This window comes from Archangium sp. (assembly GCF_045802675.1).
Classification (GTDB): domain Bacteria; phylum Myxococcota; class Myxococcia; order Myxococcales; family Myxococcaceae; genus Archangium.
The window spans coordinates 55317-111651 of record NZ_JBJMQO010000129.1 but is presented as its reverse complement, the minus strand read 5'-3'; the positions used below and the strand labels follow the sequence as shown (position 1 = coordinate 111651).

Sequence of the window (56335 nt, the reverse complement as noted above, 5' to 3'; positions counted from 1 at the left end):
GGGCGGGGCCTCGCGGACGGCCTCACTTCGGCGCGGGGGGCGGCGCCACGGACTCCGCCTTGCCGCCCTCCACGGGCGGGGGCGGGCTCATCGCCTGCGGCGCCTGGGCCGCGGCGAAGGCCGGGTCTCCCGCGGCCAGCAGCGTCTTGCGCAGCGCCGTCACGGCGTCATCCACCACGCCCTGTCCGACGATGTTGCTGAGCGACAGCCCCAGGCAGATGCTCTTGGCCACCGGGTCCATCTTCTTGTCCCGGAGGCGCTCGATCTCATCGGCGAAGCTCTGCTTCTCGTCCTGGGTCACGTTCTGCATCATCGTGAAGGCGAGCTGCGGCAGGGCCTGGTCAATCTGCTCGAACGGGATGGCCTGCATGGTTTTCGCCATCATCTCGGCCCGGACGCGGGCGCGGGCCCGGTCCACCGCCCGGTCCGTCGCGGAGAGCATCACCTGCAACAGCGCGCTCGGGCCGATGGCGATGTCGTCCTTGCCCACCCGCATGGTGAAGGCCGAGGAGCGCAGCACGCCCATGGCGCCGAACCCCGCCATCAGCGCGTAGCTGATCCGCTCCGACGCCGAGCCCTCTCCGAGCACGGCGTCCGTCTTCATCGTCTTGAGGGCCAGCAGCGCGATGCTCGAGGCGAGGATGTTGAGCAGCGTGTAGGTGACCGCGTGGCGGTTGTTGATGGCTTCGAAGGGGTCGTCCTTGTAACGGGAGACGAGCTCGCCGATTCCGATGAACCCGCCGATGAGCACCACCGCGAGATACTGCACCGTGTCCGCCATCAGCTCGATGGTCTCTGGTTGCATGTGTGCTCCTTGCCGCCGGTCCTCCCGGACGCCCCGGCAGTCTACCGCTCCGCCCCGGGAGCCGATGCGACCGCGGATGTAGGGTCGCCCGCCCCCATGTGGGGAGTCATCCGGGGCCGGCGCCGCTGAGATGACGGGGGCTGAACACGGCGCGAGGCCGACAAATCGGCCCCGGAGCGGACCCCCTTGAAAAGACACTGAACATCTGTGCACATGGAGGCCCCACGCTGCTCGTTGGAGGGGAGTCCCAGCCCATGTTCGACGTCACGGAAAACGATCCCATTTCGCCCGCGATGCGGGCGCTGCTCGAGGTGTTCTCCACCGACCTGTCCGAGGTGAAGTTCCCGGACGTGGACGCGGAGGTGTTGGAGGAGGCCGCGGGCCGGGTGACGGCGCAGGCCGAGGCGGTGGCCCAGGCGCAGGCGGCGCTGGAGGCGGCGCGCCAGGCGCTGGGCGAGAGCCAGGAGGCATTGCTGCAGAAGGGTCAGCGGGCGCTGGCGTACGCGCGCGTGTTCGCCGAGGAGGACGCGGCGCTGAGCACGAAGCTGGAGTCCATCAGCCTGCCGAAGGCGGGGCGCAAGGTGGCGCGTCCGGACGGGGGCGTGGCGGCCGAGGCTCCCGCGCAGAACGACGAGACCGCGCCGAAGCGCCGGGGCCGTCCGCCGAAGTCCCGCCCGAGCGCCCCGCTGTTCGCCGAGGGCAGCTCGCCCGAGGCCCTCGCCGCCTCCGAGGTGGCCGAGGCGTCCGTGGCCGTCCGCACCGCGGCGGCCTGAGGCCCGTCCCGCCTTTGTGACAGCCGTGGCTGATGCAACGGGATGACGCGGCGGGTCGGAGGCACCGACTTCCGGAGTTGTCCCGTTCTGGCCCAGGCCAGGGGCAGGCGGCCAGGCGCACAATGTTCTCGGAGCGGGGGCCGGCTTGGAGCGGCGCACGGAACCGTGCGAGTGTGGTGGGCACCATGTCGGCCGCGGAGCTCCTCGAAACGGAGCAGGGAAGCCTTGGTCCCTACCTTCTCCTGGGGAAGTTGAGCTCGGGAGGGATGGGGGTCGTGTATCGCGCCCGTCATGTGGAGACGGGAGAGCAGGTCGCCCTCAAGACGGTGCGAGTGCCCGAGGCCGCCATGTTGCGCGGCATCCGCCGGGAAATCCACGCACTGCGGCGCATCCAGCACCCGGGTGTGGTGCGCGTGCTCGCCGAGGGCGTGCACGAGGGGCTGCCCTGGTACGCCATGGAGCTCATCGAGGGGCTCACCCTCCGGCGCTACCTCGACTCGCTGTGGAAGCGCGACGCCGGCTCCTCCAACGAGGTCATCACCCAGGCCGTCTCCACGCCCGAGCCCGTCTCCAGTGACTCGTCCCCGGGCGCGTCGTTCCGCGCGTTCGGCCCGCCCCCCGAGGCGCAGCGGCGCGACGCGGCCATGGACCGGCTGGGCGAGGTGCTCACCCTCACGCGCCGCCTGTGCTCGTCGCTGGCCTTCCTCCATGGCGAGGGGCTCGTCCACCGCGACCTCAAGCCGGAGAACATCGTCATCCGCCCGGACGGCACGCCCGTGCTGGTGGACTTCGGCCTGGCCTCCGTCGTCGGCGGGACGCTCAGCCGCGAGGCGCTCGAGGTCTCCGGCAGCATGGAGGGCTCCTACGTCTACATGGCCCCCGAGCAGATAAAGGCCGGGCTGGTGGATGCGCGCGCGGACCTCTACTCGCTGGGCTGCATCCTCCATGAGCTGGTGGTGGGGCAGCCGCCCTTCCCCGGCTCGGGCTGGGAGGTGCTGCGGCGGCACCTGAAGGACAAGCCCTTCGCGCTCTCGCAGTGGGTGCGCGGCGCGCCGCCGGACCTGGACGCGCTCGTGGCGCGCATGCTGGCGAAGGTGCCCCGCGAGCGCGTTGGCTACGCCGCGGACGTGGGCGTGGTGCTCGCGGAGCTGGGCGCCGAGGACCTGCCCCGGGTGCCCTCGCGCCCGCCGCGGCCCTACCTCTACCGGCCCGAGTTCGTGGGCCGCCAGCAGCTCCTCGCGGAGCTGGAGGCCCGTCTGGAGAAGGCCCGCGAGGGCCAGGGCGGGTGCCTGCTGCTGGGCGGTGAGAGCGGCTCGGGCAAGACGCGCGCGGTGATGGAGTGCGCGGTGTCCGCCAGCCGCCATGCCTTCCACGTCGTCACCGGCGGGTGCCTTCCGCTCTCCGGCGGTGGCGCGGGCGAGCAGATGCACGGCGAGCCGCTGCATGCCTTCAAGCCGCTGCTGCAGGCCATCGCCGACGAGTGCCGGCAGCTCGGACTGGCGGAGACGGAGCGGCTGCTGGGCGAGCGCGGCCGGGTGCTGGCCCTCTACGAGCCCGCGCTGGCGGAGCTGCCCGGACAGGACGCCTGGCCCGAGCCTCCGCGCCTGCCGCCCCAGGCCGCCCGCGAGCGCGTCATGCGCTGCCTCGCCGAGACGCTCGCCGCCTTCTGCGCGAAGGACCCGGTGCTGCTCGTCATCGACGACCTGCAGTGGGCCGATGAGCTGTCGCTGGGCGTGCTCGACTCCCTCCAGGCCGGCTTCCTCGCCGGCTCGCACGTGCTGGTGGTGGGCACCTACCGCACCGAGGAGCTGGATGCCGCGCTGCGGCTGCTGCTCGCCGCGCCGGGGGTGACGCACCGGGCGCTGGGACAGCTGGACGAGCCGATGGTGGCGCGCATGGTGGAGGACATGCTGGCGCTCAGCTCGCCGCCGGCCTCCTTCGTGCGCTTCCTCACCACGCGCTCGGCGGGCAACCCCTTCTTCGTCGCCGAGTACCTGCGCACCGCCATCGACGAGCGGCTCATCTTCCGGGACATCTTCGGCCAATGGCAGGTGGCCGCGGGCGGTGAGGCGCTGGAGCGGCTGCAGGAGGCGCTGCGGCTGCCGGGCGCGCTGCACGACCTGGTGGGCCGCCGGTTGGAGGGGCTCGGCCCGGAGACACGCGCGCTGCTGGAGGTGGCGGCGGTCTTCGGCCGCGAGCTGGGCTCGGACGTGCTGGCGGCGGCGGCGGGGCTCGAGGACCTGCAGGAGCTGGAGGCGCTCGAGGAGCTGCGCGCGCGGCACGTGCTGGAGGACGTGGGCGGCGGCAAGCTGCGCTTCGTCCACGACAAGCTGCGCGAGATTGCCTACGAGGGGATCGTGCCCGAGCGGCGCCGCGGGCTGCACCGCGCGGTGGCCCTGGCGCTCGAGGCCCAGGACGTGTGGGGCGGGGTGGCGCCGGCGCTCTACCCCGTGCTGGCGCACCACTGGGAGCAGGCCCAGGACGACGTGTGGACGTTCGAGTACCTGGAGAAGGCGGGGGCCCACGCGCTCGCGGCGGGCTCGAACGCGGAGGCCTCCGGGTACCTGCGCCGGGCGCTGGAGCTGGACGTGCGGCGCGGACAGGACACGGGCGTGCGCGTGGACGCGGCCCGGCGCGCGCGCTGGGAGCGGCTGCTCGCCGAGGCCCTGCACGGCCTGTCCGACTACGAGGGCTGCATCTCGCACTGCCTCACGGCGCTCGAGGACCTGGGCCGTCCGCTGCCCGTCACCGAGGGCGGCTGGGGACGCTTCCTCCTGGCGCAGACGGTGCGGCAGGTGCTGCACCTGGTGCTGCCCCGGCGCTGGGTGCGCGAGGAGGACCGGCAGGCGAGAGATCTGCTGGGGGCCTCGGCGCTCGCGGCGACGCGGCTGGCCGAGTGCTACTACTGGCGTTACGATCCGCTGCGCATGATGGCCACCGCGCTGTTCGCGGCGAACCTGGCCGAGCGCGCGGGCCGCGACGCGGAGGTGCTGCGGCTGTACGGACAGCTCGGCTCCATCGCGGGACTGGGACGGCTCAACCGGCTGGCGCGCGCCTACTTCCGCCGCGCCCGGGGCGAGGGTCAGCTCGTGGAGGACCCGAGCGCCACGTCCTTCGGGCTCATCGTCGAGTCGATGTTCCACTCGAGCTTCGCGCGCTGGGCGCTGGCCGAGAGCAAGGCGCAGCAGGCGCGGCAGGTGCTGGAGCAGCTCGGGGACAAGGGTGAGTTCGAGCTGGCCGGGGTGCTGCTGGGGCACGGGGACTACTACACGGGCCGCTTCGAGCAGGCGCTGGCGCGCTTCGCGGAGATTCGCGAGTCGGCCCGCGGGCGCGGCCACTTCCAGCACGAGGTGTGGAGCACGTACACCATGGCGCGCAGCCTCCTGGCGCTCGGCCGGCTGGACGAGGCGATGCCCCTGCTGCGCGAGGCGAGCGAGCTGCTGAAGGGGAAGCATGATCCGCTCTCGCACATCATCACCGGAGGACTGCGGGGGATGGCGTCGCTGCAGCGCGAGGAGTGGGAGCAGGCGCGCGACGAGGCGGACAAGGTGATGGAGCTGGCGCGCCGCTACCAGCCCATGCTGTACACGGAGAGCCACGGCTACGAGGGCGCGGCGCGGGTGTACCTGGCGCTGTGGGAGCGCGAGCGGGTGCCCGGCAAGCCGCCGCCCGCGGTGGCCGAGGAGGCGCGGCGGGCCTGCGCGAGGCTGTCGTCGTTGGCCACGCGCTTCCCCCTGGCGCGGGCGGTGGCGCTGCGGTGCGCGGGGCGGATGCACTGGCTCGCGGGCCACGCGTGGCGGGCGCGCTCGGCATGGAGGCGCAGCGCGCGGCTGGCCCGGGAGATGGGCATGCCCTACGAGGAGGCACAGGCCTGGTTCGAGCTGGCGCGCGCCGCCGCACCGGGCAGCCCCGAGCGCGAGGACTCGCTGCGGCGGGCGGTGGAGGGCTTCACCCGCCTGGGCTGCGCCGGACTGCTGCGCGAGGCCGAGGCGCTCCGGGCGCGGTAGCCGCCGTCACGAGCGCCAGGAGCCCACTCCGTCTGTCACGACTTCCGCGAACCGGGGGACGACTCGCACGGCGTGGTCATCCAGGTGGACATCAAGAGGAAGTCAGCGACGGGCCTGGATGGGGACTCGGTGGTGGAGTGAGGCGCGCGCTCAAATCCCCGGCCATAAAGGCGTGACGGTGCGCAGCCGTCCTTCTTCCTCGCGCAACAGGGCCACGAGCCGGCCGCGTTGCAGGGCACGCACGGGAGCCTCGGGATCCGGGAAGCCCTCGGGCAGGCGCCACTCCGGGGGCCGCAGCTCTCCGAGCGGGACGGTGCGCCCGTGCTTGAGGTCGTTCACCTCGTCACCCGCGATGGTGCGTGAGGCGCACCAGGGAAGCACCTCGGGGCCGTGCAGCCCGATGCGCCTTTCCGGGCCCGGGTCCTCCCAAGGGCCGATGGCGGTGCGGTGCAGCCGGGAGAGGTGGGCCCCACACCCGAGCGCCCGTCCCAGGTCGCGAGCGAGCGCCCGCACGTAGTAGCCACCGCGGCAGGTGAGGCGAAGGCGGCTGCGGCGGGGCAGCTCGTGCGAGAGCCAGCGGGCCTCGTGCAGGTAGACGCGCGAGGGCGGCAGCGCCACGGTTTCACCGCGGTGGGCCTTCTTGTAGGCGGGCTCGCCGCCCACCTTCTTCGCGCTGGTGGCGGGGGGCACCTGCTCCGTCCAGCCGAGGAAGGGAACGAGCGCCGCGTCCAGTGCCTCCGCCGAAAGGGCCGAGGCATCCCCCTCGTGGGTCACCTGCCCGAGGAGGTCTCCGTTATCCGTCTCCACGCCCCAGATGACCTCGGCCTCGTACGCCTTGGGCACGGCGTGCAGCAACTCCATGAGGTGCGTGGCGGGGCCGGCGAGCAGCAGGAGCAGGCCCTCGGCGAAGGGGTCGAGCGTGCCGCCGTGGCACACCGGGAGTTGCTTGCGCGTGAGGCCCGCGGCTTCCACCTCGGCCATGAGGGAATGCACGAGGGAGAAGCTCGTCACGCCCACGGGTTTGTGGGCCAGGTAGATGCCGGGCTGCATGCGGCCGGTTTCCTTGGAGGTGCGGCGACTTTCGACCGCCGCGACGAAGAGCGTGCGGACCGCCGGATGTTGCTCATGCATACCCTTATTTCCGGGGGCAACTCGATGGCTTTGATGGGACAGGGAAGGGCGCTCGGGCAGGCGGGGGAGGTGGCGGGGCGCGCCGTTCTGCTCTTCGGAGCCTTCTGTGGAATGAAGGCCCTCAGCGCCTTCTTCGTCTTTCCGCCCCAGGAGAGCGCCGCGGTGTGGCTGCCCGGAGGGCTGACGCTCGCCGTCTTCCTCCGCGCCCGGAAGCGGCGCTGGCCGGTGTACCTGCTCGCCATCTTCCTCGCGGAGCTCATGCTGGTGCCCCTCTACGGGGACCCCTTGGACATGGCCGTCCTCTGGGCGCTCGGAAACTGCCTGCGCACCCTCGTCGGGGCGTGGCTGATGCGCCGTTGGATGGACACGCCGGTGCGCTTCTCCCGGCCCCGGGACGTGGTGGCGCTCGTCATCGCCGGAGGTCTGCTCGGCCCCCTGCCCAGTGCCACCCTGGGCATGGGCGCCGTCGCGCTCTTCAAGCCGGGCCTCGGTGCCGAGGCCTTCTGGCGGGGCTGGCTCGACTGGTACCTCGCCGATGGCCTGGGCGCATTGCTGATCGCCCCCCTGCTGCTCACCTGGACGGCCGAGCGCCGTCGGGCCCGGTGGCCCCAAGAGAGGCTGGAGCTGGCGGGATGCCTGCTGTTGCTGGCGCTCGTGGCGCACGTTGCCTTTGGGGTGCGCTCGCCCCACGGCATCCTCCTGTCGCTGCCCTACCTGTGCCTGCCCTTCATCCTCTGGGCGGCGCTGCGGCTGGGGGCGCGGGGCGCGGCCACCGCCACCGCGGTGCTGATGACGTTCGCCGTCGTGCACACCGCCGCGCAGCAGGGGCCCTTCGGCGTGCTGCCCGGCTCCCTCTCCGAGCGCGTGCTCGCGGTGCAGCTCTTCCTCGCCGTGGCGAGCCTGTCCACGCTCACCCTGGCCACCATGGCCTCGGACCGGCAGCAGGTGGAGCGCTCCCAGCGGTTGCTGGCCGAGGCGGGCGCGGTGCTCGCCGAGTCGTTGGACCCGAGGGCCACCCTGCCGCGCGTGGCCCGGCTGCTCGTGCCGGAGCTCGTCACCGGTTTCGCCGTGTGGCTGGCGGACGAGGACGGGCGCTTCGTCCCGGTGGTGCGGATGGGGCTGTCCGAGGACGACGCGGGCCCGCTGCTCGCGCAGGTGCGGCAGTTGCCGGAGCCCTCGCGGCGCGTGCTCGGCCCGGAGGGGGCGTCGGTGCTGGCGCGCATCCACCACCAGGGGCGCACGCTGGGGGGCATGGCCCTGGTGTATGGCGGGCACACCCACCTGGCGCGCTCGCGCACGGTGGACTTCGTCGAGGACCTGGCCCACCACTGCTCGCTCGCGCTGGAGAACGCGCGCCTGCTGGGGCAGTTCCAGACGGCCATCCACGCGCGCGACGAGTTCATCTCCATCGCCGCGCACGAGCTGCGCACCCCGCTCACCGCCCTCAAGTTGCAGATGCAGAGCCTGTTGCGTCTGCTGGGGCAGGCCCCCGAGTCCGACGCCGAGTCGCTCCTCGAGCGCTTCCACCGGGTGGCCCGGCAGGTGTCACGCCTGGAGCGGCTGGTGGAGGGCCTGCTGGACATGGGGCGCATCAACACCGGCGAGCTGCGGCTGGAGCGCGAGCCGATGGACCTGGGCCAGCTGGTGCACGACGTGGTGGACCACTGCTCCGAGGAGCTGGAGCGCGCCGGCTGCGAGGTGTCCGTCCGCGCCCCGCAGCGCGTCATGGGCCAGTGGGACCGGGCGCGGCTGCGGCAGGCCCTCACCCACCTGCTGGCCAACGCGCTGAAGTTCGGCGCGGGCCGGCCCATCGAGCTGAGGGTGGAGCCGGGGCAGGAGCGGGCCCGCATCGTGGTGACGGACCATGGGATTGGGGTGACACCGGAGGCGCTGCGGCGCATCTTCGGCCGCTTCGAGCGGGCGGTGTCCTCGCGGGAGTACGGCGGCCTGGGGCTGGGCCTCTTCCTCACCCGGCGCATCATCGAGGCCCACGGCGGTTCCATCCGGGTCTCCAGCCAGCCCGGCGAGGGGGCCACCTTCGTCCTGGAGCTGCCCGCCTCGCCGCTGGCGCCGGCCCATGCCGCCGAGTCCGCCTCGGAGCCCGAGTCCTCCGGCTGGCTCCTCCCGCCCGCGGGCCCCCCCCCCACCTGGTGAGCAGGGGGACAAGGGCCTACCCGCCAGCTCCGCCCGTTGTCCTGGAGGCAACCGACGCACGGAAATGTTTCCGACTCCAACCGGATGGCATAGACTCAGGGGACAGGCTGTAACCGTGCGTTCTTGCTGGGGCGTCGTCTAATGGCAGGACGTCAGACTTTGAATCTGATTATCAAGGTTCGAATCCTTGCGCCCCAGCCACCCTTCTTCCCGTGATGCCCAAGGACGGTGGGCCGATGACGCAGCCGCATAAGGTTCTCCAGCTGGTGTCCGTGGGTAGCCCGCCGCCGGTGCTCCTGCGGGAATTGGAGGATCCCATCGCGTTGCAGCTCGGCCTGCGCGCGGTGGTGAGCAAGACGGTGCTCCCCACTCCGGCCTACGCCTTCAACAAGGACCGGAGCCAGTACCACTGCAACGCCATCATGCGCCGGTTGGTGACGGTGCTCGAGCCGGGGTGCTCGATGGTGCTGGGGGTCACCGACGTGGACCTCTTCGTGCCGGATTCGCCCTACGTGCTGGGCGAGGCGGACCGCGAGTCCAAGAGCGCCGTGCTCAGCCTCTTCCGGCTGCGCCAGGGCGTGGACGCCGAGCAGTTCCGGCGCCGGCTCCAGGTGGAGGCGGTGCACCAGGCCGGGCACCTGCTGGGGCTGTCCTACTGCGAGGACGCGCGGTGCGTGATGTTCTTCGCCCAGGCGCCGCAGGACTGCGACCGCAAGCAGATGTCGCTGTGCAACAACTGCCGCAATGAGCTGAACAAGCTCAACCGGTAGCCGCGCCAGCCGCTGGCGCGCGCCCCCCACCCACTCGTGTTTGAATGCCGCGCCCGCATGGGCGTCTCCATGCGCGGCGGTCCCGGAGCAGCGGGGCGTCTCTCTTCGAGGCCGGACGGAACAGGAGCACGAGCGTATGAAGGCGTTGTTGCGGATTGTCGGACTGGCGGCGGTGGCGGGGCTGGCGGCGGCGTGCGAGCCCTTCGACCTCGATGACGGTGGTGGCGGCACGGCCGGTGGCAGCTTCACCCGCGGCTTCGTCTACGTGAAGAGCGACCGCAACGTGTACGCGGTGGACGACACGTGGGACGTGAGCGTCACGCTCCCGCTGCAGCTCACCACGCAGGGCGGGGCGTACGAGCCCACCCTGTCGCGCAGCGGCCGCCTGGTGGCCTTCGTGTACAAGGCGGGCGCCACGGTGGAGTTGCGCACCGTGCCCACCACGGGCCAGGGCACGCCCTCCACGGTGTTCTCCATCACCACCCCGGGCTGCACCGGCTGCTCCAACCTGCGCCTGCCCGCCTTCAGCCCGGACAGCAACACCCTCGTCTTCACCGTGTACAAGGGCAACAGCTCGACGCTGGCGCGCGTGAACGTGGATGGCAGCGGCGCCCAGTTCCTCAACACCGGCGGCTACTCCTACGTCGGCGCGGCGTCCTTCTTCGCCAACGGGCAGAGCGTGCTGGCCACCACGGGCACCATCCGGGACCAGTTCAACACCCTCATCCAGGTGCCGCTGAGCGGTGCCGCTCCGAACGTCCTCTCCTACAGCCTGGGCAACGAGGCCCTGTATGTGACGAACCGCGCGGTGGTGTCGCCCGATGGCACCAAGGTGGCCTTCGACGGGCGCATCAGCAGCGGCGGCTCGCGCATCTTCGTGGCGCCCATCGGCCAGACGCTCGGCCCGGTGACGATGGTGACGGACTACGTGGGTGAGTCCGTGGAGGACCGCTTCCCGAGCTGGCGCGGCAACACCGAGGTGGGCTTCCTGTCCAACTCGGGTGGCGCGGATCAGATCTACCGCATCAGCGCCGCGGCACAGGGCAGCACGGGCACCCTCGTGGTGCCGAGCGCCATGGAGCCCTTCTACGGCGGCTTCTAGTCGCGTGGGCGGCCGGGGCCCGGGGCTGGCGGCTCCTGGCCCCGGATGCACGAAGGCCCGGGGACCTTCTTCGGGTCTCCGGGCCTCCGGGTGCTACGCGGTTGCTGGGGTTACTCGGGCTTGGCGCTCACGGCGACACTGGGGGCCACCGTGCCCGTGCCCTTCTTCACCTCGAGCGCGTCGGCGACGAGCTCGGTGATGTCCTTCACCTTGATGTTCTCCTCGCGGCCCGTGTCGTTCACCGCGTCCTTGAGCATCGTCGCGCAGAACGGACACGCCACCGCCACCACGCCCGTGCCGCCCTTCTCCTTGTACTCGCCCACCAGGCCCGGCTTCTTCTTGTCCGTCGCGTCCGGGTACGGCGTGCTCGGGTCCTCGGCGTGCTTGAGCGTCAGCGCCGCCTCGTTCAGCCGGTTGTGGTTGATGCGCGTGCCGATGTGCTCCTCCATCCACATCCGCCCGCCACCCGCGCCGCAGCAGAAGCCCTCGCGCTGGCTGCGCTGCATCTCCACCACCTCGAGCCCCGGAATCGCCTTCAGCACCTCGCGCGGCGCGTCGTACACCCCGTTGTGCCGGCCCAGGTAGCACGGGTCGTGGTACGTCAGCTTCGTGCTCATCACCGCGGAGAGCTTGATGCGCTTCTCCTTCAGCAGCTCGTTGATGAGCTGCGTGTGGTTGATGACCCGGTACTCGCCGCCGAACTCCGGGTACTCGTTCTTGATGGTGTTGAAGCAGTGCGGGCACTGCGTAATCACCGCCTTCACGCCCATCGCGTTCCAGCTCTCGACGTTCGTCTTGGCCATCGTCTGGTACAGGTACTCGTTGCCCAGACGGCGCGCGGTGTCGCCGTTGCACATCTCCTGCTTGGACAGCGTCGCGAAGCTCACGCCCGCCTCGCGCATGATCTTCACCAGCGCCCGGCTCACCTTCTTCTGCTTGTCGTCGTAGCTGCCCGCGCAGCCCACGAAGAAGAGGTACTCGTACGTGCCGCCGTCACCCCAGGTCGGCAGCGCGAGGTCCTCCGCCCACTCGTCGCGCTTGTCCTGGCCCAGGCCCCAGGGGTTTCCCTGGCGCTCGATGCCCTCGAACACGCGCTGGATTTCCTGCGGGAACTCCGCCTTCACCTGCACCTGGTAGCGGCGCATGTCGATGAGGCGCGGCACGTTCTCGATGAACACCGGGCATGCCGTCTCGCACCAGCCGCAGCTCGTGCACGCCCATACCGTCTCCGCCTTCAGCGCGCTGCCGATGATTTCCGGCAGGGGCTCGGTGGTGCCCGAGGGCCCGCGGCCCTCCTCAATCCACATCTCATGCTCCCACGCCCAGTGCTTCAGGTCCTGGTTCACACCCTTGTGCGTGAGTGGCTTGCCGGTGATGTACGTGGGGCAGTGCGTCTGGCAGCGGCCGCACTCGGTGCACGAGTACAGGTCCAGGCCCTGCTTCCACGTGAGATCCTTCAGCGTCGCGGTGCCGAACTCCTCCTTCTCCAGGTTCGGCGTGGGCAGCTTCGCGCTCTGCGTGTTGCGCTGGCCCTGGCCCAGCCGCAGGAAGAACACGTTGGGCAGGCCCGTAATCACGTGGAAGTGCTTGCCCACCGGCAGGAAGTTGAGGAACGCGAGGATGATGGAGAGGTGGATCCAGAAGCCCGCCACGCCCAGCACGTGCGCCACCGTCCAACCCAGCGGCCGCATCGCCATGCCCACCGCGCCCGTGGCCGGCTCCCACCACACGAAGTTGCTCGTGGCCAGCGGCATCGTCTGCTCACGCGGCACCATGTGGCTGCCACCGAAGAGGAACTCGGTAATCATCAGCCCCGAGATGAACCCGAGGATGAGGTAGGCCTCCCACGAGGGGCTCATGCGGTCGGGCTTCACGACGGCGCGCGCGTAGACGAAGTAGGCGCAGCCCAGCAGCGCGCCCACCGCCACCACGTCCTTGGCCAGCAGGTACACGCGGTAGGCGTTGAGCAGCCCCTCCTTGCCCGCCCAGAACGGGTCGGTCAGGTCGGTGAGCACCGCGAGGGCCGTGTCCGAGAAGCCCATCACGAACATCATGACGGTGCGCAGCGCCAGCACCATGAACGCCGCGAAGATGAGCACGTGCATGGAGCCCGGGGTGAATTCCTCCCGGTCCACCATGCGCTGCTGCCCGAGCCCGAAGCGCAACAGCGCCGCGGCTCGCTGGGGAAGGTTGTCCAGCCGGTTCTCCGGCTTCATCGCCAGCAGGACGCCGATGCGCCCGGCCATGGTCATGACGAAGATGGAGAGTCCGACGGCGAGGAGGAGGCCAGTGATGATGGGACTCATGTCGGTTCAGTGAACCTCGCGAAGGTCCGCGGGGGTGGGGAATTCGAATGCCGCGCTGCGGCAAGGCTGTAACCCTGCAACCCTAACAAGATTGATTCTCGAATCAAGCGGGCGTCTGGCTCGGCGGGGGCAGTGTTTCTACTGCCGGAATAGCCTGCACGTGCTCCGAGCGGCGCAACGTTGACCGCACAACCTCGCCCGCCTTAGGGCCGCGTGGCTCGCGGATGCTGCTCGCCTGGTCGGCCCTCGGCCGGGCCCGGTCGCGGCGCGTCTGCGTCAGGGGCCCGCCCGGTTCGTCTTCCGGACAGATCGGGCGGGCTGCCACAAGCCGTTGTGTAAAAGCAAGCAGGCGTGCACTACGAGACGGAGCCGGTCGCTTGGGACGCCGAGGGCTTTACACCGAGCCGGGCAGTGGTCACCCTGTTTGGTAAATCGGTCAACGGCGTTGGGAAGGAGCACCACATGGGGTGGGCTCCAGGTGACCGAGCGGGGGCGCCCCAGGGGCGGCGAGCCAGACGGCCGGCGACCCGGAGCAGCACGGAGAGCGCCCAGGAGGAAGCCATGGTGCACGACGAGTCGACGTACATGGATGACGAGGGGCTGGAGTACGTCGTTCCGGGCGGCGAGGACGAGGAGTCGACGGGGTCCATCGTGGTGGTGCGAGGCAACCCCGGTGGCCGGCTGTGGGGCGCCGATGATGCCTACGGCGGCTACGACGCCGAATAGCGCCAGGGCCCCCGCGTCGGCACGAGGCGCGGGGGCGGCAGTGTGAAGCAGGGGAGCGCGTCTCTCCGTCGAGCCGGTGCACCCAGGCACCCGTTCCGGAGATGGAATCCGCGGCTCCGTGTATCCTCCCCCCCGCGTGGGGTCTCCCAATCCCAATCCCTCGAGCACCGAATACGCGCACTTCGACCGGCTGCTGCCCGCGTTGAAGGAGGCCTGGCGGCGCAACCGCGCCAGGACGTGGACCGCCGAGGAGCTCGGCGAGCTGTCGGGCCTGCCCGCCTCCGAGGTGGCCCAGACGCTGGAGCGCTTCGCCTCGGAATTGGAGCTCGCCGAGGTGCTCTTCGGGGATGACGCGGGGCTCGTGGGGGCCATCCAGCTCTCGCCCGCCGTGCTGGAGACGGAGTCCTTCGCCTCGGTGCGCGCGCGGCTCGAGGCCCAGGGGCCGCTGGAGTTGCCCCTCCACCTCTCGGCGCTGCACGTGGACGGCTTCCGGGTGCTCCAGGGACTCGACGTGCGGCCGGGCCCGCTCACCGTCCTCACCGGCGAGCCGGGCTCGGGCAAGTCCGCGCTCCTCGAGTGTCTGGCCCTGCTCTCCCGCGCCATGGGGGCAGCGCTCCCCTCGGGGCCGGACGCGCGCCTCCCCGAGCGCCTCCACCTCTCCCTGCGCCTCACGAGCGGCTCCGGCCGGGCGTTGCGGTACGCGGTGAGCCTCGGCGGGCCCGCGGGCGTGCCCCGCGTCACCTCGGAGCGGCTCGCCGGGCTGGAGACGGACGCGAGCGGCCAGGAGTCGGAGGCCTTCACCTTCCTCGAGCGCCAGAACGGGCAGGGCACGGTGCACACCGCGACATGGGGACCTCCGAGGCCCCGCGTGCTGTCGGTGCCCCTCGTGCTGGCTCCGGATGCGCTCGCGCTGAGCGGCGGATTGGAGCCCGCCCTGCGCGTGGCCGACAGCGTGCGTGCGTTCGTCTCCGGCTGGCGCTTCTACCCGGGCTTCGACGTGTCGCGCGGCGCGGTGCTCCGGCGGCCCGTCCCCTCGGAGCCCGAGCCCGTGCTCGCGCCGGATGGCTCCAACCTGAGCGCCGTGCTCTTCCACCTGATGGTGGAGCACCCCGAGCGCTGGCGGGAGCTCGAGGCGCTCCTGCGTGCCGTGCTTCCGTCCTTCCACGCGCTCTCGGTGAAACCCCGGGGCGGGCCGGGCACGGTCATCGGCGTGTGGCGCGAGGCCGGCGTGCGCGAGGAGCTGACGCTGGCGCACCTCTCCGACGGGACGCTGCGCCTGCTATGCTTGGCGGCGCTGTGCCTCTCGCCCCTGCTGGCGCCGCTCGTGGGCCTCGACGGGCCGGAGCTGGGGCTGCCCCCGCGCGCACTGCCCGTGCTGGCCTCGCTGCTGCGGCGGGCCTCGGAGGCGAGCCAGGTGCTCGTGGCCACGCATTCGCCCGAGCTGCTCGCCGGGTTACCTCTCGAGGCGGTGGCCGTGCTGGAGAAGGTGGACGGGCGCGCGGTGCTCTCCCGGCGAGGGCCCGCTGGGGCACCGGAGTAGGCGCCCGGCGCCCAGGTCGGCGATACTGGGGGACGCGGCAGTCGCGGGGTGCACGCCAGTGCCTCGCACGGAGGATGAAGCGATGAAGCTGACGGCCTGGGCGGTCGAGCGCGATGGAGAGCGTGGCCGGAATGTGCATCTGCTCGTCACCGTGGAGGCCGAGTCGGATGCGCCCCGTGCTCCCGTGGCGATGAACCTCGTGCTGGACCGCAGTGCTTCCATGCGGGGCGCGCCCCTGGCGGCGGCGGTGGAGGCCGCGCAACTGCTCGTCGAGCGCGCGGGGCCGAAGGACTACCTCGGGCTGCTCACCTTCGACGGGGTGCCCGAGCAGCTCGTGCCGCTGCGCCTCATGGACAAGGAGGCGCGGGCGGACCTCGCCGAGACGCTCTCGGGGCTACAGGCGGGCGAGGGCACGGCGCTGCACGAGGCGGTGGAGTCGGGCGCGGCCGCGGTGCGCCGGCTGTTCATCCCCGGGGCGCGGCCGAAGCTGTTGATGCTCACGGATGGCGAGCCGTCGGTGGGCCTGCGCGCGCTGGCGGACTTCCGCACGCTGGGCACGAAGGTGGCCGAGTCCGGGCTGACGCTGCATGCGCTGGGGCTGGGGCGGCACTACCTGCCGGAGATTCTCGAGGCGCTCACGGCCCCCTCGGGCACGAGCTTCACCCACGTGGACGACGCCGAGGGCCTGCCGGTGGCCGCCGCGGCGCTGGTGGCCGAGCTCTACGGCGAGGTGGGCACCGACGCCCGCGTGTACGTGAAGCCGAGCGGTTTCAGCGAGCTGCTGTGCCGTCACCGCTACCCGGCGCGGGTGGACGGGGATGCGCTGAGCGCGGGGCTGGGCTCGCTCTCGCAGGCGTTTCCGCGGCGGGCGCTCTTCACCGGGCGGTTGGAGCTGGCGGACTGGACGCTCGGGGTGACGACGACGTGGACGGAGAACGGGGACACGCGGCGCGTGGCGGTGCCGGTGCAGCGAGTGCTGCCGGACAGCCCCGAGGGCCGCTTCATCCGCGCGGTGGGCGTGGAGTTGGACCTGGTGGCGGCCGAATCGGCGGCGTGGAAGGCGCTGCTGCGGCGCAATCCAATCGCCGCGGAGAAGTCGCTGTCGGAGGCGGAGGAGGGGCTGCGCGAGCTGGTGCGGCTGGCGGTGGAGGAGGTGCCGGCGAAGCGGCACGTGGAGCGGCTGGCGGACCTGCGGGTGGCGGTGGAGAAGCGCGCGGGAGAGGTGCCCGCGTTGGTGGTGCGCCGGGCGAGGGCCGCGGACGCACGCACGGGCTTGAGCGTCATCCAGCCCGTGCCCGTCCTCCCCGCGCGCAAGGCGGGGAGCTGAGCGCGGAGCCGGCACGGCTCCACGAAATCCCCAGCTTCAGCCGACGGGCCAGCAGGCGGGCAGTGCTGTAACCGGCTCCTCCGCTCGCACGTACTCCCTCCACCACCGGGGCGGGCTGCCCGGGAATGCCCGCCTGCCCGGAGGGTTGATGGGCGCCAATCCACGGCCGTGAGGCTGGCGGTCGGCACTCCGGTGGGTTAACGGGAGGCTCATGAGGCAGCTGCGGGTACGACGTTCGAGCGGGCTGGGTGTTCTCTTCTTCGCGGTGCTGGGGCTCTGCCTCGGCTCGGGCCTGGCTCGGGCGGAAGTGCCGGCCACCGCCACGGCCACAGGCGCTGCGGACCAGGGCAACCCGCGCGTGGAGGCCGCGCTCCTCACCGACGTCTCCCAGGTGAAGCCGGGTGACTCCTTCCGCGTCGGCGTGCGCTTCCGCATGGACCCGGGCTGGCACATCTACTGGAAGAACCCGGGCGACGCGGGCCTGGCCTCGGAAATCGTCTGGGACACTCCGGGCACCACCGTGGGCGAGCTCCAGTGGCCCACGCCCATCACCTTCCGCACCCCGGACGGCTTCATCACCTCGTATGGCTACGGCGACGAGGTGCTCCTCTACGCCGAGGCCCATGTCTCCGACAAGCTCACGGGCTCGGCGCAGCTGTCGGCCGCGGCGGACATCCTCGTGTGCGAGACGCGCTGCCTGCCCGCGCAGCTCATGCTCACCCGCGGCGTGCCCCTGGGCACCGAGACGCGGCCGGACCCCGAGCACGCCGCCCTCTTCGACGCGGCCCGCGCGCGCGTGCCGGTGACGCCCGAGAGCGCTGGCCACGTGGTGGCGCTCACGCTCGACACGAAGCCGCTCACCGCCGGCAAGCCCTTCACCGGCACCCTCACCGTGACGGCGCCCAAGGGCCAACCGCTGCCCACGGTGGAGAAGGACTTCTTCGTCCCCGAGCGCATCAAGGGCATCGCGCACGTGGCCCTCTCGCCCGTGGCCGGCAAGCCCGGCACCTTCGCGTTGGAGGGGCAGCTGGGTCCGGATGTGCCCGCGCAGGAGCCCCGCTTCGTGGGGGTGCTGCGTCTGGGCCCGGCCAGCGCGGGTCATCCCTCGCTGACGTTGAACCTGCCGTTGGCGCCCGTGGTGGCCGCTCCTCCCGGGAGTGCGCCCGCCGTGAAGACGGCGCCCGAGTCCTCGCTGTCGCTGGGGCTGGTGCTGCTCTTCGCGTTCCTCGGGGGCGCGCTGCTCAACCTCATGCCGTGTGTCTTCCCGGTGCTGGCCCTCAAGGCGTACGGCTTCACCCGCACGGTGCATGCCGAGCGCGGCCAGGTGGCGCTGCATGCGCTCGCGTACGCGGGCGGCATCGTGGGCTCGCTGCTGGCGCTGGCGCTGGCGGTGCTCGGCCTGCGCGCTGGTGGGCACAGCGTGGGCTGGGGCTTCCAATTCCAGGAGCCGCTCTTCGTCGCCGCGGTGGCCGCGGTGCTGGTGGCCTTCGCCCTCAACCTCTTCGGCGTCTTCACCGTGGGCACGGACGGCACGGCCCTGGTGGAGAAGGTGGACTCGAGCCACGGCCTGGCGCGCAGCGCGGGCGAGGGCGTGCTGGCGGTGGTGCTGGCCACCCCGTGCTCGGCGCCGCTGCTGGGCACCGCGGTGGGCTTCGCGCTGGCGGCGGGCACGGGCACGGTGCTGGCCACCTTCCTCATGCTGGGGCTCGGCCTCGCGCTGCCCTTCTGCGTGCTGGTGCTGGTGCCCGGCCTGACGAAGCTCCTCCCCAAGCCGGGCGCGTGGATGGAGCGCGGCAAGCAACTGCTCGGCTTCGCGCTGCTCGCCACCACCGTGTGGCTGGTGTGGGTGATGGGCGGCCTCACCGGCGTGGACGGTATGGCGCGGCTGCTCGCCTTCCTCGCGGTGGTGGGCCTGGGCGCGTGGCTGTACGGGCTGGCGCAGGGCGCGTCGGGCGGGCGCAAGGCGGCGGGCGTGGCGGCGGTGGTGGCGGTGCTGGCCGTGGGCGGCGTGCTCTCGCTGCGCTTCGACGAGACGGGGCCGGCCGTGCGCAGGGCCTCGGCGGTGGGCGAGGCGCAGCCGTGGGACGAGGCGGCGGTGGCCGCGGCGCTGGAGGCGGGGCAGCCCGTCTTCATCGACTTCACGGCGGACTGGTGCCTCACCTGCAAGTTCAACGAGCGCACGGTGCTCACGCGCGAGGACGTGCGGACGGCCTTCGCGCAGCACAAGGTGGCCTTCTTCGTGGCGGACTGGACGCGGCGCGACGCGCGCATCAGCGCCAAGCTGGCCGAGTTCGGCCGCGCCGGAGTGCCCATGTACCTGGTGGTGAGCCCGGCCTCGCCCGGCAAGCCCGAGGTGCTGCCCGAGCTCCTCACCACCGATTCCGTCGTCGAGGCCGTGCGCCGCGCGGCGAAGCGAATGGCCGACGCGACGTAGCGGCCCCTCGCGCATCCGAGCGGCGCGGATTCCTTCCGCTGTACCCTCACAAGGAGAGCAGAGCGAATGAAGTCCCTCTTCACCGCAGTCGCCCTCGTCGTGATGTTGCCCGTGGTGGCCCTGGCCGCCGACACCGCCGAGGTGGGCGAGCCCGCTCCGGCCTTCACCCTCAAGGACGAGGCCGGCAAGGAGCACTCGCTGGCGCAGTACAAGGGCAAGGTCGTCGTGCTGGAGTGGACCAACCCCGAGTGCCCCTTCGTGAAGCGCCACTACACGGCGGGCACCATGCAGAAGACGCTCTCGGGCTTCGACGCCAAGAAGGTGGTGTGGCTGGCGGTGGACTCCTCGGCGAGCCACACGCCGGACGTGGCCGCGGCGTGGAAGAAGGAGAAGGGCTTCAGCTACCCGGTGCTGCAGGACCCGAGCGGCACGGTGGGCAAGTCGTACGGCGCCAAGACGACGCCGCACATGTATGTGATTGATGAGAAGGGCGTGCTGCGCTACGCGGGCGCCATCGACGACGACCCGCGCGGCAACAAGAAGGAGGGCACCACCAACTACGTGAAGACGGCGGTGGACGCGCTCCTGTCCGGCAAGCCGGTGCCGGCCTCCACCACCGAGTCGTATGGCTGCTCGGTGAAGTACAAGAGCTAGTTTGAGTCCGTGAGGCCCTCGCGTCCCGAGTGGGCGCGGGGGCCCGCGCGCCCGCGCACCGGGAGCGGGTGGCTGGTAGGTTGAGGCCATGGCCGAGCGCCCACCTGCCTCTCCCGAAGCCGACGAAGAGCTGAGTCATTCGTACTGGGATGAGTCGGCGGACGCGTGGAATCACTTCGTCGAGAGTGGGCTCGACTACTACCGCGTGGAGCTGCACGGACCGGCACTGCTGGAGGCCTGCGGAGAGGTGACCGGCCTGGAGGTGCTCGACCTCGGCTGCGGTCAGGGCTGGTTCAGCCGCCAGGTCGCGAGCCGGCCCGAGGCACTGGCCCGGTGTCCCAAGCTGGCGGATGCGACGCGCGTTCCGTACTTCTTGATCTTCGACCTTCGCGCGCGGTGAGCGGCACGAGAGGGTACCGGACCTACCGAGCTGGGAGGTGCCCGGCAAGCCGGATGCGTTCCGGGGGTCCGCCCCCGCTTCCGAGGGCTGAGCCGGCCGCGGCGGTTTGAACTAGGCTGGTGCGGCGATGAGCGACACGAGCGGCGAGCCGGTACTGCGCAAGCTGACCATCGAGGTGAGAGACCTCCACAAATCCTTCGGCGGCCAGGAGGCCCTGCGGGGTGTGGACCTCGTGGTGCCCGAGGGCGCCACCGTCGTGCTGCTGGGAATCTCCGGCTCGGGCAAGTCGGTGCTGATGAAGCACATCATGGGCCTGCTGCGGTCGGACCGGGGCACGGTGCTCGTGGAGGGCCAGGACGTGGCCCAGATGGACGAGTCCGCGCTGAACCAGATGCGCCGCAACCTGGGCATCCTCTTCCAGGCCAATGCGCTCTTCGACTCGCTGACCGTCTTCGACAACGTGGCGTTCCCCCTGCGAGAGCGCACGGACCTGCCCGAGGAGCAGATCCACGAGACGGTGAACAAGACGCTGGGCATGGTGGGGCTGTCGCACGCGGCGCAGCGCTTTCCGGGCGAGCTGTCCGGCGGCATGCAGAAGCGCGTGGGCTTCGCGCGCGCCACCATCCTCCGGCCGAGAATCCTGCTCTACGACGACCCCACGGCCGGGTTGGATCCGCTCACCACGGCCGCCGTCAACGACATCATCATGACGGCCAAGAAGGAGCTCGGGGCGACATCGCTGGTGATTACGCCGGACGTGGCGTCTGCCTTTGGCATGGCCGACACGCTCGCCCTCATGCACGAGGGGCGCATCGTCGCCTCGGGTCCGCCCGACTCGTTCCGCGAGTCCCACCACCCGGAGGTGAAGGCCTTCCTGCGCAACTGGCTGGCGCGCCGCTCGAAGAACCGCGCGCCTCCCGAGGGGACGAAGTGACTTCGATGGTCCTCTGGACTCCTGGGGACGTGCTGGGACCGGTGCGTTGACAGGACGACGCCCGCCACTGAAGATGACGATGGAGCAGGGGGGGGCCGGGTGACCTGGCTCGCGGCAGTGCAATCAATGCGCGGAAACGCGGATTCAGGACCCGATGAAGTCCTTCATTTTCGACGTGCTACCCGCTCGGGGGAGCGTGATGCCCATCAACTCCGCGAGCCGCCATCAGGCTTGGGGCTTCTCACGTGCGGCGCACGGGCGCTTGCTGCTCATGGGGCTGGCGGTGCTGGTGGCCTGCAACAAACCGAAGACCGAAGAGAAACCGGCGGAGGAGGCACCTGCCATCACCCAGGCCGTCTCGCTGGAAATCAACGGCTTCAACTACACCGATCTGTACATCGACAGCTTCGAGGTGAACGGCCAGGGCGGGGGAAACCTCTTCGTCAGCTCTCCGACCTCGGGCGGTGGTGGGGGCGTGTGTTGCGTGAGCTTCAGGCCGGGCACGAAGCTGCCGGTGCCACTGACCATCAAATGGACGCGAGACCGGAAGCGCTGGTGCGAGAAAGAAGCGCTGCTCTCCGGGCCGGTTCCAGCCAATCCTCGCTACCTCGGGGTGCATTTCTTCCCTGACGGGCACATCGAGGCCGAGATCACAGAGGACGATCCGGAGCCGAAGTTGCGGCTGGAGCGAGTTGACCGGGGCGAGCGCAAGAAGTCGGGTAACACCGTGGCGGACGAGCAGACTGCGCGGTGCAAGGATGGCTACTAACGACGAGTCTAGATTGCCGTGCGCAGCGCACGGGCGCTTGCTGCTCGTAGGGCTGGCGGTGCTGGTGGCCTGCAACAAGCCGAAGACCGAAGAGAAACCGGCGGAGGAGGCACCTGCCATCACCCAGGCCGTCTCGCTGGAAATCAACGGCTTCAACTACACCGATCTGTACATCGACAGCTTCGAGGTGAACGGCCAGGGCGGGGGAAACCTCTTCGTCAGCTCTCCGACCTCGGGGGGAGGAAAGGGCGTGTGCTGTGTGAGCTTCAGGCCGGGCACGAAGCTGCCGGTGCAACTGACCATCAAGTGGACGCGAGACCGGAAGCGCTGGTGCGAGAAGGAAGCACTGCTCTCCGGCCCGGTTCCAGCCAATCCTCGCCACCTGGGCGTGCATTTCTTCCCTGACGGGCACATCGAGGCCGAGATCACAGAGGATTACGCCGAGCCGAAGTTGAAGTTGCAAGACTTCAATCCAGGGCAGCGCAAGGAATCAGGTAACACCGTGGCGGACGAGCAGACCGCGAGGTGCAAAGATGGCTACTAATGGCGAGTCAACGAAACTGCAGTCCTCGGTGAACTTGAGTCAATCAGCATCTCTTGCGAGCAAGAGTGCAGACAAGACCGGGCGTGTGCCCGAGGCGAAGAGCAGCGTCTTCGGCAAGGCTCCCACCGCTCCCACTTCGCAGGGAGTCAAGGTTGCTTTTTTCTTCGATGGCACGGGCAACAACCTGGATGCGGATGTTGGAAATGACGAGCACAGCAACGTAGCGCGTTTGTTCCGAGCGCATCCTCAGAGCGACTCGACTCGGGGGTTGTTCAGTTATTACATCCCCGGGCTCGGCACGCGCTTCAAGGAGATTGGAGACCCGGGCGGAACGGACCTGGGACTCGCCTTCGGTGGAATGGGCACGGCGCGTCTGGATTGGGCCATGCGCCGGTTCGAAGAGCGCGTCGGCCAGAGCAAGGGCCGCACGGTTCACCTGTCTCTGTTCGGCTTTTCTCGCGGCGCCGCGCTGGCACGCGCTTTCGCGCGGATGGTCGCGGACCGCTGCGAGCGCGGGGCCGACGGCACCTGGCGCTTCTCGCACAAGCAGGGAAAGTCTCCGGTCCGCCTGTACTTCATGGGGCTATTCGATACCGTGGCGTCGGTCGGTGTGCCCATGGGGGTGAACAACTGGCAGTCGCTCGACCTGACGACTGGCGCACTGGACTTGCAACAGGTGCTGAAGTGCCGCCACATGTACGGAAGTACGCTCGATGAGCTTGCCTTTGTATTTGGAGGGGCTCCCGGCGCGGACCCGGCGTCAGGCATGTCCAACGGCCATATGAGCTGGGCGGATGACCTTCGCATCCCCGAAATGGTCGAGGATTGCCTCCACATGGCGGCGGCCCATGAGATTCGCAATTCCTTCCCGCTCGATAGCCTCGCCCAGGGCGGGAAGTACCCGAGCAACTGCCGGGAGGTGGTCTATCCCGGCGCTCACTCGGATGTGGGTGGTGGCTATCGGCTGGGAGAGGGGGCGCGAAGCCAGTTCCCTGGCTCTCTGCTGAGCCTGGTGCCGCTGCGGGCCATGCGTGCCGAGGCAATCCGGGCCGGCGTTCCCCTGCTGCCGGAAATGCCCTCGGCGCTGCTGAAGAGTGACTTCGCGGAGGACCCCGCCAGCAAGGCGGCCTTTGAAACGATGAGCCGCCGCTTCAAGCTCTACATGGATACCGTGGGCTGGGGCGGCAAGTCTTTGGGCGACATGGTTCTGTCCCACATGCGGCTCTACTACCAGTGGCGCTTCTACAAGGCGTATACCAGCATTGAGGGCACGCCTACGCGAGACCAGACCGTCCTCAAGGCCTTCGAGCAGGGTTGGGCGAAGGAGCAGAGCCGGTTGACCCAACTCACGAGTTCGCTGCGCAGCGAGGCCAATAGCCACAAGGTCATGGCCAAGCAGCTCCGTGAGTCGGGGGCGTGGATGTTCGGCCCCGGGCAGAAGATGTACGAGGAAGAGTCGAAGCTCGCGGACCAGAAGGAAGACGAGTACCTCACCCAGAAGACCTTCCTGGACACGATGCCGAGCTCGGACGGCGAATACGCGCACAACGCGTACATCTATGACCGGCAGCTCGTGATGGATGCGCGCAAGCTCCAAGCCTTTGCCAAGAAGAAGGGACGGGACAGGTTGCGCCCGCACTACAGGGCGGTGCTCGATGCGTACGAGGCCCAGTACGAGCGCGGGCAAGGACTGCGTAACCAGGAACTCCTCACGTTCTTCGAGCTCCACGTTCACGATTCCCTGGTGGGTTTCGCCAAGGACGCCACCCTGCCTTCCGATCCCCGTGTCATCTACATCGGCGGGGACCAGAAGCTGCCGTACGCCATGAATTCGCCTCTGCGGCGGGGTGCTCCGTCCTCCGCCCTCGGTTGAGCCCAGCGTTCGCGGAGGGGTGCTCCAGGCCCGGAGCACTCCGTCGCGGCAGACGTGCTTCACCGGCATACTGGAAGTCCGGAGGCACGAGTCGCATGGAAGCAGGTTGGAGCATCCGCAAGGCGGGCGTGGAGGACCTGGACGGCCTCGTCCGCCTGCGCTTCGCGCTGCTGCGCACCACGCGCGGTGTGGAGAAGTTGCAGGGCGAGGAGGCGCTGGAGGAAGCCACCCGGCGCTACTTCGCGCAGGAGATTCCCGCGGGCCGCTTCCATGCCTGGGTGGGCGTGGCCGAGGGCCGGCTCGTGGCGTGTAGCGGCCTCGCGCCCTTCTCGAGGCCTCCGATGCCAGACACCCTGGCGAGCCTCGAGGCGTACATCCTCAACATGTACACCGAGCCCCAGTGGCGCGGACGGGGCATCGCCCGCGCGCTCTTCCTGGAGTTGGTGCGCTTCTCGCGCGAGCTGGGCGTGGGCCGGCTCCTGCTTCACGCCACCCCGGACGGCCGGCCGCTCTACGAGTCGGTGGGCTTCGCGCCCAACCCCACCTACCTGGAGTGGCCGCTGCCCCGGAAGTGAGCCGGTGCTCGCGGGCTATTCCCTCTCGTGGAAGCTCCCTCGTGCGAGCGGGGAGCGGGCAGCGGGGCGTGGGCCGGTCTCTTGTCGAGTGCCGGGAGGCTTCGGACCTTTCCTCCATCACCGGGCCTCGTGGCGTGGCGCGCGAGGCCCCACAGCGTGACGGGAGAGAGCCATGGCCGAGAACAAGGGCAAGACGGTGAAGGGCACGATGGACCCGCGGCTGGACAAGGATGCCAAGGAACTGGAGCGCGAGGCCCGCAACCAGGGCGAGGGTCAGGTACGCCGCGACGTGGTGGACGAGGACACCGGCGAGAAGGGCCTCAAGGACAAGGGCATCGGCGGCTACGGCGCCGACGACTCGAGCGTGGTGCGGCGCGATGCTCCTCCGGTGAGTGACAAGAGCTGAGCGCAGTTGCCCTCTCCCACCGGGAGAGGGACGGGGTGAGGGTACCTCGCTCGCTCGGGTTGCGAGTACCCTCGCTTCCCCGGAACGCCTCTGTTCCCAAGGAGCCATGCCCCATGTCGGGATTCCGCGAGGACTACATCGAGCGAACCATCCGTCAGCTGGTGGAGGCGCTCGCGGCCATCGTGAAGGCGGGCAAGGCCCAGAAGACGGACGAGGCGCTCGAGCTCATCCAGCAGACGAGCCTGTCGCTCTTCGGCATGGAGTACCGGATGCTCATCACCATCGACGCGGGCTCGGTGGCGGGGCTGCTCGGGCACCCGGAGAAGATCAAGGCACTGGCGAAGCTGGTGAGCGCGGAAGCGGAGCTGCTCCAGCAGCGCGGGGACTCGGAGGGCGCCGAGCACCGGCTCGGCCACGCGCTCGCGCTGCTCCAGGAAGCGCGGCGCATGCGTTCGACCCCCGACCCCGAGACGGAGGAGCTCGTGCGCGGCTTGCAGGACAGGCTCTGAAAAAAAACGGGGAGGAGCCGCCCCCATGCAGCTCCTCCCCGCGAGTCTTCCCCTGCTACCCCTGTCCTGCCCCCTGAAACCCACTCCCCGTCCTGCCCCGACCCCGACCCCGACCCCGACCCCACCAACCCGCCGCCCTGAAACCCGCTACCGGTCCTGCCCCAACCCCAACCGCCCGACCCCGACCGACCCGAAAACCCGCTACCCGTTCAGCACCAACCCCGACCCCACCCCGACCGACCCGCCGCCCTGCATCCCGCCCGTCCTACCCCGCTGCCTTCACGTGAAGGGGATAGAGCAACGCGGATGCCAGCGGCGCCCGAGGCTCCGTCGCGAGTGATTCCAGGGGTTTGGCGAGCCCGTGCGGGGGCCCCGGTTCGGAAGCCGGTAGGAACTACTGCCTCACCACTTCAGTTCCCACGTCTCGGCGACCAGGCCCTGGCGGATCCAGCCGAGGTCTCCAGGCCGGGGCGGGCGGAGCGTGTAGGGGGCTTCCGGCTTCATCGCTCAGTGTCCGAGGCTCGGCGGCTGCTGCGGCGGCGTTTCGCCCTGTGAAGGCGCCGGAGGGGTGCCGCTCGCGGGCTCCATGACGCGCGTGCGCTCGGGGGGCGGCTTGTTGCGCTGCGAGGGGTGATTGGCATCCACCTCCTCGACGACGCGCGGCGGCGGCGTGTACGTGGCCGGAGAGAACTCGCGGGCCTGGTATGGCTTCGTCTGGTGCGCCTCCTCGAGGGTGACGCCCGGGTCGTAGTCGCCCGAGTTCTCGTAGTCCCGGCTCAGCAGCACCTGCCGCACGCGGTAGGGGCCATCCACGCCCATGTCGTGCAGCACCTTGCCGAACACCTCGAGCGTGAGCGTGCCCCGGCCCGAGCCCAGCTTCTCCGTCTGCTTCACCCAGGCGATGGGCTCCAGGTGCGGGCCGAACACCTGCGCCATCAGCGTGAACAGGCCCGGCTCCTCCACCTCCAGCTCGGCCTCCAGCGCGAGGCTGCCGTTGCGCACCGAGTCCTTCCACCGGCCCGTCAGCTTCGCGCGCGGGCCCTGGGTGTAGAGGAGCGTGGCGGGAATCGTCCGCGTCCCCACGCCCGGCACGTCCACGCTGCCCTCCACGAGCACGCGTCCGTACAGCAGCTTCTTCTGCTCGCGCGTGGGCTGCAGGGTGGCCGTGTACTGGAGGTCCCCCGCCACCTCGTCGTCGCCCGAGCCGTCGTCCTTCACCGGCACTTCAATCCACGGCCGCGTCGAGTCCTCCATGGGGCGCACGCGCACGTGCGGATTGGGCAGTGTCTGGCGTTTGCCCTTCCGGTCGGTGATCTCCAGCAGCACGGAGATGGGCAGGGGCGCCACCACGTTGTAGCGCTTGGGCAGGATGCGAAGGTTGTACTGGTGCGTCTCGTCCACGGGCACGTCTTCCCAGTCGGTCGTGCCCGGGTAGAACTCCTCCTGCAGCACCTGCGTCGTCGGAGGCAGCTCGATGGGCGGCGCCTCGGGAGGGACCGCGGGAGTGGTGCCCGGAATCACGTCCGGGGCAGGGGGCTCCGCCGCCGCCACCGTGCTCTGTGAAGCCCGCACGGGGGAAGGCGGAGCCCGCGGGGACGGCGCATCGGCCGGCGAGGGGTTCCGGGTGACAGAGGTGTCCTCGGGAGGTGGAGGGTTCTCCGGGGCGCGTGGCCACAGCAGCGCCACGAGCACGAGCGCGGCAATCACCGCGATGAGACCCAACCCCACCCCACGCCGTTTCGTCGATGCGTCGTTACCCATGGCTCACTGCGCGTACTGGCCGATGCAGGTACCCGGCGAGATGTAATAGCAGCCGGTGTCCGTCTGGAAGCCGTACTTCTTCACGTAGGCGTCGTTGCGGTTGTGCGAGTGGTTGGCCCACGACGGCACCCAGTGCCAGTAATAGCCGGTGTACTGCGAGCGGTACTTGCCGCCGTTGGAGCCGGCCGGGTTGGAGGTCGGGTCGCTGTCGTAGTTCCACAGCACGCCGTCGGTGTCGTCATCGGCGGAGTAGCCCACGCAGCCCACCAGCACGCCCATCTTGGAGTCGTTGGTGCTCTCCTGGACGCTGTCCTTGCCGTTGTTGTTGGCCGAGCCCGAGCCGCCCGCCGTCGTCACCTTGTACATCCAGCGGGGCATCTTGCCGGCGCGGCCGTTGTTGGCCTCGCCCAGCAGCGCGCTGCGCGTGAGGCTGGCGTTGCCCGTGTTCTTCAGCGCCCAGCCGGCGATCCAGCTCACCAGCGTGGTGCAGAAGTTGGAGGCGCCATCGGTGCCGTACAGGGCGCTCGAGGCACGGGAGCCGGCCAGCGCGCCCGCGGAGGCCACCGGGGTGCCGATGATGGCGCCGCCCGCGCCCGTCAGGCCCGGCCACGCGCCGGTGGAGAAGATGCGGTCGATGACCGCGCCGCCCGCGCTGTGGGCCACCAGGCGGAAGCTGGTGCGCTTGTAGAGGTTGGGATTGCAGCCCGTGGTGTTGGTGCCGTTCTTCAGGTCCATCAGGCAGTTGGCCACGTCGTTGGTGGAGGCCATCATGCTCTGGTTCACCATGTCGTAGCGGATGGCGAAGGCCTCGGAGTAGCTCCACGAGCCGGTGTAGTTGATGGTGTTGCAGCCCGTGGAGGCGCACGCCATGGAGCAGCCGGCCGCGGTGCACTTGGAGGTGGACTCGGCCATGAAGTCGTGGCCGTCACCGCCGTCCTCCGTCGAGTTCAGCCAGTAGCCGTACGACATGTTGACGCAGCGGCTGTCCGAGCCGTTGCCGCCGACACAGTTGCCATGTCCGTGGATGAAGACGGTGGTGCCACCGCCGTTGCCGCCCCAGACGTAATCCAGCTTCACCGTCAGAGCGGATGCACTCCCGCTCCATGCCATGACCACTGCCGCGGCCACGGTCGCGATTGCCTTGACGAGCCTCATTCCGGCCCTCCCTGTTTTTGGATTCATGCATCAAAGCCAGGGTTTTTCGCTTTCGTCCAGGTTGAGAGGTGAGCGTGGAATGCGTCCTTCCTCATGGGCGCGAAGGATTCCCCGCGCCTCCCTCTTGGACGCGGCGCGTCGAGCGCGGAGCGGCCCGCGCGAGCATCCGCCCTCGGGGGTGAGGCCCTCGCGGTGTACCGGTTGGTACACCTGGGTGTCCCGGCTGGGGCAAGGGACAGCGGGGAGACAGCCATGCCCGCCTGGAACCGGAGCCGGGCACGGAGAATGCTACGCTACCCGTTGCGTCCTCTCTCCCCCGGGCGTGTCGTGGAGGCTGTCATGCGCGGGTTCCTCTTCCTCGCCCTCTCGCTGTGGGCCGCGGGTGCCACCGCCGGGGAGCCGTCGCGCCACGTGGAGCCCCGGGCCGCCATCCTCGAGGCGCTCGAGGTGCAGGCCTCGCTGCCGGAGCACCTCCCCCGGTTGCCCGACGCGGCCTCCCCCGTGGCCGGGACGGCCCGGGAAACCGCCACGGACGGTGCTCGCCGGGACGTGGGAAACCGTACCCGGAGTGAGGCCGCCGAGAAGGCCCGCAAGGAGGCCTCGGCGCAGGCCGCGCGCGGCACGGGGACGCCTCCCGGCCAGAGCGTGAAGGCCGCCCGCTCCGCCGCGCTGGGCGCCGCGGGCGTGGGCGTGGGCTCGGACGCGCAGGACGCCGCGGGCCGCTCCCGCGCCGAGGAGGTCCGCAAGAACAAGGACCCGAAGCCTGGCAACCCGGGCAACGGGCGGCCGACGAAGCCGGACCCCCTCCAGCGCCCGTGATAGAAGGCCCCGTGTGAAGCGTCTCGTGCAGTGCCTCGCCCTGCTCGTGCTCACGGCGGCCACTCCGGCGCCGGAGGCGACCTCCCACCTGCTCCAGGGCGCCCGCCACTTCCGCGAGGGCCAGTTCGCCAACGCCCTGGTGGAGTTCAAGGTGGCCCAGCGCCTGGGCACGGGCGGCGAGGCGGACTGGTACATCGCCGCGTCGCTGGTGAAGCTCGGCCGCTCGGAGGAGGCGCTGGAGGCCTTCGCCGCCGCGCGCAAGAGCGCCCCGGACGCGCGCGACGCGCTGCTCGACTACTACCACGCGCTCGCCTGCTACGACGCGCGCCTCTACCTGTGCGCGGACACGCTGCTGGACGCGGTGGGGGATGCCTCGGGCCCGCGCATCGGCGAGCAGGTGCGCAAGCTGCGCGCGGACCTCGCCGCGCTGTTCCGCTCGGCGCCCTCGCCCGCCTCCATCGACTGGTACCACGCGCGTGCCGCCCAGGTACGGGCGTCGGGGCGTCCGGTGCTCGCCGCGCACTTCCTGGAGGAGGCGGTGCGGCTGGCGGAGAAGCGGGAGGACCGTTACCGCCTCGCCGAGGCCCGCACCGCCCTGGCCTCGCTGTCCGGGCGGCCCGAGCCCCTCGTGGGAGGAGGCAGTCCGTGAATCCGGGGTGGGTGGTGGCCGCGCTGCTCGCCGAGTCCGGCCTCTGCGGACCGGTGACGCCGGAGGGCACGCCGGACCTGGCCGCCGCCGCGCCCTACGTGGAGGTGGCCGAGGCCGAGCAGGCCGCGGGAGAGCGGGACACGGCGCTCGTGGCCTGGCGCGAGGTGCTGCGCAGGGACCCGCGCAATGCCCGGGCGAAGGCGGCCCTGAGAGCGTTGTGCGGGGACGCGGAAGCGCGCGAGGAGGCCGCGGCGGCGTCGCTGCTCTCGGGCCTGAAGCTGTTCGAGCGCGGGGAGGACGCGGCCGCGGCGGTGGCCTTCCAGGAGGCACTCTCGGCGCCGGCGCTGGTGGACACGGCCTCGTACTTCCTCGGGGTGCTCGCCCTGCGCGAGGGCCGCGCGGGAGAAGCGGGGACGTACCTGGACGCGGCGGCGGCCTCGCCGGACGCGGGGCTGGCGCGGCGCGCGGGGGAATTGCGCCTGCGGGCCGCTCGCGAGGGGCGGGTGGCGCTCTCGGTGCGGCTGGGCAGCGAGTACGACTCCAACGTGGAGCTCGTGCCGGACGGCACGGCGCAGCAGGGCGGGAGTGGAGACGGCGTGGGCGCGGCGGCCGCGGAGCTGCGCCTGCGTCCCTGGGGAGACAACGGGCCGTATGCGCGCGTCTCCGGCCACTACCGGGGCCACCTGCGCTTCCTCGACTTCGACCTGGCGGGGGCTGGGGGCGCGCTGGGCTGGGCGCACCTGGGCACGCGGCTGCAACTGTCCGCGGAGTACGGCTTGGACGGGCTGACGCTCGGAGGGACGCCGTACCTGCTCGCGCACCGGTTGCAGGTGGCCGCGCGCGCGCCGGTGGGCCCGGTGGTGCTGGAGGCCTCGTTGGCCGGGCGCCGCGAGGACTTCCGCGAGGACGCATACGCCGGTTACTCCGGGTGGCGGGGCACGGCGCGGCTGGACGCGGAGTGGAGCCCCACCGAGCCGCTCACCCTCTCGGCGGGCTGGTACGGCGGGCTGCTGCGCACGTATGAGCTGTCGCTCGGCTATTTCGAGCACGGCCCTCGCGCCGAGGCACGCCTGCGCCTGCGCCCCGGACTGCACGTGGTGGGCGAGGTGGGCTACACGCTGCGCGGCTACCAGAACTTCGACAACCCGCTGGGCGCGCAACGCGAGGACGGCTACCTCGACGCGGGCGTGGCGGCCGAGTGGGACGTGGCGGCGAACTGGAGCCTGAGGGCCTCGGTGGGCTGGCGCGGCGCGTCCTCCAACATCGCCGAGCTCTCCTATGGCCGCTTCACCGGAGGACTGGAGCTGGTGTGGTCGCGAGGGCTGTACTGATGCGGGGGCCCGCCTCGCGCGCGCTGGGGCCGTTGGGGCTCGCGACGCTCGGGTTGGTGGGAGCGCTCGCGGCGACGCTGGCCCTGTACCGTGCGGGCAGCGCGGCGCTGGACCAGGCCCTGGACGCGCGGCTGCGGGGCGCGGGCGAGTCCGCGGCGCTGCTGCTCGGAGACACGCGGGCGCGGCCCGAGCGGTTGGAAGCGCTGATGCAGGCCAACGCGCTGGACGGCGTGTACGTGGTGGACCGGGGGCTGTCGGTGCCCGCGGACGCGACGGGGCCGGCGCGCAAACGGGTGGACCTGCTGCGCACGGACCCGGCGGGAGTGGAGGCGGCGCTCGCGGGAGAGACGCGGGTGGGGCCGGGCTACTCGATGGGCGAGCTGCAGGTGACGGTGGGTTACTTCCCGGTGCGTGGCGCGGACGGGCAGGTGGCGTCGGTGCTGGTGCTGGAGGCGGGCCGGGCCTTCTCGAGCGCGCGGGATTCGCTGAGGCGGGCGCTGTGGGGCGGGGTGGCGCTGTCGGCGGTGGGCGCGCTGGCGCTGGCGCTGGTGGCGGCGCGGTGGCTGCGGGACGAGCGGGCGAGACGCGAGGCGGCGGCGCGGGCGGCGCGAGGCGATGCGATGACGAAGATGGCGGCGATGGCGGCGCACGAAATCCGCAATCCGCTGGGCGTCATCCGCGGCACGGTGGAGCTGATGCGCGAGCGCAGCGGGGCGAAGCTCTCCGGGCGGGACAAGGAAGCGCTGGAGGACGTGCTGGGCGAGGTGGAGCGGTTGCGCCGGCTGACGGAGGACCTGTTGGATTTGAGCGCGGACCGGCCGCTGGCGTCGCAGCGGGTGGAGCTGTCCGAGGTGCTGGAGGAAGCGGCGAGGGCGACGGAGGCGGCGTTTCCGGCGGTGAAGGTGCGCCGGAGCTTCGCGGAGCTGCCGCCGGTGGAGGGGGACGCGGGGAGACTGAGACAGGTGTTCGCGAACCTCTTGCAGAACGCGGCGCAGGCGCAGGGGGAGGGCGAGGTGCGGCTGGCGGCGGAGCCGGACGGGAGCGCGGTGCGGGTGCGCGTGGAGGATGACGGGCCGGGAGTGCCGCCGGAAATCCGCCAGCGGCTGTTCGACCTGTTCGTGACGGGGAAGGCGAACGGAACGGGGCTGGGCCTGGCGCTGTGCCGGAGGTTGGTGGAGCGGCACGGGGGCTCGGTGACGCTGGTGCCCGAGCAACGCCAGGGCAGCACCTTCGAGGTGCGGCTGCCCGCGTCGCGCTGACGGCTCGCACCGGGAGTGCGGGGCCTCCTGGGACGACGTGGGGGGTGGTGGCTTCCGCGCCCTCTGTCGGAGCAGGATGGCGCCCATTTCTCCGCTGCTCGCGAGAGGGGATGGACGTGACGAACCAGACGAAGAATTGGCGTTGGCTCGCCGCATGGCTGGCATTGCCGCTCACCGGCTGCGCGCTGGGCAGTGTGCGTCAGGTGAAGGTGGACGCGCTCGGCCACTATGACGACGCGCGCGGCGTGACCGTCGAGGTGAAGGGCGAGGTGCCCGACGCGATGAAGAAGGAGCTCCAGGAGTCCTTCCAGAGCGCCGTGGAGGCCCGGGTGCGCAGGTCCGCGGGCGCGAGTGGCGAGCCGCTGCGGCTCGAGCTGCGCGTGGTGGAGGCCCGCTCGCCCGAGGCCCCCGCGTCCACGACGGCCCAGCAGGTCGCCGTGTTGGGGCGGACGGTCCTGGGGCTCACCGGGTTCGAGAAGTCGAGCGGGCGGCTGGCGCTCGAGGGCGTGCTGCTGGCGCCCGAGGGAGAGAATCAGCTCGGGCTGGTGCGCTGGGAGTCGGCGGGCGAGCCCTCGGTGCTGGCGTCGCGCGGAGGCCGCGAGGCGGGCGAGGCGCTCGGGCGCGAGATGGACTACCGGCGCGACGACTTCGTCACCCGCCGGGCCGCGGACGAGCGGCTCTTCCTCACGCCCACGGCGCTCACGCTGGAGCCGGGCGCGCTGGTGCTGAGCAACGACGAGCTCCTGCTCTTCCGCCTGGGCCTGGGCCTGGGCCGGCGCGTGCAGTTCCAGATGTGGGCGGGCGGCCTGCCCATTCCGGCGGCGGGCGGCGTGCCACTCCCCCTCGTCCACGTGGTGGGTGGCGCGGGAGGCGCGGCGCTGGGCGTGCTCGGCACCGTGGACCTGGGCCTCAAGCTGAAGCTGCTCGACGAGTCGCGCTACGTGCCGGGCGTGTCCGTCTCCTATGACTTCCTCAACCTGCTGGGTGGCGCGGTGGGCGGTGGCGGGCTCGTGCTGGTCGGCAACGGGGTGTTCGCGCAGGGAGCGGCGGGCGCCGCGGGGGCCAACCTCCAGTTCAACCTCTTCTCCGCGGTGGTGGGAAAGCACTTCGGCGACTTCCAGCTCACCGCGGGTGCGTACGTGCTCGACAACCACCACCTCATTCCGCAGAAGGCGGCCGTGGTGGTGGGGACGACGGGCGACGCGGGCTCGGGCGATGGCAGCGAGAGCACCACCCTGGAGCGCTTCCCCACGCAGGTGCAGGCCTTCGTGGGCGCGCAGTACGTGCTCGGCACCCACAGCGAGCTCGCGGCCGAGTTCTTCCCACGCGCGCCCTTCGACGAGTCCTTCGGCACCACGGGCGTGCGCTGGCTGCTGGGCTCGGACAGGCCGAGTGGCCCGCTGGCGCTCGACCGCGTGCGCGTGCGGGTCGACCTGGCGGCGCTCTGGATGTACGTACCCGAGTACCAGTCCACCCGTGATGGCAGCACCCGCGGCGGCTTCCCGGTTCCCCTGCCGTGGGTGGGGATCGGCCTCTACAAGCTGTGAGGCTCAACCCTCCTGGGGGCCGCGCGGGGGCGGGCCGGCCTTCTGTAGCGCGGAGTGCTCCTCGTCGGTGAAGACCCGGGAGCGGATGAGGAAGCGCACGCCCTCGGGCGCCTCCACGGTGAAGCCGCTCCCGCGTCCCTTCACCACGTCCACCGTCAGCTGGGTGTGCTGCCAGTAATCGAACTGAGGACCGCTGATGTAGAAGGGCGTGTCCACGATGGTGCCCAGGAACACGTCCTGCTGGCCCAGCTTGAACTCGCCCCTCGGGTAGCACATGGGCGCGCTGCCGTCGCAGCACCCTCCCGACTGATGGAACATCAGGGGGCCGTGAATCCCTTGCAGCTTGCGCAGCAGGGCCTCGGCGGCGGGGGTGACGGCAACGCGCTCCACGGTCATGGCGGCGGCTCCTCGTCGTTGGCCTAGAAGAAGCCCATCGGCTTCGGGTCGTAGCTCACCAGCATGTTCTTCGTCTGCTGGTAGTGCGAGAGCATCATCTTGTGCGTCTCGCGGCCGATGCCCGACTGCTTGTAGCCGCCGAAGGCCGCGTGCGCCGGGTACAGGTGGTAGCAGTTGACCCACACGCGGCCCGCCTGGATGCCGCGGCCCATGCGGTAGGCCGTGTGCGTGTCGCGCGACCACACGCCCGCGCCCAGGCCGTAGAGCGTGTCATTGGCCATGGCCAGCGCGTCCTCCGCGTCCTTGAACTTCGTCACCGACACCACCGGGCCGAAGATCTCCTCCTGGAAGATGCGCATCTTGTTGTGGCCCTCGAAGATGGTGGGCTCCATGTAGTAGCCCTCGGCGAGCGCCCCGGGCAGGTGCGCGCGGCGGCCGCCGGTGAGCACCTTGGCGCCCTCCTGCCGGCCCACGTCGATGTACGAGAGGATTTTCTCCAGCTGGTCGTTGGAGGCCTGCGCGCCAATCATCGTCGCGGTGTCGAGCGGGTTGCCCTGCACGATGCGCTTCGTGCGCTCGATGGCCTTCTGCATGAACTCCTCGTAGAAGCGCTCCTGCACGAGGGCGCGCGAGGGGCAGGTGCACACCTCGCCCTGGTTGAGGGCGAACATGGCGAAGCCCTCGAGCGCCTTCTGGGCGAAGTCGTCGTTCTGCGAGAACACGTCCGCGAAGAAGATGTTGGGCGACTTGCCGCCCAGCTCCAGCGTCACGGGGATGAGGTTCTCCGAGGCGTACTGCATGATGAGGCGGCCCGTCGTCGTCTCACCGGTGAAGGCCACCTTGGCCACGCGCTTGTTGCTGGCCAGGGGCTTGCCGGCCTCGATGCCGAAGCCATTGACGATGTTGAGCACGCCCGGGGGCAGCAGATCGCCAATGAGCTCGGCGAACTTGAGGAGGGTGACGGGGGTCTGCTCGGCGGGCTTGATGACCACGCAGTTGCCGGCGGCGAGCGCGGGCGCGAGCTTCCACGCGGCCATCAGCAGCGGGAAGTTCCAGGGGATGATTTGCGCCACCACGCCGAGCGGCTCGTGGAAGTGATAGGCGACGGTGTGCTCGTCGAGCTCGGCGAGGCTGCCCTCCTGGGCGCGCAGGCAGCCGGCGAAGTAGCGGAAGTGGTCGATGGCCAGCGGCAGGTCCGCGGCGAGCGTCTCGCGGATGGGCTTGCCGTTGTCCCACGTCTCGGAGACGGCGAGCATCTCCAGGTTGGCCTGCATCCGGTCGGCGATCTTGTTGAGGATGTCCGCGCGGGCGGTGGGCGAGGTACGGCCCCAGGCGGCTTTGGCCCTGTGGGCGGCGTCGAGCGCCTTCTCGACGTCCTCGGCGGTGGAGCGGGGCACCTCGCAGAACGGCTTGCCGGTGACGGGGGTGATGTTCTCGAAGTACTGCCCCCTCACGGGCGGGACGAACTCACCGCCGATGTAATTCCCGTAGCGGGGGAGGTACTGCACCTTGCTGCCCTTCTGCCCCGGAGCTTCGTACACGGTCGACGACATTCAGACCTCGGCGTGGGTGGATGTTTCTGGCAACGGCAGGGGAGAGGGCACCGACGATAGGCAGGTGCCGCTGCGCGTCAACGCGCGGACACAACACGCGAGCGTTCAAAACTGCTCACGGCCCGGCCGGGCAGCGGGCATGCGGACGCGGAGGCCGTACTCCCGCGTGCAGCACCATCAAGCTCCCAGGCGGCAATTATACTGGGCTCCCTTTCCACAAAGGTGCTTGCCCATGTTGCTTCACGCCCTGATCTCCCTGCTCGTCCTCGCGGCTCCGGCCGGTGAGGACTCGACCACCTACTCCAACGAGCGTTACGGCTACTCCATTGGCGTCCCCGCGGGCCTGAAGGGGCAGGGCGAGTCCCAGAATGGCGATGGCCAGGAGTTCCGGGACGCCTCGGGCAAGGTGAGCCTCAAGGTGTGGAGCTCGATGGTGGTGGAGCTCGCGGGAGTGCCCGAGGGACAGACGAACCTGGCCTGGTCCCGGCGCACCACCCTCGACCGCTGGCGTCAGGAGGGAGTCAACGTCACCTACCAGCCGAAGGGCAAGGGGTGGTGGGTGCTGTCCGGAGAGGACAAGCAGGGGCGGGTGCTCTACCACAAGGAGCTGGAGAAGGACGGGGTCCTCTATGGCTTCGAGTGGAGCCACCCGAAGGGCGCCAAGACCTGGCAGGACGCCACGGCGCGAATCGCCCGCAGCTTCAAACTGCCCTAGCCGCCTTCCGGGTGCCAGCCATGGTGGGGGCAGCCCCTACGGGCTGCTCTCCCGTGCCGCACGGGCTCTCACCAGGGGGAGAACCACTTCGTGTGCTCGAGATCCAGGTGCACCCATGTCACCTTGAGCTCGCCAGCGCCCGGGTAGAGGGTCTTCTCCTTGATGAGCACCTGCCGCACCTGCTCCGCGGAGTACCCCTCGATGTGGAAGTCCGTGGCACTCCCGCGCAGGTGCGCGGAGTTCTTCGCGCCGCCGATCTCCTTGTTGTAGGCCGGCGGGCGCAGCCAGCAGTGCACCCCGATGGCCTTGTTGAAGCGCTCGCGGACGTGGTCGAGCGCCTGCGCCTGCTTCGTGATGTTCGCCAGGATCGTCGGAGTTACCTCGCTCTCCTTGGCATGGCGGTTCCACGACGGGAGCCAGAGCGCATCGTGCCACGTGAAGTACTTGGAGCCTGGGATCTTCGCGTTGAAGTTCTTGCTGATCTTGTCGTAGCTCAGCTTGCCCGTGTCGCTCGGGGTGGGGGGCGGCGGGGGCTTGGGCGTCGGCGGCGGGGGCTTGGGCGTCGGTGGCGGGGGCTTGGGCGTGGGGGTCGTGGTCACCTTCGGCGGCGGCGGGCTCGTCGTGGCGGGCCCCTGCGCTTGCGCCTGCTGCTCCACGAAGTGGCTCAGCGCCGCGCGGGTCTTGGCGCCAAAGATGCCGGGGCCGGTCTGCATCTGCTGCTGGGTCATGTACCCGTGCTTGACCAGCAGCAGCTGCAACTCCTTCACGGCCGTGCTGGAGGGAGCGCTCGAGCCGGTGGCGGTCTTGGGCGGCGGGGGAGGGGGGACTGCTCCCTGCCCCTGGCCCCGGGCGAGCTTGTCGAACTGGGCGAGCTTGTATTGGCGGATGAGCCCGATGAGCTTCTCGGAGTAGTTGGGGTCCGTAGCGTAGCCCGCCTTGTGGATCTCCTTGGCGAAACGCTCCCCATCGTCCGCGTGCCGCATGGCCTCGGAGTAGCGCTTGTTCTCGATGAAGAACCGCCCGTGGTCCGAGAAGGACTCCGCCGCCGTCTTGTAGACGCGAAACCCGTCCTTGATCACCACGTCCTTGCCGTTGAAATGCTCGCCGGTGCTCATGACGGCGGTGCCAGCGGGGCCCTTGCCCTTGATGCCGAAGTAGTTGTTGTACTTCTTCGACAGGCCGGACTTGCCCCAGCCGCTCTCCAGGATGGCCTGCGCCAGCGTCACCGAAGCGGGCACCCCGGTGGCGAGTTGGCTCTGGACGGCATCCGCGGAGACGGAGTCGATGAAGGCGTTTCCTGTCCGGGGGAGATTCGTGTTCGCGTTGCCGCTCATGGGCCCTCCAATCCGTCGCTCGCCCTTCGAGCCTGGGCGAGTGGGGTGCCCATGATAACAGGCGCCCGGGTGGACGAGATAGGCGGGCCCCGGAACCCGGCCCGCTCAATCTCCGCTGACGGCGAACGTCCAGTCGCCGTTCTCTTTGATGCCCACGCGCATGCCCATGTACCCATCCCCCGCCTTGCGCCAGTCAGTCAGTTGCCGCGCGGGGTAGAGGCCCTCGAGGGCCTTCCAGTCCTCCTCCGTCTCGCCCGTGCGGTACGCCGAGGGCCAGAGGTAGAGCGCCTCTTCCTTGGCATGGGGGAGATTGAGCACCTTCACCAGAAGTGAGAGCACCGGGACTCCCTCCTGCTCGCGCTCGCGCCAGAAGGCCGCCACGTCGAAGTCGGGTCCGAAGCTGACGTTGAAGTCCGCGCCATTCTCCCGGGCAAGCTTCGCGAGCGTCTCGTAGTCACAGGCCACCGCCGCGGCGACGATGCGGCGGCGCATCGACTCCACGACGGGCGGCAGGGCCGTCCGGGCCGGACTGGGCTGGGGGCTCAACGTGCTCGCCGAGCAGCGGGGGCCCTGCGCGGTCGGGGGGCGCCAGGAGCACCTGCGTCACCCGGGCCCGGCTTGGGTGCACCCGCATCCGCTACCACCTGGGCCTGAGGCGTCGAGGCAGGAGCCGGAGATGACGAGCGGCTGCAGGATATGAGGAGCACACAAAGCAGCGGAACGAGTCTTGTCATGCGGGGCGTTATAGTTCATCCAACGACCCGGAGAAGACGACGGCGCGCAATGGCCCGCGCTCCCGCTCACCGCGAGCCTCGAGAGGTTGAGAAGCATGGCGCAGGTGCTGGTGGTGGATGACGAGGTGAAGCTGGGCAAGCTGGTGGCCGAGGCGCTGGAGCTGGACGGGCACGAGGTGGCGCGGGTGACGGGCGGGCGCGCGGCGCTGGTGGAGCTGGCGCGGCGGGGCTTCGACGTGGTGCTGACGGACCTGCGGATGCCGGAGGTGGATGGGCTGGAGGTGCTGAAGGCGGCGCGCGCGCTGCCCACGCCGCCAGAGGTGGTGATGATGACGGCGCACGGCAGCGCCGAGAACGCGGTGGCGGCGATGAAGGCCGGCGCGGCGGACTACCTCACCAAGCCCTTCGCCATGGACGAGGTGCGGCTGCGGGTGCGGCGCCTGGCCGAGCAGCGCGCGGCGGAGACGAAGAGCGAGCGGCTGGTGCGCCAGCTCACGCCCACGCTGGTGGCGGAGAGCCCGCGGATGAAGCAGGCGCTGGCGTCGGCGCGGCAGGTGGCGGCGAGCGACGCGAGCGTGGTGCTGCTGGGCGAGAGCGGCACGGGCAAGAGCCAGCTGGCGAGGCTCATCCACTATTCGAGCAAGCGCGCGGCGGGGCCGCTGGTGGAGGTGCACTGCGCGGCGCTGCCGGAGACGCTGCTGGAGGGCGAGCTGTTCGGCCACGAGAAGGGCGCCTTCACGGGGGCCACCGAGCGCAAGGCGGGGCACCTGGCGGCGGCGGACGGGGGCACGCTCTTCCTGGACGAGATTGGCGAGGTGACGCCGGCCACGCAGGTGAAGCTGTTGCGCTTCCTCCAGGAGCGCGAGTTCGTGCCGCTGGGCAGCACGCAGGCGCGCAAGGTGGACGTGCGCGTCATCGCGGCGACGAACAGGGACCTCGTGGCGGCGGTGCGCGAGGGGCGCTTCCGCGAGGACTTCTACTACCGGCTCAACGTCTTCGGCATCGAGGTGCCGCCGCTGCGCGAGCGCAAGGAGGACCTGGTGCCGCTGGCGCACGCCTTCCTGTCGAGGCGGGGGCTGCCGCCCGCGAAGCTGTCGAAGGAGGCGGAGGCGCGGCTGCTGGCGCACACGTGGCCGGGCAACGTGCGCGAGCTGGAGAACGCGCTGGAGCGCGCGCTCATCCTCTCGGGGGACGGGGACATCCAGGCCGAGCACCTGGGCGCCGGAGGGCCCTCGCTGTCACGCGGAGGCGGCAGGGCGGTGCGCGCGGCGGACGTGCTCGGCGAGGGCTTCAACCTGGACGCCTTCGAGCGCGAGCTGCTGTACGCGGCGCTGGAGCGGGCGGGGGGCAACAAGACGGCGGCGGCGAAGCTGCTGGGCATCACCCGGCGCCGGCTCTACTCGCGCCTGCAGAGCCTGGGCGAGAAGGTGACGGACCCCGAGGGCGACTAGGACTTCTCCAGCCGTGAGCGCACCAGCGAGCGCAGCTCCTCGGAGGAGAAGGGCTTGTCCACGCGCGGGTTCTTCACCTGGCTGAGGAACGCGCGCGCGTTGGGCGTGAAGGCCCCGCCGGTGAGGAACACCATCCGCTCGGCGAGCTGGGGCGCGTGGCTGGACAGCTCCTGGTGCAGGTCCACCCCGCTCATCTCCGGCATCATCACGTCGCACAGGATGAGGTCGAAGTGCTCTCCGTCGCGCAGCCGTGCCTGGGCCTCGCGCGCGCTCGTCGTCGTCACCACCTCGTGCTCGCGCTGGAGCGTGCGGCGGATGGCCACGCCAATCATCGGCTCGTCGTCCACCACCAGGATGCGGCCCCGCCGTCCCGGCGCGAGCTCCACGCGGGCCCGGGGGGCGGGCTCGACGGGCCTCGCGTTGGTTGCCGCGGGGAGGATGACCCGGAAGGTGCTCCCCTGGCCCACGCGGCTCTCCACGCTCATCCGCCCGCCGAAGCCGCTCACGATGCCGTGGCAGATGGACAGGCCCAGCCCCGTTCCCACCCCCACGGGCTTGGTGGTGAAGAAGGGCTCGAACACCCGCTCCAGGTTCTCCTCGGGGATGCCCACGCCCGTGTCGCGCACCTCGATGACCACGTCCGCGCCGGACCGCCGGGTGACGACGCGGATTTCGTGGTGCTCCACGTCTCCCTCCGGGATGGCGTGGGCGGCGTTGACGAGCAGGTTGAGCAACACCTGCCCCAGCCGTCCCTCGTGCGCCCGGGCCAGGAGGGGCTCGCCGTAGTCGCGCACCAGCTTCGCGCGGTGTTTCACCTCGTTGCTGGCCATGCGGATGGCCGTCTCCATCACCCGGTGCACGTCCACCGGCTCGGGCGGCGCGTCCTCGTCCACGCGCGAGAACAGCTTCAACTGCTTCACGATGTCACTGACGCGCGTGGCGCCCAGCCGCGCGTCGGACACCAGCTCGCGCACCTCGCCGCGCCGGGTGTCGGGCAGCTCCAGCCGCGGCAGCACGTTCGTCTCCAGGTAGTCCAGGTTGGAGAGGGTATAGGCGAGCGGGTTGTTGATTTCGTGCGCCACGCCCGCCGAGAGCACCCCGAGCGAGGCCATCCGGTCCGCGTGCAGCAGCCGGGCCTCCATCTGCCGGCGCTCGGTCAGGTCGCGCACGCTCCAGAGCAGGGACGGCTGGCCGTCGAACACCAGGGGCACCAGCGTTATCTCCACCAGCGCGGGGCTGCCCGTCTTGCGCAGCAGGCGCGTCTCCCGTGGCGGGGAGGCCCTGCCCGTGCGCAGCGCCTCGGCGTGGTCCCTCTGGATTTCGGCCCACGTCTCCGCCTGGAGGAACAGCGCGCTCAGCTCCTCGCGCGACATCCCCAGCAGCTCCTCCGCCGACGCGCAGCCGATCAGCGCGACGAGCGCGGGGTTGGCGTAGACGAGCCGCTCGACGTGCTGCACACCGATGCCATCGGGCAGCCGCTCGATGAGCTCGCGGAAGCTCTCCTGGGAGCGGCGCAGGGCCTCGAGCGTGCGCGCGTGCTGCAGCGCGTAGCGGATGGAGCGCTCCAGCAGCGTGGGGGTGAGGTGGGCCTTCTGCAGGAAGTCGGCGGCGCCGGCCTGCTGCGCCTCGTGGTCCAGGGTGGTGTCACTTTGCCCCGTCAGCAGGATGAACGGGCCGCGCCACCCCTGTTGCCGCGCCCGCTGGAGCAGCTCGAGCCCCGTGGTCTCCCCGAGCCGGTAGTCCAGCAGGCACACGTCGTGGCGGCCGGACGCGAGCGCCGCCAGGGCCTCGTCGAAGGTGGCCACCCACTCGAGCTCGAACCGCCTCGGGCCGAGGGACCGCAGACAGTCCCGGGTCAGGATGAAATCGTCCTCGTCATCCTCGACGAGCAACACCTGGATGGGACCGCTCGCGTCCATGTTCCTCTCGGAGGGGGAGGGCACCCGGGGCTGCTCGTGCCCGTCCGGTCCGCGTCGGAACGGTAGCACGGAGGCGCGGGTGTGAAGTACCGGTCAGAGCCCCCGGAGGGCCCGCGTGGACGTCGCGGTGCGCCAGGAGAGGGCGCCCGCGCGGGGCCGAACGTGAGCCCCTCCTGGCCCGCCGGGCGTGATAGAGGGGGCGTATCCAGGCCCATGGGGAAGCCCTCCTTCTCCGTGGGGGAGAGGCCCTATGCTTCGCGTGAAGACATACATCTCCCAGTCGAGCATCCACGGCACCGGTCTGTTCGCGGGCGAGCCCATTGCGAAGGGCACCGTCATCTGGGGATTCGACCCGCCGATCGATCAGCGCTTCACGCCGGCGGACGTGGAGAAGATGACGCCGGAGATGAAGGTGTTCCTGTCGCGCTACGCCTACTGCGAGCGGGGCACGCTCGTGCTGTGCGGGGATCACGCCCGGTTCATGAACCACTCGCCCACGGCGAGCTGCGGCAATGACTCCACGCGGCACTTCACGCTCGCGATGCGCGACATCGCGCCGGGCGAGGAGCTCACCGACAACTACGAGACGATGGAAGACAGCTGGGAGCCCTTCAAGGGCATCATCGAGCCGGAGCGCATGGAGAAGTAGGCGCGGGCCGCCTGTCTGCTGTTGCGCGGCGCATCCCCGGGGCGTAGGGAATCGCATCTCCCATGTCCGCGACCGCTCAGCTGCTCGAAGCCGTTCGTAAGGAAGCCCGCCCCGGCATCTGGTCCACCGGGGTGAACCTCTCCCGCCAGGGCGCCGTCGCGCTCCAGTCCCAGAAGCCGGATGAAATCGAGCTGAGGGTGCGGGCCCCCGGCCGCCCGGTCGCTTTCACCGTCATCCTCTATCTGAAGCTCGAGGCGTGGGAGTGCGACTGTCCCGGCCGCGTGGACCCGTGCGAGCACGTGGTGGCCGCCGCCATCACCCTGCAGCAGGCGGAGAAGCAGGACGCCCCGTTGGAGGCGGCCGCGCGGCGCTGGTCCCGCGTGGTGTACCGCTTCACGCGCGTGGACGGAGGGCTGGAGCTCCACCGGGTGCTCGTGCACGCGGATGGCAAGGAGGAGCCCCTGGAGAGCCTCGCCGCCGTGCTCGCCAGGCCCGCCCTGGCCGCGACGCTTCAGGTCGAGCAGTCGGACATGAACGCGGACCGGCTCCTGGAGCGCCGCACCCGCGGGGCCCTGCCTCCCGAGAAGCTGGAGGTGCTGATGCGGGCGCTCGAGCAGGCGCGCAACGTCCTGCTCGATGGGCGTCCGGTGGCCGTCTCGGACGAGGTGGTTCCCCCGAGGGCGCTCGTCGAGGACAAGGGCGGGCAGATCATCGTGTCGGTGACGAGGGACCCCCGGGTGACGGAGGTGGTGAGCGCGGGCGTGGCGCTGTGCGGTGACGCGCTGGCGCGGCTGGCGGAGACGGCGGTGGTGGGGGCGTGGCTGCAGCACCTGCCCATCGTCCGCACCTACGCGCCCGAGCAGATGGGAGAGATTTCGTCGAAGGTGCTGCCGGACCTGGCGCGCCGCATGCCCATCGAGGTGCGCAGCAAACGGCTGCCGCCCATTGACCGCGACCTGAAGCCTCGCATCCTGATGGAGCTCACGCAGATGGAGTCGGGGCTGTCCCTCCTGCCCACGCTCGTCTACGGGGCGCCGCCGTCGGTGCGCATCGACGCCGGGCGGATGGTGTACCTGCGCGGCGCCGTGCCCCTGCGCGACGAGGTGGCCGAGCAGCGTCTGTTGCACCAGCTCCGGGACGAGCTGAACCTGGTGCCCGGGCGGCGGGTGACGGTGCAGGGCCAGGAGATGGTGCGCTGGGCGGACAAGCTGCGGCGCTGGCGCGGAGACCTCGCGGGAGACGCGTCGGGCGTGGTGAGCCCGGACATGCGGCTGCGGCCCCTGCTCCAGGTGCGGTCCGTGGGCGAGGGCCCGGGCATTCCCGACGTGCGCTTCACGCTCGAGTTCCAGGTGGAGAGCGACAAGGGCGGCACGGAGACGCGCACGGTGGACGCCGCGGCCGTCATCCGCGCGTGGACGGAGGGGCTGGGGCTCGTGCCGCTCGAGGGCGGTGGCTGGGCGCCGCTGCCCCGGGCGTGGCTGGACAAGAATGGCCAGCGCGTGGCGGACCTGCTCGCCGCGCGCCAGGCGGATGGCAAGGTCTCCAACCACGCCCTGCCGGAGCTGGCCGCGCTGTGCCAGACGCTCGAGCAGCCGCCTCCGCCGGGCTTGGACCGGCTGGCGCCGCTCGTCGAGGGCTTCGAGAAGCTCCCCGCCCCGGTGCTGCCGGAGGGCCTGTCCGCGACGCTGCGCCACTACCAGTTGCAGGGCGTGAGCTGGCTCGGCTTCCTGCGGAGCGCGGGGCTCGGCGGCATCCTCGCCGACGACATGGGCCTCGGAAAGACGCTGCAGACCATTACGGTGCTGGGCCCGCGCTCGCTCGTGGTGTGCCCCACCAGCGTGCTGCCCAACTGGGCCGCGGAGCTGCAGCGCTTCCGCCCCTCGCTCAAGGTGAACGTGTACCACGGGCCCGGCCGCGCGCTGGACGAGTCCGCCGACGTGACGCTCACCACGTACTCGATTCTCCGGCTGGACGCGGCCGTGCTCTCGGGGCGCACCTGGGAGGCGGCCGTGCTGGACGAGGCCCAGGCCATCAAGAATCCGGAGAGCCAGGTGTCGCGCGCGGCCTTCGGGCTCCAGGCGAAATTCCGTCTGGCCTTGAGCGGCACGCCGCTGGAGAACCGGCTGGAGGAGCTCTGGAGCCTCATGCACTTCACCAACCCGGGCCTGCTCGGGGGGCGGAGGCAGTTCGAGGAGAAGACGGCGCGGCCCCTCTCCGAGGGCAACGCGGAGGCGGGGGAGCGGTTGCGCAAGCGCATCCGTCCCTTCGTGCTGCGGCGCCTCAAGCGGGACGTGGCACCCGAGCTGCCGCCGCGCACCGAGTCCGTCATGCACGTGTCGCTGGATGAGCGCGAGCGCGCCGTCTACGACGCGGTGATGGCGGCGACGCGCACGGAAGTGGTCGCCCTGCTCAACGAGGGCGGCAACGTGCTCAAGGCGCTCGAGGCGCTGCTGCGGTTGCGCCAGGCGGCGTGCCACTCGGCGCTCGTCCCGGGCCAGCATGCCCAGTCGTCCTCGAAGGTGCAGACGCTCGTGGAGGCGCTCGGCACCGCCGTGTCCGAGGGACACAAGGCGCTGGTGTTCTCGCAGTGGACCTCGCTGTTGGATCTCATCGAGCCGCACCTGAAGACGGCTGGAGTCGCCTTCGAGCGCCTGGACGGCTCGACCCCCAACCGAGGCGAAATCACCTCGCGCTTCCAGTCCGAGGAGGGCGCGCCGGTGCTGCTCATGTCGCTCAAGGCGGGCGGCACGGGCCTCAACCTCACGGCGGCGGACCATGTGTTCCTGATGGACCCGTGGTGGAACCCGGCGGTGGAGGCGCAGGCGGCGGACCGCGCGCACCGCATCGGCCAGGAGCGTCCGGTGATGGTGTACCGGTTGGTGTCGCAAGGGACGGTGGAGGAGCGCATCCTGGGACTGCAGGAGAAGAAGCGCGCCCTCTTCGAGGCGGCCCTGAGCGAGACGTCGGCCGCGACGGCCATCACCCGCGACGATCTGCTCGAGCTCTTCTCATGAATCGAGACAGGGACAGGCGGGTATTGCCAGCGGGAGACGGGTGAGATAGCAGCGCGGCGGTGCGGGGGGCGAGGTCCAAGAGGTCACCGCATGGTGAGCACTGCACGAAGAGGAAGGGTGTCTCGGTACGCGGGGTGCTTCGCGGCCCTGTGTCTGGTGTTGTCCCCCGTGGCACGGGCCCAGGCCACGCCGGAGGAGCCGCGTGACGCCCCGGTGCAGTCGCCGCGAGAGCCCCAGGAGGACCCGGCGCGGGTGCCGGAGGACGAGGGGAGTGGTGGCCCTGGAGGCTTGTTGCGGCCGCCGGGCAGTGGTCAGCATCCCGGGCTCTTCCTCGGCGACGAGTTCCGGTATGGGAACAAGATGCTTCCCCTGCGGGTGCTCGCGGACCTGGCCGCGATTCCAGCGGGCATGGCGCGCTGGGAGGGCCAGGACTGGGCGGCCTTCTCGCTCGTGACGATGACGACGGCCTCGCTGATGATGCCGTTCGATTTTCCGTTGGATGCGCGCATCCAGCACCGCATCCACGAGGTGCTCGGGCCGGACCACTTCCGGGTGTGGACGCCGCTGGGGGACGTGCTCGTGAACGGGGCCATCTATGGCTCGCTGGCGGGTGTCCTCGCCTATGGCCTGCTGAAGGACGATGCGCGGGCCGTGCAACTGGTGTCCCTGTCCGCCGAGGCCTTCGCGGTGACGCAGGCCTTCCACCTCACCTTCAAGCTGCTGCTGGGCCGCGAGGGGCCGAGGAATGGCGACGGGCTGGGCCAGATTTTCGGACCCTCCGCGTCGTTCAACCTCTTCCCGGCGGGCACGCCCTCGGGGCACACGGCGAGCGTGTACGCGCTGCTGGGCGTGGCGACGGCCTACGTGGACAACCTGCCGCTGTCGCTGGCGCTGCACGCCTTCGGGCTCGCCTTCGCGGCCACCATCGTCATGGATGACTACCACTTCCTCTCGGATGTCATCTGGGGCGGGGCCATGGGCTTCGCCATCGGCCAGTGGGTGGTGCACCACCGCGCCAACACCCGCGTGTCGCACGGGAAGAGCAGGCCCCTGTTCATGGTGGTGCCGATGGTGTCGCCTCGCGGCTCGGGGCTGGCGGCGGGCTTCACCTTCTGAGCGGGGGCGGGACGCTCACCCGGGCTTCGCCGCGCCCCCGTGCTTCCCGCCGGGGATGAAGACCCAGGAGCACACGCCGCCGAGCACGCACAGCGCGGCGGAGATCCACAGCGCGCGGTGCACGCCCGCGAGGAAGTCCGTTCCGGAGGCGTGGTCCGCGAGCCCGCTCACGGCGGGGAGCAGGGCCACGGCGAGCAGTCCCGCGATGCGCGCCACCGCGTTGTTGAAGCCCGAGGCGATGCCCGCCTGGCTCCCGGCGACGCTGTCGAGCACGGTGGCGGTGAGCGGCCCCACGGTGAGCACGAGCCCGAGCCCCAGCACCACCGCGCCCGGGAGCACGGTGCCCACGTAGCTACCCCCTCGCGCGATGCGGGTGAACAGGGCGAGCCCCACCGCGCAGACGAGCGGCCCGACGAGCATGGGAAGGCGCGGGCCCACCCGCTGGGCGAGTCCTCCCACGACAGGCGACAACAGGAGCATCAGCACGGTGACGGGGAGCAGCGAGGCACCGGCCTCCAGGGGCGAGTAGCCCACCTCCTGCTGGAGCACGAGCACGACGAAGAAGATGGCGCCGCCGAGCGCGAAGTAGACGGTGAGGGTGGTGAGGTTGGCGCCGGAGAAGGCGCGGGAGCGGAACAGGCCGAGGGGCAGCATGGGATGCGCGCCGCGCGCCTGGAGCAGGAGGAAGAGCCCGAGTGCGAGCACGCCCCCGAGGCCCGCGGCGACGGAGAGGGCGGACCAGCCATGCACGGGGCCCTCGATGAGGGCGAAGACGATGCCCCCGAGGCCGAGCGTGACGCTCAGCGCGCCCCTGTAATCGAGCTCACGCACCGAGCGGTTGGGCGGGATGAAGGGGACGAAGCGGCGGCCGGCCCAGGCGGTGAGCACGGCGAGGGGAAGGTTGAGGAAGAAGACGGCGCGCCAGGACCAGACGCCGATGAGCCAGCCACCGAGCAGGGGTCCCACGGCGGTGCTGACCCCGGAGAGCCCAGCCCAGGCGGCGACGACGCGGTCCCGATCGTCCTCGGAGAAGGAGGTGCGCAGCAGGGCGAGGCTGGTGGGGACGAGGAGCGCGGCACCGAGTCCCTGCGCGGCGCGGGCGGCGGCGAGCAGGCCCACACTGGTAGCGAGGCCACACAGCACGGAGGTGACGGCGAAGGCGGCGAGTCCGGTGAGGAAGATGCGCCGCTGGCCGAAGGCATCCCCGAGCGCGCCTCCGGTGAGGACGAGCGCGCCGAGGGTGAGCAGATAGGCATCCACGGTCCACTGGAGGCCGGACAGTCCGGTGCCCAGCTCCTCGCCGAGCGCATGGAGGGCCACGTTGACGGCGGTGGAGTCGAGGAACGCCATGCCGCTGCCGAGCACGCTGGCGAGCAGCACGCCCCGGCCGCGGCCACTCGAATAGCTGACGGTCTCCGGCGCGTGGGCCATGCGCGCCACCCTGTCCTGTCACGCGCACGTTGGCCATGCGCGCGCGGGGCAGGCGTTGGCGGCCGTACAGGGGAGGGGGCTTTCAGGGACGGCTGTCCCTCCCTGTATGCTCGGGCGCATGCGCATCCTTCTCTGCTGGACCGTGCTGCTCTGCCTCCTGGGCCTTCCCGCCCGGGGTGAGACGGTGGGCTCGATTCCCCGGCCCCGGCCGGGCACGTGGGCGGTGGACACCACGGGCACGCTGTCCACCACGGCGATCTCCGGGGTCAACCTGTATGGCTCCGAGGTGGACCACAAGGGACTCGGCCAGCTCGCCGTCGTGGTGGTGCGGACGACGGAGGGCGTCAATCCGCGCGACTTCGCCACCGGGCTCTTCAACCAGTGGGGCATCGGCCACGCCGGGCGTAACGATGGTGCGCTCCTCTTCATCGCCCTGAGGGACCGCAAGGCGGAGATCGTCCTCGGCGATGGCGTGAGCAGCCGCGCGGACACGAACCGCAGCGACGCGTTGATGTCCGGAGAAATCGTCCCCGCCTTCAAGCGCGGAGATCCGCAAGCGGCGGTGCTCGCGGGAGCGCGGGGACTGAGCTCGCTGCTCGAGCACTCGCCCCTCAACGGTGACGTGGCCGGCACCACCACCGCACCACAGGAGGCACCTCCCGTACAGGGCTCCTACGACCCGGGCTACACGACGGCCCGGATGGAGACGACGCGGAGCTACGAAGACGTGTCTCCCTGGCTCTACGGCAGTGGAGCGGGGGGACTCGTCCTCGGGGGCCTGGGCCTGCGCCGCTGGCTGCGCCGGCGTCCGCGCATCTGCGAGGGCTGCCAGCTGCCGCGCCAGCTCCTCGACGAGGACTCGGACGATGCGCACCTGGACCGTGGGCAGCGGCTCGAGGAAAAGCTGGGCTCGGTGGACTACGACGCTTGGTGGTGCGAGTCGTGCCAGGACGTGCGGGTGGAGCGCTATGGCGCCTGGTTGACCTCGTATTCGCAGTGCCCGGGCTGCGGCTACAAGACGAAGTCCGAGTCGACGAGCACGATTCGCTCGGCGACCTATGACCATGGAGGCCTGGTGGAGGTGACGGTCACCTGCAAGCACTGCAGCCACCGCGACCGCTTCACGCGCAGCACGCCCCGGCTGACGCGCTCGAGCTCGTCCTCGTCCGGTGGCTCCAGGTCTTCCTCCAGCAGCTCCTTCGGGGGTGGGCGCTCGTCGGGGGGCGGCTCCAGCGGAAGCTGGTAGGAAGGCACCATGAATCGCACTCCACTCCGCTTCTTCTTCGACTACGTGTCGCCGTACGCGTATCTCGCGTGGACGCAGCTGCCGGCGCTGGCCGGGCGACACGGCCGTGCCATCGAGCCAGTGCCAGTGCTCTTCGCCGGAGTGCTCAACGCGCTCGGCACGACGGGGCCCGCCGAGGTGAAGCCGAAGCGGTTCTACATCTACAAGCAGACGCAGCGGATGGCCCACGAGCTCGGGGTGCCCTTCCGGTATCCCGAGGCGCATCCCTTCAATCCGCTGCTCGCGCTCCGGGTGACGGCGGCCGTGAGGGACGAGGAGGCGCGGCGGCGGCTCGTCTCCGCGCTCTACGCGGCGGTGTGGGCCGGGAGCGGTGGCCCGCTGACGCCGGAGCACGTGAGCACGGTGGTGGCCTCGGTGGGGCTCGATGCACCGGCGCTGCTCTCGGCGGCGCAGACGCCCGAGGTGAAGGACCTGGTGCGCCGCAACACGGAGGAGCTGCTCGCGCTGGAGGGCTTCGGCGTGCCCACGGTGGTGGCGGATGGGGAGCTCTTCTTCGGCGTCGACTCGCTCGGCCACCTGGAGCGCTTCCTGCGCGGGGAAGACCCTCTCTCCCCCGAGGAAAAGGAGCGCCTGCGCACCCTGCCGGTAGGCGCGTCGCGGAGCTGACCCATCCCCTACAGGTCAGCGAGACCGAACGAAGCTCGATACAGGGAGGGACCTGCCCGGCGCATTTTCCCGCAACTGGTCCGATGGTCGGACCGGACCGCGCCAAACGCGACCGGAGGGGCTCGGCCATCCGGAGTCCAGGGGACCCCGCGCGTTCAATCTCCTTCAGCCACTTCGCTGGAGGGGTTCACGGCGTGCCGCTGATGTTCGGCGCGGTGTAGGTGGCCTTCGGGTCTACCTCCTCGACGTAGGGGCTCGTCCAGTTGCCCTCGAAGAAGCGCTCGAGCTGGCGCGCGAAGGGCTCACCCTCGACGATGACGCCCACGTTGCGCGTCTGCGTGAAGTAATCGCGCTCCCAGTTGCTCGTGCCCACCCACGCCTGCTCGCCGTCCACCACCAGGTACTTCGCGTGCACCACGCGGGCGAACGGGACGAACCCGCCCGACCACGGCGGAATGGTGAGGAGCTTCACCGTCAGCCCCGGCGGCGCGTGCAATGCCTGTAGACCCTCGATGGTGCCCTTGCGCTTGCTCCAGTCCGACACCAGCAGCTCCACCTTCACCCCGCGCGCCGCGGCCCGCTTCAGCGCCTCCTCCAGCTCGGGGAAGTAGCTCCCGTCCCGGCCCCGCGCCTTGTACGTGAGCACCTGCACGCGCACCGAGCGCTTCGCCCCGTCGATGAGCTTCACCAGTTGGGGCAGGTCCCACGTGGCCGCGTCCGGCAGCCAGCCCTCGGGGCTGAGCACGGGCCGCACGCGCACCTCGCCGCCCGCGACGTGCGCCGGAAAGGGGCCGCCCACCGTCGTCGTCGCCATCGCGGGCTTGCCGCCGCCCGCCAGCGTCCAGTCCAGCTCGAAGACGTCCGCGAGCGAGCGCACCACCTGCGGCACGCGGATGCGCAGCCCGAGCTCCTGGATGTGCTCGAGCGAGCGCCAGTCGAAGTTCTGGCTGCCCAGGTACGCCTCGCGCCCGTCCACCACGAAGTACTTCGCGTGCAGCACGCCGCCCATCGTCTTCGCCGTGTCGAGCCGGCGCACCTCGATGCCCGGCCGCTTCGCCAGCCGCTCGAGCGTCTCCGGGTACGTCTTGTAGAACTTCTCCTCGGCGAGCACCCGCACCTTCACGCCCCGGTCCGCCGCGGCCTCAATGGCTTGCACCACCGGCTCCAGCCGGCTGCCCGGCGCGTTGCTCAGGTAGAACTCGGCGATATCCAGCGAGCGCGTGGCCGCCTTCACCATCTGCGGCCACACCTGCCAGGCGTCGGGAATGTCCGCGTGGTCCAGCGTCGTCTCCACGGGGCTGCTCTCCACCAGCACCAGGTCTGGCTGAGCGGTTTCGGGCGCGGAGGCGCGCAGGGCCGGGGCGGGCGAGGCGCACGCGAGGGACAGCGCGAGGGGAAGGAGGAAGGCGGGGAGCCGGAGGGACATGGGGAGCTCGTATACACAAAAACCAAGGGCCCCCCGCGATTGCTCGCGGAGGGCCCCGGGCTTCACACCGTGTCTGGCTTTGACGCTAGTTGCGGAAGCGCAGCAGCAGCTCCGCCTGCAGGGGGCGGTTGCGGAAGCGCGTCAGGCCGTAGGTGCTGGTGGTGCCGGTGGTGTACCGGTCGTACAGCGTGGTGGGGTCGGTGTTGTTCAGCGCGTTGACCACCATCAGCGTCAGCTCCAGCTTGTTCGACATGTTGAACAGCCGGCCCACGTCGTAGCGCGCCTGCGCGTCCATGAGGAACTGGTCCGGGTTGCGCAGCTCGGAGACGGACGACGGGTCGTTGAAGTTCGGCGAGCCACGGTTGATGGCGTAGCCGGTGCCGCGGGGCGAGCGGTACAGGGTGGTGTTGGGGTTGGTCAGCGACTGGTTCATCCACAGCGGCGTGCCGGTCAGGTAGCGGAAGCGCAGACCGAAATCGAGGCCGAAGTTGGTGGTGTAGCTGATGGCGCCCTTGATGGTGTGGCGGATGTCGTCCGGCGTCGGGCCCTCGTACAGGTACTTCATGCGCGGGTTGCTGCCGTAGCCATCGAAGTAGCTGCCCACCGTGCCGTTGCTGAAGGCCAGGGTGTAGCTGGCGAGCAGATCCCACCCGCCCGTCTTGCCCTGCGCCCACAGGTCCAGGCCCTTGTAGTCACGCCAGGCGTCATCCGGGTTGCGGATGCGCACCACCGAGTGCGCCTGCCCGTCCACGTAGTCGGTAATCTTGGTGCCGGTCGGGTCCCAGATCTGATTGACCTCGTCGTCGATCCACATGTTGTTGTAGCGGCGGTAGGTCACGTCCGCGCCGACGACGGCGCCCTCGGCGACCTCGCGGTGCAGGCCGAGGCTGAGCTCGTCCACGCTCGGGGGCGTGTGCGTCTTGTCGAAGGAGCGGCCGTTGGCGCCACCGGAGATGCGGCAGCCCGTGGTGGTGGTGCTGTCCGGGGTGCACTCGGGGAAGGCGCCGGCCGTCTTGTCGAAGGTGGACTGCACCTGGAGGATGTCCGGGTTGGCGTGCTGCGCGATGAAGACGTCGCCGACCTCGTTGGAGCGGCCGTAGTGCGCCTTGAGCAGCGTCTTGCGGTCGCCGGTGATGTCATACGTCGCGGACAGGCGGGGGCCGATGCCCACCAGGTTGGTCACGAAGGCGTTGTCGTTGGAGTACACCCGGCCCACGTCCGCGCGAAGGCCCGCCACCACCGTCAGGTGACGGTTGACGTTCCAGCGGTCCTGGAAGAAGGCGCCCAGCTGCGCCACCGAGGCGCTGGTGGTGAGGGAGCCCAGCTCGCCATTGACGTTGTAGTAGCTCGTGCGCGCGTTGCAGAAGGCGAAGGTGCTCGCGTCGTCCGGGTTGCAGATGCCGCCCACGTCGTCGTAGCGCACGTTGCCGGTGGTGCCCACGTTGAGCTTGCCGGTGAGGTAGCCGAGCTGCACGCCGGCCTTCATGTTGTGCGCGCCCGCCTTGAAGAGCAGGGTGGGGTCGAACTGGAAGCGCCACTTGTTCTCGTTGGAGTAGTTGCCCGCGATGGTGCTGGAGAGCGAGCCCGAGGAACCCGTGGTGAAGAAGTTGTTGTTGCGGTCCGCGTGCGACACCCCATCCAGGTCGTCGTTCTGCGGGCCGAAGTACGCCTGCTTGTAGGTGGCGCCCGTCTGCAGCTGGAAGAGGACGTTGTCGGTGAAGTTGTGGTCGTAGTTACCGATGAGGAAGTAGCCGCCGCGGTCGATGCGCGACTCGGCGTCCGGCGAGGTGGCCGCGCTGGAGATGTTGTTGGTGATGGTGTTGTTGTCGACGTTGAGGGCGACGGACACGCGGTCCTGGCTGGTGGGCTGCCACGTCAGCTTGAGGCGGGCCAGCTTCGTCTGGGTGTCCTTGGGGCGGTTCTCCTGGGCGCCGTTGATGGTCAGCGGCGTCTCCTGGTGGGAGAGGTTCCACTGGCCGCTGGCGTAGAACCAGAGCTTGTCCTTGATGATGGGGCCGCCCACGGCCACCAGCGGGGCGTAGAAGGTGGTCGCCGCCTGCTTCGTCTCGTTCTGGGTGAAGTTGCCCGTGCCGGTGGCCTGGTCCGAGGCGAACTGCGCCTTGGCGTTGCTCCAGGCGGGCGAGAGGATGAGCGAGACGTCATAGGTGAACTTGTTGGAGCCCGACTTGGTGACGACGTTCTCCACCATGCCCAGCGCGTTGTACTGCGCGTCCAGGCCGCCGGTGATGACCTCGAAGTTCTCCACCGCGTAGTAGTTCATCGTGGCGGTGATGGAGCCGTCGGACACGTCCGTGGTGTCCATGCCGTCCACGTAGAACTTGCCCCAGCGCGCCAGGCCGCCGCGGCTGCTCGGGGAGTTGCCCGGGCCCACGCCGGCCACCAGCTGCGGAATGGCCTGCACCTGGTTGAAGATGGGGGTGGCGGCCGCCTTCTCCGCCGTCATCACCGCGCCCGTCTGCGCCGAGTCCGGGTTGATGATGGGGTTGACCTTCTCGACGATTTCATAGGTGGCCACCGCCTGCGTCTCGGTGAACACCTCGAGCTTCACGTCCACGGGCGTGTTCTGGCCCAGGCGGACGATGATGCCGGTCTTCTTGATGGGGGTGAAACCCTCCACCTTCACCTCGAGGGCATAGCCCTCGCCGGGAGGCAGCTGGTTGAACTCGAAGCGGCCGTCCTCGCCGCTCGTGCGGGAGACGGGCTGCTGGAGCGCGGGGCCGCTGATGGTGAGGGGCACCTCGGCCAGCGGGGCGCCGGTGGGGTCGTACACGTAGCCGGAGACGCGGCCGTAGTTCTCGCCCGCGGCGAGCGCGGTCATGGGCACCGCGAGCGCCAGGAGCGCCAGCAGCAGTGCCCTGCCGCGGAGCAGGATGGAAGTCGTCATGGGAGCAATCTCGAAAGAGGGGGAGGGACTCACTGCGGGCTCGACACGAGGAAGAGCACGCCGCTGTAGGTGGGCGTCTTGGTCATGTCCACGGCGTCCGTGGCGCACGGCGGGTCGTAGCAGAGCCGCTTGTAGACGGTGGAGCCGGGCGAAATCTCACGCAGGCGCACCACGGGGGACCAGGCGGCATCGCCGGGCTTCGCCTGGAACACCAGCTTGGCCGTGGCGTCGGTGGGCTTGGCGCCGGAGGTGGTGGGCTTGAGCCACACGCCGTCCATCATCTTCACGTTGCCATCCTCGCTCACCGGCACCGCGCCGCCGTCGAGGTAGGCCAGCTGCAGGCCGCGGTACCAGCCATAGCCGGCCTGGGCCGAGGGCCGCGCGGGCAGGTACGTCATGTCGATGACGGCGCGCAGGGCGAGCGACTGCTCACCCGAGGTGCCACCGAAGTCACCGTCCTTGAGGGACTGGGCGTCCTTGATGGCGTTGCAGGTGTACTTCGACACGCCCGTCCAGGGCTGCAAGTTGACCAGCGGCAGCACCGTGGTGGTGGTGCTGGTGAGCGGCAGTCCGTCGAACACGGGGTACTGCATGTCCTCGTGGTACGAGTCGGTGCGCTCGTCGAACGTCTTGCCCGTCTTGCAGCCCTCGGGGAAGTCGTAGGACAGGGTCTTCACCACGCCGTAGGGCAGCGCCGGGCGCGACAGCGCGTCCTTCACCAGCAGCTTGTCGGTGGGCGCCACCAGGCCGAGGTTGTAGAAGGAGAAGTCCTCACCGTTGATGAGGCTCTTCACCGGCAGGTAGCACTTGTCCTTGCCACCGCTGCCACAGCCGGTGCCCGGCTGGAACTTCGCATCGAGGACGGTGGCGTCGATGAAGCCCTGGTAGGCATCACCGGGCTCGCTCGAGCCGCCACACGACACGGCACCCAACGCCATCATCAGCGTCAGTGCCCACTTTTGCTTCGTCTGCACGAGAGCCTCGCGGGGAGAAATGGGGGATGGCTCGCGACGCCCGAACGTTGCCAGGCGAACGAAGGCCGCAGCCGGGACGCCCGTCTATCAACAGTTCACCCCCTTTTCCAACCCCAGGCCCCATTTTCACTTGAAGTTCACGCCCTGACCCTCGGGGTAGGGGAGACAGAGCGGGGATTTCGCGGTATGAGAGCGCACCTTCCAGCTCCCAGGCCCCATGTTCGCGCAGCAAACCGCCTCAGAGTCTTCCCACCTGTTCGGTCCTACCCTGTTTTCCGTGGTAGTCCATGTTGCGCTCATCGGGGCCTTCTTCCTGTTGGCGCGGCCGCACGAGAAGGTGCTGGAGGAGAAGGAGGTGGCGGTGGCGCTGTTGCGCACGCTGCCGCCCCCGCCGCCTCCGCCGCCCGCGGGCCCGGTGCGCTCGGTGGTGCAGCGCAAGCCCACGCCGCGCAAGGAGCTGGTGATCCGCCAGCCGGACAAGATTGAGCCCATCAAGGAAGAGAAGCCCAAGGAGCCGGAGCCCACGCCGGAGCCGGAGCCCACGCC

At 70.5% G+C, this 56335-nt stretch carries 45 protein-coding genes and 1 tRNA gene (1 of these 46 running past the window's edge); 32 read left to right on the top strand and 14 right to left on the bottom strand.

What is annotated here, in order from left to right:
• Positions 1 to 22 precede the first annotated feature (22 nt).
• Positions 23 to 805 carry a hypothetical protein gene (locus ACJ8AN_RS35885; RefSeq protein ID WP_407760084.1) on the bottom strand — a complete coding sequence of 261 codons (783 nt, stop codon included), beginning with the start codon at positions 803 to 805 and terminating at the stop codon, positions 23 to 25.
• Between the two features lie 254 nt (positions 806 to 1059).
• On the opposite strand from ACJ8AN_RS35885, the gene ACJ8AN_RS35880 reads away from it, so the two are divergent.
• Complete coding sequence (locus tag ACJ8AN_RS35880) at positions 1060 to 1578, top strand: hypothetical protein (RefSeq protein ID WP_407760083.1); 519 nt, start codon at positions 1060 to 1062, stop codon at positions 1576 to 1578.
• 32 nt (positions 1579 to 1610) lie between these two features.
• Positions 1611 to 5585: a serine/threonine-protein kinase PknK gene (locus ACJ8AN_RS35875; RefSeq protein ID WP_407760082.1), complete on the top strand. Its 3975-nt coding sequence runs from the start codon at positions 1611 to 1613 to the stop codon at positions 5583 to 5585.
• A gap of 150 nt (positions 5586 to 5735) precedes the next feature.
• Here the strand turns inward: ACJ8AN_RS35875 and truB are convergent, their stop codons facing one another.
• The gene (truB, locus tag ACJ8AN_RS35870; protein ID WP_407760164.1) at positions 5736 to 6635 is read right to left on the bottom strand and encodes a tRNA pseudouridine(55) synthase TruB; all 900 of its coding nucleotides are present in this window, start codon (positions 6633 to 6635) and stop codon (positions 5736 to 5738) included.
• A gap of 192 nt (positions 6636 to 6827) precedes the next feature.
• Here truB and ACJ8AN_RS35865 point away from each other — a divergent pair, with 192 nt between their 5' ends.
• The 4 genes from ACJ8AN_RS35865 to ACJ8AN_RS35850 all read left to right on the top strand — a co-directional run bounded on the left by ACJ8AN_RS35865 (position 6828) and on the right by ACJ8AN_RS35850 (position 10742).
• Positions 6828 to 8870 carry an MASE1 domain-containing protein gene (locus tag ACJ8AN_RS35865; protein ID WP_407760081.1) on the top strand — a complete coding sequence of 681 codons (2043 nt, stop codon included), beginning with the start codon at positions 6828 to 6830 and terminating at the stop codon, positions 8868 to 8870.
• A 127-nt stretch (positions 8871 to 8997) separates the two neighbouring features.
• Positions 8998 to 9071: transfer RNA gene (locus tag ACJ8AN_RS35860), tRNA-Gln, on the top strand.
• Positions 9072 to 9106: 35 nt separating this feature from the next.
• Entirely contained in the window at positions 9107 to 9640 is a 534-nt protein-coding gene (locus ACJ8AN_RS35855; protein ID WP_407760080.1) for a non-proteolytic archaemetzincin-like protein, read from the top strand.
• 136 nt (positions 9641 to 9776) lie between these two features.
• The gene (locus tag ACJ8AN_RS35850; RefSeq protein WP_407760079.1) at positions 9777 to 10742 is read left to right on the top strand and encodes a hypothetical protein; all 966 of its coding nucleotides are present in this window, start codon (positions 9777 to 9779) and stop codon (positions 10740 to 10742) included.
• A 110-nt stretch (positions 10743 to 10852) separates the two neighbouring features.
• Here ACJ8AN_RS35850 and ACJ8AN_RS35845 read toward each other — a convergent pair whose 3' ends face one another.
• Entirely contained in the window at positions 10853 to 13048 is a 2196-nt protein-coding gene (locus ACJ8AN_RS35845) for a (Fe-S)-binding protein (protein ID WP_407760078.1), read from the bottom strand.
• A 561-nt stretch (positions 13049 to 13609) separates the two neighbouring features.
• Here ACJ8AN_RS35845 and ACJ8AN_RS35840 point away from each other — a divergent pair.
• The 13 genes from ACJ8AN_RS35840 (at position 13610) to ACJ8AN_RS35780 (ending at position 25739) form a co-directional block, all read left to right on the top strand.
• Positions 13610 to 13774: a hypothetical protein gene (locus ACJ8AN_RS35840; RefSeq protein ID WP_407760077.1), complete on the top strand. Its 165-nt coding sequence runs from the start codon at positions 13610 to 13612 to the stop codon at positions 13772 to 13774.
• Between the two features lie 118 nt (positions 13775 to 13892).
• Complete coding sequence (locus ACJ8AN_RS35835; protein ID WP_407760076.1) at positions 13893 to 15314, top strand: AAA family ATPase; 1422 nt, start codon at positions 13893 to 13895, stop codon at positions 15312 to 15314.
• 82 nt (positions 15315 to 15396) lie between these two features.
• Complete coding sequence (locus ACJ8AN_RS35830) at positions 15397 to 16641, top strand: vWA domain-containing protein (RefSeq protein WP_407760075.1); 1245 nt, start codon at positions 15397 to 15399, stop codon at positions 16639 to 16641.
• Positions 16642 to 16852: 211 nt separating this feature from the next.
• Positions 16853 to 19075 carry a protein-disulfide reductase DsbD family protein gene (locus ACJ8AN_RS35825; RefSeq protein WP_407760074.1) on the top strand — a complete coding sequence of 741 codons (2223 nt, stop codon included), beginning with the start codon at positions 16853 to 16855 and terminating at the stop codon, positions 19073 to 19075.
• Between the two features lie 66 nt (positions 19076 to 19141).
• A complete protein-coding gene (locus ACJ8AN_RS35820) occupies positions 19142 to 19729 on the top strand; it encodes a thioredoxin family protein (protein WP_407760073.1) in 588 nt (195 codons plus the stop codon).
• Positions 19730 to 19817: 88 nt separating this feature from the next.
• A complete protein-coding gene (locus tag ACJ8AN_RS35815; protein WP_407760072.1) occupies positions 19818 to 20129 on the top strand; it encodes a hypothetical protein in 312 nt (103 codons plus the stop codon).
• 127 nt (positions 20130 to 20256) lie between these two features.
• Positions 20257 to 21063 (top strand): ABC transporter ATP-binding protein, encoded by an 807-nt coding sequence (locus ACJ8AN_RS35810; protein WP_407760071.1) that lies wholly within the window; start codon positions 20257 to 20259, stop codon positions 21061 to 21063.
• 154 nt (positions 21064 to 21217) lie between these two features.
• Complete coding sequence (locus tag ACJ8AN_RS35805) at positions 21218 to 21832, top strand: DUF3304 domain-containing protein (protein WP_407760070.1); 615 nt, start codon at positions 21218 to 21220, stop codon at positions 21830 to 21832.
• A complete protein-coding gene (locus ACJ8AN_RS35800; RefSeq protein WP_407760069.1) occupies positions 21822 to 22376 on the top strand; it encodes a DUF3304 domain-containing protein in 555 nt (184 codons plus the stop codon). Before ACJ8AN_RS35805 ends, ACJ8AN_RS35800 begins: the two co-directional genes overlap by 11 nt.
• A gap of 85 nt (positions 22377 to 22461) precedes the next feature.
• Entirely contained in the window at positions 22462 to 24249 is a 1788-nt protein-coding gene (locus ACJ8AN_RS35795; protein ID WP_407760068.1) for a T6SS phospholipase effector Tle1-like catalytic domain-containing protein, read from the top strand.
• A gap of 95 nt (positions 24250 to 24344) precedes the next feature.
• Positions 24345 to 24824, top strand: a complete 480-nt coding sequence (locus tag ACJ8AN_RS35790) for an N-acetyltransferase family protein (RefSeq protein WP_407760067.1) — start codon at positions 24345 to 24347, stop codon at positions 24822 to 24824.
• Between the two features lie 172 nt (positions 24825 to 24996).
• Positions 24997 to 25230 carry a hypothetical protein gene (locus ACJ8AN_RS35785; protein WP_407760066.1) on the top strand — a complete coding sequence of 78 codons (234 nt, stop codon included), beginning with the start codon at positions 24997 to 24999 and terminating at the stop codon, positions 25228 to 25230.
• A 113-nt stretch (positions 25231 to 25343) separates the two neighbouring features.
• Entirely contained in the window at positions 25344 to 25739 is a 396-nt protein-coding gene (locus ACJ8AN_RS35780) for a hypothetical protein (RefSeq protein ID WP_407760065.1), read from the top strand.
• 507 nt (positions 25740 to 26246) lie between these two features.
• On the opposite strand, the gene ACJ8AN_RS35775 is transcribed toward ACJ8AN_RS35780, so the two are convergent.
• A complete protein-coding gene (locus tag ACJ8AN_RS35775) occupies positions 26247 to 27500 on the bottom strand; it encodes a hypothetical protein (RefSeq protein ID WP_407760064.1) in 1254 nt (417 codons plus the stop codon).
• Positions 27501 to 27503: 3 nt separating this feature from the next.
• Entirely contained in the window at positions 27504 to 28655 is a 1152-nt protein-coding gene (locus ACJ8AN_RS35770) for a hypothetical protein (RefSeq protein WP_407760063.1), read from the bottom strand.
• A gap of 339 nt (positions 28656 to 28994) precedes the next feature.
• Between ACJ8AN_RS35770 and ACJ8AN_RS35765 the strand changes: the two genes are divergently transcribed.
• The 5 genes from ACJ8AN_RS35765 (at position 28995) to ACJ8AN_RS35745 (ending at position 34260) form a co-directional block, all read left to right on the top strand.
• On the top strand, positions 28995 to 29474 hold the full coding sequence (locus ACJ8AN_RS35765) for a hypothetical protein (RefSeq protein ID WP_407760062.1): 480 nt from the start codon (positions 28995 to 28997) through the stop codon (positions 29472 to 29474).
• 13 nt (positions 29475 to 29487) lie between these two features.
• The gene (locus ACJ8AN_RS35760) at positions 29488 to 30123 is read left to right on the top strand and encodes a hypothetical protein (RefSeq protein ID WP_407760061.1); all 636 of its coding nucleotides are present in this window, start codon (positions 29488 to 29490) and stop codon (positions 30121 to 30123) included.
• Positions 30120 to 31454 (top strand): hypothetical protein, encoded by a 1335-nt coding sequence (locus ACJ8AN_RS35755; protein WP_407760060.1) that lies wholly within the window; start codon positions 30120 to 30122, stop codon positions 31452 to 31454. The genes ACJ8AN_RS35760 and ACJ8AN_RS35755 overlap by 4 nt, the downstream gene beginning before the upstream one ends.
• Positions 31454 to 32713: an ATP-binding protein gene (locus ACJ8AN_RS35750; protein ID WP_407760059.1), complete on the top strand. Its 1260-nt coding sequence runs from the start codon at positions 31454 to 31456 to the stop codon at positions 32711 to 32713. Before ACJ8AN_RS35755 ends, ACJ8AN_RS35750 begins: the two co-directional genes overlap by 1 nt.
• A 110-nt stretch (positions 32714 to 32823) precedes the next feature.
• On the top strand, positions 32824 to 34260 hold the full coding sequence (locus ACJ8AN_RS35745; RefSeq protein ID WP_407760058.1) for a hypothetical protein: 1437 nt from the start codon (positions 32824 to 32826) through the stop codon (positions 34258 to 34260).
• Positions 34261 to 34263: 3 nt separating this feature from the next.
• Here the strand turns inward: ACJ8AN_RS35745 and ACJ8AN_RS35740 are convergent, their stop codons facing one another.
• Positions 34264 to 34656, bottom strand: a complete 393-nt coding sequence (locus tag ACJ8AN_RS35740; protein ID WP_407760057.1) for a DUF779 domain-containing protein — start codon at positions 34654 to 34656, stop codon at positions 34264 to 34266.
• 23 nt (positions 34657 to 34679) lie between these two features.
• Complete coding sequence (gene adh, locus ACJ8AN_RS35735) at positions 34680 to 36209, bottom strand: aldehyde dehydrogenase (protein ID WP_407760056.1); 1530 nt, start codon at positions 36207 to 36209, stop codon at positions 34680 to 34682.
• Between the two features lie 232 nt (positions 36210 to 36441).
• Here adh and ACJ8AN_RS35730 point away from each other — a divergent pair, with 232 nt between their 5' ends.
• Positions 36442 to 36924 carry a hypothetical protein gene (locus ACJ8AN_RS35730; protein WP_407760055.1) on the top strand — a complete coding sequence of 161 codons (483 nt, stop codon included), beginning with the start codon at positions 36442 to 36444 and terminating at the stop codon, positions 36922 to 36924.
• A 68-nt stretch (positions 36925 to 36992) separates the two neighbouring features.
• Here ACJ8AN_RS35730 and ACJ8AN_RS35725 read toward each other — a convergent pair whose 3' ends face one another.
• Together ACJ8AN_RS35725 and ACJ8AN_RS35720 are read right to left on the bottom strand one after the other, a co-directional pair.
• On the bottom strand, positions 36993 to 38258 hold the full coding sequence (locus ACJ8AN_RS35725; RefSeq protein WP_407760054.1) for a glucosaminidase domain-containing protein: 1266 nt from the start codon (positions 38256 to 38258) through the stop codon (positions 36993 to 36995).
• 105 nt (positions 38259 to 38363) lie between these two features.
• On the bottom strand, positions 38364 to 38804 hold the full coding sequence (locus ACJ8AN_RS35720) for a hypothetical protein (RefSeq protein ID WP_407760053.1): 441 nt from the start codon (positions 38802 to 38804) through the stop codon (positions 38364 to 38366).
• Positions 38805 to 39087: 283 nt separating this feature from the next.
• Here ACJ8AN_RS35720 and ACJ8AN_RS35715 point away from each other — a divergent pair, with 283 nt between their 5' ends.
• A complete protein-coding gene (locus ACJ8AN_RS35715) occupies positions 39088 to 40443 on the top strand; it encodes a sigma-54-dependent transcriptional regulator (RefSeq protein WP_407760052.1) in 1356 nt (451 codons plus the stop codon).
• Here the strand turns inward: ACJ8AN_RS35715 and ACJ8AN_RS35710 are convergent.
• The gene (locus tag ACJ8AN_RS35710) at positions 40440 to 42362 is read right to left on the bottom strand and encodes a response regulator (RefSeq protein ID WP_407760051.1); all 1923 of its coding nucleotides are present in this window, start codon (positions 42360 to 42362) and stop codon (positions 40440 to 40442) included. The two genes, ACJ8AN_RS35715 and ACJ8AN_RS35710, sit on opposite strands and share 4 nt — an antisense overlap.
• Before the next feature lie 250 nt (positions 42363 to 42612).
• On the opposite strand from ACJ8AN_RS35710, the gene ACJ8AN_RS35705 reads away from it, so the two are divergent.
• The 3 genes from ACJ8AN_RS35705 (at position 42613) to ACJ8AN_RS35695 (ending at position 47141) form a co-directional block, all read left to right on the top strand.
• Complete coding sequence (locus ACJ8AN_RS35705) at positions 42613 to 43011, top strand: SET domain-containing protein (RefSeq protein WP_407760050.1); 399 nt, start codon at positions 42613 to 42615, stop codon at positions 43009 to 43011.
• 62 nt (positions 43012 to 43073) lie between these two features.
• A complete protein-coding gene (locus tag ACJ8AN_RS35700; protein WP_407760049.1) occupies positions 43074 to 46025 on the top strand; it encodes an SNF2-related protein in 2952 nt (983 codons plus the stop codon).
• Between the two features lie 117 nt (positions 46026 to 46142).
• Positions 46143 to 47141: a phosphatase PAP2 family protein gene (locus tag ACJ8AN_RS35695; protein WP_407760048.1), complete on the top strand. Its 999-nt coding sequence runs from the start codon at positions 46143 to 46145 to the stop codon at positions 47139 to 47141.
• A gap of 15 nt (positions 47142 to 47156) precedes the next feature.
• Here the strand turns inward: ACJ8AN_RS35695 and ACJ8AN_RS35690 are convergent, their stop codons facing one another.
• Positions 47157 to 48572, bottom strand: coding sequence for an MFS transporter (locus ACJ8AN_RS35690; protein ID WP_407760047.1), 1416 nt, complete (start codon positions 48570 to 48572; stop codon positions 47157 to 47159).
• 118 nt (positions 48573 to 48690) lie between these two features.
• On the opposite strand from ACJ8AN_RS35690, the gene ACJ8AN_RS35685 reads away from it, so the two are divergent.
• The gene (locus tag ACJ8AN_RS35685) at positions 48691 to 49818 is read left to right on the top strand and encodes a TPM domain-containing protein (protein ID WP_407760046.1); all 1128 of its coding nucleotides are present in this window, start codon (positions 48691 to 48693) and stop codon (positions 49816 to 49818) included.
• A 9-nt stretch (positions 49819 to 49827) separates the two neighbouring features.
• Positions 49828 to 50484 carry a 2-hydroxychromene-2-carboxylate isomerase gene (locus ACJ8AN_RS35680; RefSeq protein ID WP_407760045.1) on the top strand — a complete coding sequence of 219 codons (657 nt, stop codon included), beginning with the start codon at positions 49828 to 49830 and terminating at the stop codon, positions 50482 to 50484.
• 187 nt (positions 50485 to 50671) lie between these two features.
• On the opposite strand, the gene ACJ8AN_RS35675 is transcribed toward ACJ8AN_RS35680, so the two are convergent.
• The 3 genes from ACJ8AN_RS35675 to ACJ8AN_RS35665 form a co-directional block, all read right to left on the bottom strand.
• Positions 50672 to 51910, bottom strand: coding sequence for a phospholipase D-like domain-containing protein (locus tag ACJ8AN_RS35675; RefSeq protein WP_407760044.1), 1239 nt, complete (start codon positions 51908 to 51910; stop codon positions 50672 to 50674).
• Positions 51911 to 51995: 85 nt separating this feature from the next.
• Positions 51996 to 54815, bottom strand: coding sequence for a TonB-dependent receptor domain-containing protein (locus tag ACJ8AN_RS35670; protein WP_407760043.1), 2820 nt, complete (start codon positions 54813 to 54815; stop codon positions 51996 to 51998).
• Between the two features lie 29 nt (positions 54816 to 54844).
• On the bottom strand, positions 54845 to 55789 hold the full coding sequence (locus tag ACJ8AN_RS35665; protein ID WP_407760042.1) for a hypothetical protein: 945 nt from the start codon (positions 55787 to 55789) through the stop codon (positions 54845 to 54847).
• Between the two features lie 277 nt (positions 55790 to 56066).
• Here ACJ8AN_RS35665 and ACJ8AN_RS35660 point away from each other — a divergent pair, with 277 nt between their 5' ends.
• Positions 56067 to 56335, top strand: partial view of a PaxA gene (locus ACJ8AN_RS35660; RefSeq protein ID WP_407760041.1) — the 5' end (the start) only. It continues 430 nt past the right edge of the window; only the first 269 of its 699 coding nucleotides appear in the window; the start codon lies at positions 56067 to 56069; the stop codon falls past the right edge of the window.

What these genes read in the sequence shown, in the direction of transcription:
- ACJ8AN_RS35885 (WP_407760084.1), bottom strand. Translation starts at nt 805, where the DNA reads ATGCAACCAGAGACCATCGAGCTGATGGCGGACACGGTGCAGTATCTC.
- ACJ8AN_RS35880 (WP_407760083.1), top strand. Translation starts at nt 1,060, where the DNA reads ATGTTCGACGTCACGGAAAACGATCCCATTTCGCCCGCGATGCGGGCG.
- ACJ8AN_RS35875 (WP_407760082.1), top strand. Translation starts at nt 1,611, where the DNA reads ATGCAACGGGATGACGCGGCGGGTCGGAGGCACCGACTTCCGGAGTTG.
- truB (WP_407760164.1), bottom strand. Translation starts at nt 6,635, where the DNA reads ATGCAGCCCGGCATCTACCTGGCCCACAAACCCGTGGGCGTGACGAGC.
- ACJ8AN_RS35865 (WP_407760081.1), top strand. Translation starts at nt 6,828, where the DNA reads ATGAAGGCCCTCAGCGCCTTCTTCGTCTTTCCGCCCCAGGAGAGCGCC.
- ACJ8AN_RS35855 (WP_407760080.1), top strand. Translation starts at nt 9,107, where the DNA reads ATGACGCAGCCGCATAAGGTTCTCCAGCTGGTGTCCGTGGGTAGCCCG.
- ACJ8AN_RS35850 (WP_407760079.1), top strand. Translation starts at nt 9,777, where the DNA reads ATGAAGGCGTTGTTGCGGATTGTCGGACTGGCGGCGGTGGCGGGGCTG.
- ACJ8AN_RS35845 (WP_407760078.1), bottom strand. Translation starts at nt 13,048, where the DNA reads ATGAGTCCCATCATCACTGGCCTCCTCCTCGCCGTCGGACTCTCCATC.
- ACJ8AN_RS35840 (WP_407760077.1), top strand. Translation starts at nt 13,610, where the DNA reads ATGGTGCACGACGAGTCGACGTACATGGATGACGAGGGGCTGGAGTAC.
- ACJ8AN_RS35830 (WP_407760075.1), top strand. Translation starts at nt 15,397, where the DNA reads ATGAAGCTGACGGCCTGGGCGGTCGAGCGCGATGGAGAGCGTGGCCGG.
- ACJ8AN_RS35825 (WP_407760074.1), top strand. Translation starts at nt 16,853, where the DNA reads ATGAGGCAGCTGCGGGTACGACGTTCGAGCGGGCTGGGTGTTCTCTTC.
- ACJ8AN_RS35820 (WP_407760073.1), top strand. Translation starts at nt 19,142, where the DNA reads ATGAAGTCCCTCTTCACCGCAGTCGCCCTCGTCGTGATGTTGCCCGTG.
- ACJ8AN_RS35815 (WP_407760072.1), top strand. Translation starts at nt 19,818, where the DNA reads ATGGCCGAGCGCCCACCTGCCTCTCCCGAAGCCGACGAAGAGCTGAGT.
- ACJ8AN_RS35810 (WP_407760071.1), top strand. Translation starts at nt 20,257, where the DNA reads ATGAGCGACACGAGCGGCGAGCCGGTACTGCGCAAGCTGACCATCGAG.
- ACJ8AN_RS35805 (WP_407760070.1), top strand. Translation starts at nt 21,218, where the DNA reads ATGAAGTCCTTCATTTTCGACGTGCTACCCGCTCGGGGGAGCGTGATG.
- ACJ8AN_RS35800 (WP_407760069.1), top strand. Translation starts at nt 21,822, where the DNA reads ATGGCTACTAACGACGAGTCTAGATTGCCGTGCGCAGCGCACGGGCGC.
- ACJ8AN_RS35790 (WP_407760067.1), top strand. Translation starts at nt 24,345, where the DNA reads ATGGAAGCAGGTTGGAGCATCCGCAAGGCGGGCGTGGAGGACCTGGAC.
- ACJ8AN_RS35785 (WP_407760066.1), top strand. Translation starts at nt 24,997, where the DNA reads ATGGCCGAGAACAAGGGCAAGACGGTGAAGGGCACGATGGACCCGCGG.
- ACJ8AN_RS35780 (WP_407760065.1), top strand. Translation starts at nt 25,344, where the DNA reads ATGTCGGGATTCCGCGAGGACTACATCGAGCGAACCATCCGTCAGCTG.
- ACJ8AN_RS35775 (WP_407760064.1), bottom strand. Translation starts at nt 27,500, where the DNA reads ATGGGTAACGACGCATCGACGAAACGGCGTGGGGTGGGGTTGGGTCTC.
- ACJ8AN_RS35770 (WP_407760063.1), bottom strand. Translation starts at nt 28,655, where the DNA reads ATGAGGCTCGTCAAGGCAATCGCGACCGTGGCCGCGGCAGTGGTCATG.
- ACJ8AN_RS35765 (WP_407760062.1), top strand. Translation starts at nt 28,995, where the DNA reads ATGCGCGGGTTCCTCTTCCTCGCCCTCTCGCTGTGGGCCGCGGGTGCC.
- ACJ8AN_RS35750 (WP_407760059.1), top strand. Translation starts at nt 31,454, where the DNA reads ATGCGGGGGCCCGCCTCGCGCGCGCTGGGGCCGTTGGGGCTCGCGACG.
- ACJ8AN_RS35745 (WP_407760058.1), top strand. Translation starts at nt 32,824, where the DNA reads ATGGACGTGACGAACCAGACGAAGAATTGGCGTTGGCTCGCCGCATGG.
- ACJ8AN_RS35740 (WP_407760057.1), bottom strand. Translation starts at nt 34,656, where the DNA reads ATGACCGTGGAGCGCGTTGCCGTCACCCCCGCCGCCGAGGCCCTGCTG.
- adh (WP_407760056.1), bottom strand. Translation starts at nt 36,209, where the DNA reads ATGTCGTCGACCGTGTACGAAGCTCCGGGGCAGAAGGGCAGCAAGGTG.
- ACJ8AN_RS35730 (WP_407760055.1), top strand. Translation starts at nt 36,442, where the DNA reads ATGTTGCTTCACGCCCTGATCTCCCTGCTCGTCCTCGCGGCTCCGGCC.
- ACJ8AN_RS35725 (WP_407760054.1), bottom strand. Translation starts at nt 38,258, where the DNA reads ATGAGCGGCAACGCGAACACGAATCTCCCCCGGACAGGAAACGCCTTC.
- ACJ8AN_RS35715 (WP_407760052.1), top strand. Translation starts at nt 39,088, where the DNA reads ATGGCGCAGGTGCTGGTGGTGGATGACGAGGTGAAGCTGGGCAAGCTG.
- ACJ8AN_RS35710 (WP_407760051.1), bottom strand. Translation starts at nt 42,362, where the DNA reads ATGGACGCGAGCGGTCCCATCCAGGTGTTGCTCGTCGAGGATGACGAG.
- ACJ8AN_RS35705 (WP_407760050.1), top strand. Translation starts at nt 42,613, where the DNA reads ATGCTTCGCGTGAAGACATACATCTCCCAGTCGAGCATCCACGGCACC.
- ACJ8AN_RS35700 (WP_407760049.1), top strand. Translation starts at nt 43,074, where the DNA reads ATGTCCGCGACCGCTCAGCTGCTCGAAGCCGTTCGTAAGGAAGCCCGC.
- ACJ8AN_RS35690 (WP_407760047.1), bottom strand. Translation starts at nt 48,572, where the DNA reads ATGGCCCACGCGCCGGAGACCGTCAGCTATTCGAGTGGCCGCGGCCGG.
- ACJ8AN_RS35685 (WP_407760046.1), top strand. Translation starts at nt 48,691, where the DNA reads ATGCGCATCCTTCTCTGCTGGACCGTGCTGCTCTGCCTCCTGGGCCTT.
- ACJ8AN_RS35680 (WP_407760045.1), top strand. Translation starts at nt 49,828, where the DNA reads ATGAATCGCACTCCACTCCGCTTCTTCTTCGACTACGTGTCGCCGTAC.
- ACJ8AN_RS35675 (WP_407760044.1), bottom strand. Translation starts at nt 51,910, where the DNA reads ATGTCCCTCCGGCTCCCCGCCTTCCTCCTTCCCCTCGCGCTGTCCCTC.
- ACJ8AN_RS35670 (WP_407760043.1), bottom strand. Translation starts at nt 54,815, where the DNA reads ATGACGACTTCCATCCTGCTCCGCGGCAGGGCACTGCTGCTGGCGCTC.